The 57,671-nt window shown below is 56.4% G+C and carries 55 protein-coding genes and 1 pseudogene (2 of these 56 only partly in view); 3 read left to right on the top strand and 53 right to left on the bottom strand.

Annotation, left to right across the window (positions count from 1 at the left end):
• The 44 genes from BCS37_RS04270 to BCS37_RS04055 all read right to left on the bottom strand — a co-directional run.
• Positions 1-119, bottom strand: partial view of a Fur family transcriptional regulator gene (locus BCS37_RS04270; RefSeq protein WP_083205767.1) — the beginning only. The gene continues 364 nt to the left of window position 1, outside the view; 119 of the gene's 483 nt are visible here — the first part of the coding sequence; it begins with the start codon at positions 117-119; its stop codon lies beyond the left edge, outside the window.
• Between the two features lie 143 nt (positions 120-262).
• The gene (gene pepD, locus BCS37_RS04265; RefSeq protein ID WP_069180312.1) at positions 263-1,717 is read right to left on the bottom strand and encodes a beta-Ala-His dipeptidase; all 1,455 of its coding nucleotides are present in this window, start codon (positions 1,715-1,717) and stop codon (positions 263-265) included.
• Between the two features lie 101 nt (positions 1,718-1,818).
• Positions 1,819-2,289 carry an FMN-binding protein gene (locus tag BCS37_RS04260; protein ID WP_069180311.1) on the bottom strand — a complete coding sequence of 157 codons (471 nt, stop codon included), beginning with the start codon at positions 2,287-2,289 and terminating at the stop codon, positions 1,819-1,821.
• A 2-nt stretch (positions 2,290-2,291) separates the two neighbouring features.
• A complete protein-coding gene (locus tag BCS37_RS04255; RefSeq protein ID WP_006307177.1) occupies positions 2,292-2,951 on the bottom strand; it encodes an ABC transporter ATP-binding protein in 660 nt (219 codons plus the stop codon).
• A gap of 13 nt (positions 2,952-2,964) precedes the next feature.
• Positions 2,965-4,098, bottom strand: a complete 1,134-nt coding sequence (locus BCS37_RS04250; RefSeq protein ID WP_069180310.1) for an ABC transporter permease — start codon at positions 4,096-4,098, stop codon at positions 2,965-2,967.
• Between the two features lie 3 nt (positions 4,099-4,101).
• Complete coding sequence (locus tag BCS37_RS04245) at positions 4,102-5,385, bottom strand: ABC transporter permease (protein ID WP_069180309.1); 1,284 nt, start codon at positions 5,383-5,385, stop codon at positions 4,102-4,104.
• 21 nt (positions 5,386-5,406) lie between these two features.
• Entirely contained in the window at positions 5,407-6,672 is a 1,266-nt protein-coding gene (locus BCS37_RS04240) for a DUF2318 domain-containing protein (RefSeq protein WP_069180308.1), read from the bottom strand.
• Positions 6,673-6,793: 121 nt separating this feature from the next.
• Positions 6,794-7,363: an iron transporter gene (locus tag BCS37_RS04235; protein ID WP_069180307.1), complete on the bottom strand. Its 570-nt coding sequence runs from the start codon at positions 7,361-7,363 to the stop codon at positions 6,794-6,796.
• A gap of 53 nt (positions 7,364-7,416) precedes the next feature.
• A complete protein-coding gene (locus BCS37_RS04230; RefSeq protein ID WP_069180306.1) occupies positions 7,417-8,613 on the bottom strand; it encodes an FTR1 family iron permease in 1,197 nt (398 codons plus the stop codon).
• 40 nt (positions 8,614-8,653) lie between these two features.
• Positions 8,654-9,298 carry an energy transducer TonB gene (locus BCS37_RS04225; protein WP_069180305.1) on the bottom strand — a complete coding sequence of 215 codons (645 nt, stop codon included), beginning with the start codon at positions 9,296-9,298 and terminating at the stop codon, positions 8,654-8,656.
• The gene (locus BCS37_RS04220; protein ID WP_037347065.1) at positions 9,299-9,709 is read right to left on the bottom strand and encodes an ExbD/TolR family protein; all 411 of its coding nucleotides are present in this window, start codon (positions 9,707-9,709) and stop codon (positions 9,299-9,301) included. It lies immediately after the preceding gene.
• Positions 9,699-10,286, bottom strand: coding sequence for a MotA/TolQ/ExbB proton channel family protein (locus BCS37_RS04215; RefSeq protein ID WP_009656213.1), 588 nt, complete (start codon positions 10,284-10,286; stop codon positions 9,699-9,701). Before BCS37_RS04215 ends, BCS37_RS04220 begins: the two co-directional genes overlap by 11 nt.
• Before the next feature lie 208 nt (positions 10,287-10,494).
• Positions 10,495-11,691, bottom strand: a complete 1,197-nt coding sequence (locus tag BCS37_RS04210; RefSeq protein ID WP_069180304.1) for a pyridoxal phosphate-dependent aminotransferase — start codon at positions 11,689-11,691, stop codon at positions 10,495-10,497.
• A gap of 74 nt (positions 11,692-11,765) precedes the next feature.
• On the bottom strand, positions 11,766-13,154 hold the full coding sequence (locus tag BCS37_RS04205; protein ID WP_069180303.1) for an aminopeptidase: 1,389 nt from the start codon (positions 13,152-13,154) through the stop codon (positions 11,766-11,768).
• A gap of 12 nt (positions 13,155-13,166) precedes the next feature.
• Entirely contained in the window at positions 13,167-14,129 is a 963-nt protein-coding gene (gene dusB, locus BCS37_RS04200) for a tRNA dihydrouridine synthase DusB (protein WP_173862609.1), read from the bottom strand.
• Between the two features lie 17 nt (positions 14,130-14,146).
• Positions 14,147-14,914, bottom strand: coding sequence for a type III pantothenate kinase (locus BCS37_RS04195; RefSeq protein ID WP_069180302.1), 768 nt, complete (start codon positions 14,912-14,914; stop codon positions 14,147-14,149).
• Positions 14,915-14,954: 40 nt separating this feature from the next.
• Complete coding sequence (locus BCS37_RS04190; protein ID WP_069180301.1) at positions 14,955-15,935, bottom strand: biotin--[acetyl-CoA-carboxylase] ligase; 981 nt, start codon at positions 15,933-15,935, stop codon at positions 14,955-14,957.
• Between the two features lie 97 nt (positions 15,936-16,032).
• Positions 16,033-17,394, bottom strand: a complete 1,362-nt coding sequence (locus BCS37_RS04185; protein ID WP_069180300.1) for a bifunctional glycosyltransferase/class I SAM-dependent methyltransferase — start codon at positions 17,392-17,394, stop codon at positions 16,033-16,035.
• Positions 17,395-17,452: 58 nt separating this feature from the next.
• Complete coding sequence (rfbF, locus tag BCS37_RS04180; protein ID WP_069180299.1) at positions 17,453-18,238, bottom strand: glucose-1-phosphate cytidylyltransferase; 786 nt, start codon at positions 18,236-18,238, stop codon at positions 17,453-17,455.
• Between the two features lie 98 nt (positions 18,239-18,336).
• Entirely contained in the window at positions 18,337-20,328 is a 1,992-nt protein-coding gene (gene ftsH / locus BCS37_RS04175; RefSeq protein WP_069180298.1) for an ATP-dependent zinc metalloprotease FtsH, read from the bottom strand.
• Positions 20,329-20,345: 17 nt separating this feature from the next.
• Complete coding sequence (gene hpt / locus BCS37_RS04170; RefSeq protein ID WP_069180297.1) at positions 20,346-20,891, bottom strand: hypoxanthine phosphoribosyltransferase; 546 nt, start codon at positions 20,889-20,891, stop codon at positions 20,346-20,348.
• Entirely contained in the window at positions 20,888-22,336 is a 1,449-nt protein-coding gene (gene tilS / locus BCS37_RS04165; RefSeq protein WP_069180296.1) for a tRNA lysidine(34) synthetase TilS, read from the bottom strand. The genes hpt and tilS overlap by 4 nt, the downstream gene beginning before the upstream one ends.
• 53 nt (positions 22,337-22,389) lie before the next feature.
• Positions 22,390-22,836, bottom strand: a complete 447-nt coding sequence (locus BCS37_RS04160) for a S1 domain-containing RNA-binding protein (protein ID WP_069180295.1) — start codon at positions 22,834-22,836, stop codon at positions 22,390-22,392.
• Between the two features lie 99 nt (positions 22,837-22,935).
• Complete coding sequence (locus BCS37_RS04155) at positions 22,936-23,235, bottom strand: FtsB family cell division protein (protein ID WP_069180294.1); 300 nt, start codon at positions 23,233-23,235, stop codon at positions 22,936-22,938.
• Positions 23,213-24,370 (bottom strand): MGDG synthase family glycosyltransferase, encoded by a 1,158-nt coding sequence (locus BCS37_RS04150; RefSeq protein ID WP_069180293.1) that lies wholly within the window; start codon positions 24,368-24,370, stop codon positions 23,213-23,215. Before BCS37_RS04150 ends, BCS37_RS04155 begins: the two co-directional genes overlap by 23 nt.
• A 68-nt stretch (positions 24,371-24,438) precedes the next feature.
• Positions 24,439-25,215 carry an SDR family NAD(P)-dependent oxidoreductase gene (locus tag BCS37_RS04145; protein ID WP_069180292.1) on the bottom strand — a complete coding sequence of 259 codons (777 nt, stop codon included), beginning with the start codon at positions 25,213-25,215 and terminating at the stop codon, positions 24,439-24,441.
• Positions 25,216-25,278: 63 nt separating this feature from the next.
• A complete protein-coding gene (locus BCS37_RS04140) occupies positions 25,279-25,551 on the bottom strand; it encodes an HU family DNA-binding protein (RefSeq protein WP_069180291.1) in 273 nt (90 codons plus the stop codon).
• 145 nt (positions 25,552-25,696) lie between these two features.
• Positions 25,697-26,392, bottom strand: a complete 696-nt coding sequence (locus tag BCS37_RS04135) for an SAM-dependent methyltransferase (RefSeq protein WP_069180290.1) — start codon at positions 26,390-26,392, stop codon at positions 25,697-25,699.
• A 4-nt stretch (positions 26,393-26,396) separates the two neighbouring features.
• A complete protein-coding gene (mfd, locus tag BCS37_RS04130; RefSeq protein WP_069180289.1) occupies positions 26,397-29,681 on the bottom strand; it encodes a transcription-repair coupling factor in 3,285 nt (1,094 codons plus the stop codon).
• Positions 29,678-31,288, bottom strand: a complete 1,611-nt coding sequence (locus tag BCS37_RS04125; RefSeq protein WP_069180288.1) for a CTP synthase — start codon at positions 31,286-31,288, stop codon at positions 29,678-29,680. Before BCS37_RS04125 ends, mfd begins: the two co-directional genes overlap by 4 nt.
• A 23-nt stretch (positions 31,289-31,311) precedes the next feature.
• Positions 31,312-31,641, bottom strand: a complete 330-nt coding sequence (rpoE, locus tag BCS37_RS04120; RefSeq protein WP_069180287.1) for a DNA-directed RNA polymerase subunit delta — start codon at positions 31,639-31,641, stop codon at positions 31,312-31,314.
• A gap of 25 nt (positions 31,642-31,666) precedes the next feature.
• Positions 31,667-33,325: an arginine--tRNA ligase gene (gene argS / locus BCS37_RS04115; RefSeq protein ID WP_069180286.1), complete on the bottom strand. Its 1,659-nt coding sequence runs from the start codon at positions 33,323-33,325 to the stop codon at positions 31,667-31,669.
• Between the two features lie 16 nt (positions 33,326-33,341).
• Positions 33,342-33,773, bottom strand: a complete 432-nt coding sequence (locus BCS37_RS04110; RefSeq protein ID WP_069180285.1) for a DUF1934 domain-containing protein — start codon at positions 33,771-33,773, stop codon at positions 33,342-33,344.
• A gap of 36 nt (positions 33,774-33,809) precedes the next feature.
• A complete protein-coding gene (locus BCS37_RS04105; protein WP_069180284.1) occupies positions 33,810-34,274 on the bottom strand; it encodes a chemotaxis protein CheX in 465 nt (154 codons plus the stop codon).
• A gap of 3 nt (positions 34,275-34,277) precedes the next feature.
• Positions 34,278-35,141 carry a response regulator gene (locus tag BCS37_RS04100; RefSeq protein WP_069180283.1) on the bottom strand — a complete coding sequence of 288 codons (864 nt, stop codon included), beginning with the start codon at positions 35,139-35,141 and terminating at the stop codon, positions 34,278-34,280.
• 66 nt (positions 35,142-35,207) lie between these two features.
• Positions 35,208-35,573, bottom strand: coding sequence for a VOC family protein (locus BCS37_RS04095; protein WP_069180282.1), 366 nt, complete (start codon positions 35,571-35,573; stop codon positions 35,208-35,210).
• 68 nt (positions 35,574-35,641) lie between these two features.
• Complete coding sequence (gene putP, locus BCS37_RS04090) at positions 35,642-37,114, bottom strand: sodium/proline symporter PutP (RefSeq protein WP_069180281.1); 1,473 nt, start codon at positions 37,112-37,114, stop codon at positions 35,642-35,644.
• 149 nt (positions 37,115-37,263) lie between these two features.
• A complete protein-coding gene (locus BCS37_RS04085) occupies positions 37,264-37,425 on the bottom strand; it encodes a rubredoxin (RefSeq protein WP_069180280.1) in 162 nt (53 codons plus the stop codon).
• Positions 37,426-37,573: 148 nt separating this feature from the next.
• Positions 37,574-38,341, bottom strand: coding sequence for a response regulator transcription factor (locus tag BCS37_RS04080; protein WP_069180279.1), 768 nt, complete (start codon positions 38,339-38,341; stop codon positions 37,574-37,576).
• Complete coding sequence (locus BCS37_RS04075; protein ID WP_069180278.1) at positions 38,334-40,016, bottom strand: sensor histidine kinase; 1,683 nt, start codon at positions 40,014-40,016, stop codon at positions 38,334-38,336. The genes BCS37_RS04080 and BCS37_RS04075 overlap by 8 nt, the downstream gene beginning before the upstream one ends.
• Before the next feature lie 431 nt (positions 40,017-40,447).
• On the bottom strand, positions 40,448-42,277 hold the full coding sequence (uvrC, locus tag BCS37_RS04070; RefSeq protein WP_069180277.1) for an excinuclease ABC subunit UvrC: 1,830 nt from the start codon (positions 42,275-42,277) through the stop codon (positions 40,448-40,450).
• A 3-nt stretch (positions 42,278-42,280) separates the two neighbouring features.
• A complete protein-coding gene (locus BCS37_RS04065) occupies positions 42,281-43,948 on the bottom strand; it encodes a 2-isopropylmalate synthase (protein ID WP_069180276.1) in 1,668 nt (555 codons plus the stop codon).
• A 114-nt stretch (positions 43,949-44,062) separates the two neighbouring features.
• Positions 44,063-44,989 (bottom strand): DUF2156 domain-containing protein, encoded by a 927-nt coding sequence (locus tag BCS37_RS04060; protein ID WP_069180275.1) that lies wholly within the window; start codon positions 44,987-44,989, stop codon positions 44,063-44,065.
• Between the two features lie 84 nt (positions 44,990-45,073).
• Complete coding sequence (locus BCS37_RS04055) at positions 45,074-46,039, bottom strand: type I phosphomannose isomerase catalytic subunit (RefSeq protein ID WP_069180274.1); 966 nt, start codon at positions 46,037-46,039, stop codon at positions 45,074-45,076.
• 184 nt (positions 46,040-46,223) lie between these two features.
• On the opposite strand from BCS37_RS04055, the gene uraA reads away from it, so the two are divergent.
• Positions 46,224-47,483: a uracil permease gene (gene uraA, locus BCS37_RS04050; RefSeq protein WP_069180273.1), complete on the top strand. Its 1,260-nt coding sequence runs from the start codon at positions 46,224-46,226 to the stop codon at positions 47,481-47,483.
• The gene (locus BCS37_RS04045) at positions 47,480-48,346 is read left to right on the top strand and encodes an RluA family pseudouridine synthase (RefSeq protein ID WP_069180272.1); all 867 of its coding nucleotides are present in this window, start codon (positions 47,480-47,482) and stop codon (positions 48,344-48,346) included. The genes uraA and BCS37_RS04045 overlap by 4 nt, the downstream gene beginning before the upstream one ends.
• Before the next feature lie 64 nt (positions 48,347-48,410).
• On the opposite strand, the gene BCS37_RS04040 is transcribed toward BCS37_RS04045, so the two are convergent.
• The 4 genes and pseudogenes from BCS37_RS04040 to BCS37_RS04025 form a co-directional block, all read right to left on the bottom strand.
• On the bottom strand, positions 48,411-49,184 hold the full coding sequence (locus BCS37_RS04040) for a basic amino acid ABC transporter substrate-binding protein (RefSeq protein WP_069180271.1): 774 nt from the start codon (positions 49,182-49,184) through the stop codon (positions 48,411-48,413).
• Between the two features lie 96 nt (positions 49,185-49,280).
• The gene (locus BCS37_RS04035; protein WP_069180270.1) at positions 49,281-49,577 is read right to left on the bottom strand and encodes a zinc-ribbon domain containing protein; all 297 of its coding nucleotides are present in this window, start codon (positions 49,575-49,577) and stop codon (positions 49,281-49,283) included.
• 221 nt (positions 49,578-49,798) lie between these two features.
• Positions 49,799-50,506, bottom strand: a complete 708-nt coding sequence (locus BCS37_RS04030; RefSeq protein ID WP_069180269.1) for a response regulator transcription factor — start codon at positions 50,504-50,506, stop codon at positions 49,799-49,801.
• Positions 50,503-51,994: pseudogene (locus BCS37_RS04025) on the bottom strand (sensor histidine kinase). Before BCS37_RS04025 ends, BCS37_RS04030 begins: the two are co-directional and overlap by 4 nt.
• 190 nt (positions 51,995-52,184) lie before the next feature.
• Between BCS37_RS04025 and BCS37_RS04020 the strand changes: the two are divergent.
• Positions 52,185-52,727, top strand: a complete 543-nt coding sequence (locus BCS37_RS04020) for a PepSY domain-containing protein (RefSeq protein WP_069180268.1) — start codon at positions 52,185-52,187, stop codon at positions 52,725-52,727.
• A 137-nt stretch (positions 52,728-52,864) separates the two neighbouring features.
• Here BCS37_RS04020 and BCS37_RS04015 read toward each other — a convergent pair whose 3' ends face one another.
• The 5 genes from BCS37_RS04015 to BCS37_RS03995 form a co-directional block, all read right to left on the bottom strand.
• Entirely contained in the window at positions 52,865-53,791 is a 927-nt protein-coding gene (locus BCS37_RS04015) for a DUF1848 domain-containing protein (protein WP_069180267.1), read from the bottom strand.
• Positions 53,792-53,944: 153 nt separating this feature from the next.
• On the bottom strand, positions 53,945-55,231 hold the full coding sequence (locus tag BCS37_RS04010; protein WP_069180266.1) for an ArsB/NhaD family transporter: 1,287 nt from the start codon (positions 55,229-55,231) through the stop codon (positions 53,945-53,947).
• A gap of 33 nt (positions 55,232-55,264) precedes the next feature.
• Positions 55,265-55,561, bottom strand: coding sequence for a hypothetical protein (locus BCS37_RS04005; protein ID WP_069180265.1), 297 nt, complete (start codon positions 55,559-55,561; stop codon positions 55,265-55,267).
• 56 nt (positions 55,562-55,617) lie between these two features.
• Positions 55,618-57,288: a glutamine--tRNA ligase/YqeY domain fusion protein gene (locus tag BCS37_RS04000; RefSeq protein WP_069180264.1), complete on the bottom strand. Its 1,671-nt coding sequence runs from the start codon at positions 57,286-57,288 to the stop codon at positions 55,618-55,620.
• Between the two features lie 30 nt (positions 57,289-57,318).
• Positions 57,319-57,671, bottom strand: the end of a protein-coding gene (locus BCS37_RS03995; RefSeq protein WP_069180263.1) for an HD domain-containing protein. 436 nt of this gene lie beyond the right edge of the window; 353 of the gene's 789 nt are visible here — the last part of the coding sequence; the start codon falls outside the window, past its right edge; it ends in the stop codon at positions 57,319-57,321.

Below are 57,671 nucleotides of genomic sequence, written 5' to 3'. Positions count from 1 at the left end.
AGATGCTCGCTCGGATGATCGAGGATCACCTGCAGCACGATCTGGCGCTGCGGCGTCATCTTGCGCTGCGTTGCCTGCAGGCGTTTTTTCAGGTCCTCCATCGTATAGGTCTCTGCCATACTATTTCCCTCCATGTGCGTTAGTTATATGCTAACTCTCCAATATATAATCACAATCAATGAGAATAGTATAGCACACATGACAAGTTTTTTCTATAGAGAAGAAAAACTAATTGAGAATATCCATGTTGGAATCGTGCAGATTACGCTTTCTCCTGTGCAATGCGGCGCAGCGTCTCCATCATCAGCTTCGCCTCCGGAACAATCGTCGTGACATCGACACGCTCGTCAGGTGTATGGATCCCCGTTGTCGTCACGCCGATCGACACCATGTCGAGCGACGGATTTTTCGACGCGTGCCAGCTTGTCTCAAGTCCCGCATGAATGCTCTCGACCGTCATCTGTGCGCCGCCGTTCTGCACGGCATAGACCTCACCCATAATCTGCGCGAGTCTGCTCTCTTCGCGCTCGCGCCATGCGGGCGATTGTGCCCCCACGTTGAGGATGAAGTTCGTCCGCGCCGCCATCGTCCGCACCATCATGATGATTTCATCCAGACGCTCATTCACAGAGGAGCGCGGGAAATACTGGACGTGTACCTCATGTTCATCCATGCCGAGAACGCCGAGGTTCGCCGAAGTCTCCACCTTGTCCGCATGGAGATGCGACATATCATGCACGCCCGTACGCAGAAGCGTGAGAAGATCAATGAGGTCACGTTTTTCCGCTTCGTCGATCACACGCCCTGCATTCTCCACGGTTGCAAACGCAAACTTCATTGCAGGATCTGCCGTTCCGTAAAGCGCGTGAAAACGCTTTTCTTCCGCCACGAGTACGTCCACAATTTCGCGCTCACCGAGCCCGGAGCGAATGATCGCCTCCGCCGTCGGCGGAATCGCGTTGCGTGCCGTGCCGCCCATGAACGTGACAATCTCGATTTTTCCGCGCTCTTCGAGCGCCTGCAGTGCAAGTGCAAGCGCACGGATCGCGTTGCCGCGCCCGTCACCAATGCGCTCACCCGAGTGCCCACCAAGGAGACCTTCGACCGCGATGCGGTAGGCGGGCAGCTCCGACTCTCTGCGCGACAGTGAACGTGAGAAGTTGAGATTGACGCTGCCCGCACTGCCGACGGTCATGATATGATAGTCCTCGGAATCACAGTTGATGAGGAATCGTGCGTTCGCCAGATGTGCGGCATCCAGACGGCGTGCGCCGGACATCCCCTGCTCCTCGTCGACCGTGATGATCGCGCGCAGCGATCCGTGTTCCTCCGTATACTGCATCGCGGTCAAAATTTCCGCAACACCGATGCCGTCGTCACCGCCGAGACTCGTGCCGTTCGCGGTCAGTGCTTCCTCTGTCCGAATCATTTTGATTGGATCTTTGACTGGATCGTAGATTACGCCCGGCTTCGCAACACAGACCATGTCCATGTGTCCCTGCAGGATCGTACGCGGTGCAGCCTCGCAGCCCTTCGTCGCGGGGAGTTCCGCGATGATGTTCAGCGCCTCGTCCTGCGTCACCGTACAGCCGATCTCCTCGAACCGTTTCTTCAGATAGTCGCTGACGGCTTTCTCATGCCCCGAAGGACGCGGAATGTGCGTCAGTGCCTCAAATTCTGAAATGACCGTCTCCAATAATTTTGCATCGTCTATCATATGATTTCCTCCTAACTGCAACTATGTTTCCTATTGTACCACAGACAAAAAGAAGCCGCCATACATGATGTATGACAGCTTCTTCTTTGGCTTTGTATTCTTTACTTCTTCGCCGCTTCGACTGCCTTTGCGACAGCCTCGTTAAACTGGTCGTAGCTGACGGTTGCGCCCGCGATGGCGTCGACCTTCGCGAGATCCTTCTTGCTCTCCAGTTGGCTTGCATACGAGCCGATTGCCTTATAGGCGTTCTGCGCCTTCTTGCGGACCCCCTCGGGCTTGTCTGCGCCGTAATTCTCGTCCTTTACCTTGCCGTCCTTGTCAAAGCCCGTATGAACGACCTTCGTGATCGCACCGTTTTCAATTGTAAGCTCGACGTGCGAATGCCCAAGCTGTGCATGCTCGGAGCTGTCCGCCGCATATGTGCCGTCCTTCGCACCCGTCAGGTCGACGGACACCGCCTCTGCAGCGGGCTTCGCATCACTTTTTGGTGCGTCCTTTTTCTCATCGCCGCAGCCTGTGATCATCCCCCCAATCGAAAGAAGTACAACAAGTCCCAATGCCATTTTCTTCATCGTCACGCCGTCCTTTCACGCATATGACCATGTTCGATGATAACGCAGCGCTGCGCCTCCTCGCCGACCTCGGCAGAGTGCGTAACGGTGAGGATCGTGTGCCCCTCATCGTGCAGCTCATGGAAGATCTTCATGACGAGTTTTTGGTTCTGCTCGTCGAGGTTGCCCGTCGGCTCGTCCGCAAGGATGAGGACAGGGTAGTTGATGAGGGCACGCGCGATGCAGACACGCTGCTGTTCACCGCCCGAGAGCTGGCTCGGCAGATGGCTCGCACGGTCGGCAAGTCCGACGCGCTCGAGTGCCGCCATCGCCTCGTCACGGTCAGGCATGCTGTGGTAGTACTGCGCGACCATGATATTCTCGACCGCCGTCAGATACGGGATCATGTGGAACTGCTGAAAGACGATGCCGATCTTGTCGCGGCGATAGCGCGTCAGCTCCTCGGGTGTCGCGTCCGTCAGCACCTCACCGTCGAGGATGACCTCACCGCTCGTTGCACTGTCCATACAGCCGATGATGTTCATGAGCGTCGACTTGCCCGAGCCGGAGGGGCCCATGACCGCAAGCCATTCGCCTTTTTCAACCTTCAGATTGACATCGTCCAGAGCGAGCACCTTTTCATTGTACGCCTTGGAAACGTGCCGCAGTTCAAGCAAACTCATGCGTTATTCCTCCTCATTCGCCGCGCAGGATAATCGCGGGATCTACATTCGTCGCAATGCGCACGGGCAGGAGTGATGCAAGCCCCGTGACAAAGATGGACATGACAAGCGCGACGACGACAATGGTCGCCGAGAACTCGATGCCGCGCCCGAATACGTTGACGCTGACACTCTGGGCAAAGAGATAGCCAAAGCCCGAGCCGAGCACGCCGCCGAGAAAGCCGAGGAGACACCCTTCTCCGAAAAACTCCGCAACAATGTGGCGGTTATCCGCACCGAGTGCCTTCTTCAGACCGATCTCGCGGCGACGCTCCGTCACAATCGCCATCATCGTGGTCGAGACACAGATCAGCGTCAAGACAAGGACAACAACGGTGACAATGAGCACGAGTGCCTGCAGTTTCCCGAGCACCGTGCCCTCTGACTGGGCAATCTGCTTGACGAGCTGGGGCTGAACGCCAGGTACATCTGTGCGAATTTTCTCCTCTGCGCGCGTCAACTCATCCTGCCCCGCGACAACGGAGACCTGCGCGAGACTCAGCTCGCCGGGACGTTCCTTCATGCTCTGCATATCTGGCAGGGAGACAAAGACAAAGTTCTCCTCGTTACCGCCCGTGCGAACAATGCCGGACACGCGGTAATCACTCACAATCGTTCCCTCGCCGCCCGAAACGGTAATCGTATCACCGGGATTCACACGCAGCTTTGCCGCAAACTCCGCACCGAGCAGGATCTCCTTCTCCCCTGCTGTCGGCCAATCGCCGCGAATCTGCCAATACGGGCTGACCTCCTGCAGGACTGTAAAATCCGTCCCCCCCGCCATCACCGTCTGATGGTTGATGAGAAGCGTATCGTAAAGGAACGGTGTAATGCCGATGATCTCATAGCCCGAGAGGGACTTGCGCACAGCGGCAATCGAGCTTTCCTGCATTGTGCCCGTATCCGTACCCGGCAGAATGAGGAGGTTCGCACCGTAGGCGCGGAACGCACGCCCCATCTGTTCGGGGACTTCCTTGTAAACCGTGATCATGCCCGATATGATCGTCGCCCCGATGGCTACGGCGAGCAGGGCGATTGCCATGCGTGCGCGCCGACGCAGCAGGGAATTGGCGACCATGATAAAGAACATTTTATATCGATTCATCATTCATCACCTGCCATAGAGAACCTCTGCCGGCTGCAGCGACAGAAGCATACGAATCGCGGGCACACTCCCGATAATGAGCACGAGCGACATGAGTACGGCAATAATCGGAATGACGTACGGATTGACCGCAATGCCCGAGCCAAAAACGTTCTCGCCGATGAGCTGGGCAAAGCCAAGCCCAACAACATAGCCGAGGATGCCGCCCATAATCCCCGCGATAAAGATCTCCGCGAGTACGGAGAGCACGACCGCGAGATTCGTCGCACCGAGAGCCTTGAGAAGTCCGAGCTCACGGCTGCGCTCCATGATGTTCGCGCTGATGAGGTTGCTGACACCGAGGCTCGATGAGAGCAACGAGAGCACCGTGATGAGAAGCATGAGAAGCTGTGTCTTGTCGAGGATCTTCCCCTCGGACTCTGCGATCTGGCGCACGGGATGCGCCGCCGCATTCTGCATGACCTCCTCGATCTGATAGGCGATCGATCCGACATATGAGGTACAGTACCAGATGTCATACTCTGCCTGTGAGAGCGACTTCGGATTCTCTGCCGCCTTGCGTGCAAGATCATTCTCCGGTGTCGTCATCGCACTGACCTCGACCTGATCGATCTTCCCCGCAGCGTTTGCAAGATTCTGCGCAAGAGCAAGTGAGCCGACGATCTGATTCTCCTCATCGCCGCCGCCCGAAAGGATGCCGGTGACCGTCAGCGTGTCATCCGAACCGTCCGGCTTCTTGTACGAGAGTGTACTGCCCGCCGACACGCCGAGCTTCTGTGCAAGCTTCGTACCCACGAGCACCTGATTCGTCTGCGCATCGTCCGCCCAGTCACCGTCGACGTGCCACCACGACTTCATGAACTTCACGCCCGTGGTGTAGACCTCATCCGTCGGCAGCGTGAGCGTGTGCTCAAACCATGTGCCGAAGAACGGAACCGTCTCGCCGTCCGCGAGCGTGATGTTCGTCGTCAATGACGGTGAGAACGCAACGATATTGTTCGTCCAGAAAATCGTCTTGATATTGCCGAGATCCGATTCTTCGAGGTATTCACGATGTGTACTCTTCGTGGTTTCCACGCCGTAGAGATCCTTGAGCACCATCGAGTTGCGCGGTGTTACCGTGATGTTCGCACCGAATGCCTTCAGCTCCTGATTGACCTTCTCGCCAATGTCGAACATGACATTCAGCATGGCAGTCGCGAGCGAAACGCCAAGGGCGACCGTCAGTGCGATGAGGATGAACCTCCCGCGCTGACGGATGAGCGCCCCTTTTACCATTTGCCAAAACATGGCTTTCCTCCTCTCATGCCGTCACCGGAAGTGAATGCGTGCCGCTTCAAGCGTATCCCCTGCGATCTGCACCGCACCGTTTGCCACACGGTACTCCACGGGGATCGGGTTGCAGCCGCCGGGAAGGCCGATCGTCGCCTTGTTCATGACGACATCGCAGAGGCGGCAGACGATCTGTCCGTCGCGCTCGAGGTACCCCGTCGGTCCGCAGATCTCACACGCATCAAGACCCACACCGAACGCAGAGCCGCCCTTCTGTACGATGATGACACGCACCTCCGTCCCATCTGAGGCACGGAAGGCATAACGGTGGAGATGGCCGTCCGAAACCTCCTCGAGCGGAATCTGCACAAGACCGTCCTCCGCCTTGACTGCAACGGCAGGGACAAGCTGTTCCTTCTTGTTCGCATACCAACCGCCGACGCTCGATATGAGGATTGTCAGGACGAGCATTGCAAGCAGCCCCGATCCCCAGCGCTTGCGCCGAATCGCACGGGCGAGCAGCTGACGGTACTGCGCTGGATTTGCCCAAGCGGGACGCTCGGGACGCGGCTGCAGAAAGAGCGTGACAGGCACGAGAATCGAAACGAAGTAAATCGCATAGATGATCTTGTTCTGATTGTCGATGAACGATGCCATGAAAGAAATGAGACTTTCTGCACCAAACACCTGCCGCGCCATCATAACCGTCATGACGAATATGACCTGCTGCACGGCAGTCGCCGCCATCTGCACAGTAAAGACGAAAACGAGACGCCCGTGGTTGAGGGCAGCTGCCGCATGATACGCCAGATACCCTGAGAGGAAGCCGAGGAAGATGCCGCCGAAAAAGCCGAGCATCTTCACAAAGAAAATGAGTGTGAAATAATCCCCCATCGCAACCTGAACCGTAGCAACGGGGATCAGCCAAAGCTCCAACCCGTGATAGAGGAAGATGCCAAGCGCAAGAGCCCCTGTTCCGAGGCGGAAGACGCGCTCCTCCTTTGAGGTCCATTCGCGATGCAGGCTGCGCAGGAGGATCGTACAGAGAACGAGCGCGCCCACGAGATCGACACCGATTGCCATGCTCTCGAAAATCTCGCGGTTGACTGCGGACTTTGTGCCGACACGCACGGCAGTCATAAAGAGCGAGAGGAAAAAGCCCCATTTCAAAACGCGCACAAACGTATGGCGAATGCTTTGATTCGGCAGGGGCAGAATGATTGCAAGCAGAATACCGAGCGGCACGGCGAGCTTGATGCTCTCTTCGAGCGCCGGCACCAATTGTTGTAGAAACGCCTGTAACATTGTAATAACCCTTTCCTACTAGAAAAGCCGCCGTCCCCGAAGGACGGCAGCCATTCTAATTCCGGCAGGACATTGTGCGGCACAGGAATCCCACGCCGTCATCGTCCGGGAGTAGCTGAAATTACCACTTACGCGGAACGTAGTTGAACACCCAGCTCATCTTGACCGGCTCGGTCCAGAAATGACCCGGAACGCCCGTCTCCTTATCGGTGTGGAGCATGTAGTTCTGACGTGCGGGGCTGTCGATCGAGAACTCGCAGTCATAGGTGCCTGCGCCAAGCATCTTGACATTCGCGCCGTAGTGCGGACCGTCGTCTGCGCTCATCGGCATGAACACGCCCTCGATGCTCTCGCCCGTCTCACGCTTCGTGAACTTGTAGTGCACCGTCAGATAGGGAATCCACTCGCCGACACCGAAGCCGCACTCGTTGCCCTCGGTCGCATGGATATCCGTCTCAATGTGGATATCCGCCTGATCTGCCGGGAGGCTCATGCCGGCGGGCTCCATCGTGACCGGCTGGAAGTACACGAGCGCAACCTTGAAGTGGTTCGTCGTATCCTCAATCTCGTCGCCGATCGGGAACTCCTCGAATGCAGCTTCACTGACGTTCGCATTGATCGCAAACGTAGAGAATGCGACGGCGCCAATGGCAAGCGCCTTCTTGAGCATGCTGAGACTGGATTTCTTCATGGGATAATCCTCCTTACAAAGATGAACACTGCTCCCTCTTGCGAGGAAAAAACTCACGCCTCTGCCGCAGCAGAGCGCTTTCTATATGATACCATCGCGACAGCCGCTGCAATCAGCAAAAGCTGCGGCACAATGGTTTCATAGGTGGGATAAAGCCCGAGCAAGTCGATGCTCGGCACGGGAACCGCCTCGATGACCGAAGTGGAGATCACATCAGCCTCCTGCAGTTCCTTGAGCCCGCCGCCAAGGAACGTGACTGCGAGGATGAACATGAACGCGCTCGTCACCTTGAAGAACGGACCGATCGGGATGCGCAGTGCACCGCGCTGCATGAGGAAGAAAAGCAGAGCAAGTGCCGCACACGCAGCGACAAATCCGCCCCAGATCATATCGACATCGCCGATGGCGTTGTTGAAGAGCGCCTGATAGAAGAGAATGACCTCTGCGCCCTCGCGATAGACGGCGAGAAATACGGCGAAACCGAGCGCACGTGATTTTCCCGTCGAAAGCGTCAGCTTAACCTGCTTGTCAATGTAGGATTTCCACGCCTTTGCGTTGGACTTGCCGCCCATCCATGCGGATGTGCCGAGGAGAACAAGCACAGCGAAGAGTGCTGTACAGCCCTCAATGATCTCACGTCCGGAGCCCGTCGTCGCCGTATTATCAAGAACTTCAACAAAGAGATAAGCCGAGACAAAGCTTGCAATAACGCCCGCAATCGCCCAGTTATAGACCGTGGAGAGTTCCTTCTCATGACCGGCGCGTCCGAGATAGGCAATGATGCCGACGAGCACGAGGATCGCCTCAACGCCCTCACGCAGAAGGATCAGGAACGCCTGCAGGAACATGCCCCAACCGCCCGACTGCACCCCCGCTGTCTCGAGGGTTGTCACTTCCGCCTGAACCATATCAAGAAGTTTTTTTCCCTCGGCTTCTACCTCGGACTGCGGCGCACCTGCGCGGATCGCCTTTTTCAGTGTGTAGAACTGGTACTCCGTGAGATTCGCACTCTTGGAGGAGATCCCGCTGCGTACGGCACTCTCCAGACCATCCTTTTCATAGATGCCATAGTAGATATCATTGACGGCATCCTTTGCCCCCTCCGCATTGCCTGATTGATAGATCGTATAGACATTATTCATCTCAGCGGCAATGTGGTCGTGGATCTGCTGCCACGTCTGCGCCGCATTCGTGGATGCTGCAGGCAGGAGCAGAAAGAGTGCCGTAATAAACATAAAGAGTTTTCTCATGAGATTGCTTATTTCCTCCCCTTCTTCCAGCACATGCACATTATTTAATATTGCGTGCAGGCTTCATGTTGAAATAAACAGGACACTGCATGTCGGATTCCATCGGCTGCCCGTTCATATCCTTCGCAGGCTCGAATTTCCACTGCTTCTCGACAATGCGTCGTGCCATCCGATCATAGAGCGCATTTCCGGAGGAGACCTGGATGCGGGTGCTGATGACCTTGCCGTCCGTACCGATGCGTGCCGAGACGGCAATGCGTCCTTTGAACTGAATGACACCATAGGGCGGCTGCTCCGCATGCAGAATCTTGCCAGGCATGCCGATCTGCTTCCCCTCGCCGGATCGAAGAACCTTAGGCTCCTCCTTTTCCGGCGTTTCCTCGACTTCCTTCATAATCTCGGTGATGGCTTCCTCCGGGACCTCCGCCTCGACCACGGCCGGTTCTTCTTCGACCTGCTCGGGTTCAGGCGGGGGCGGAGGGGGCGGAGGAGGCTGCTCCGCCTGCTCCTCCTCGGGAGGTCCTGGATCATCCGCGAGTTCGACCCACTCCATCGGCTCCTCCTGCGGAGGTGCTTCAAGTGCTTTGAAGACGTGCGGAATGAGAATCGTCAGAAAGAGCCACGCAATGATGTGAAAGAAGAACGCGAGGACAAAGGCGAGACGCCAATGTGTCTGATACTGCACTCAGACCCCTCCCGTCTCCGTCGCGATGGACACATGGCGCGTCCCCGCTTCCTTGAGCGCATCAAAGACGGTGACGACGAACTGGTAGTCCGCCTTGCGGTCGCCGCGTACGACAAAGACCGTATCGGGATCATCTTCGAGCTGCGTCTTGACCCGCGCCGTAAGTTCCCGTGTCGGCTCCTCATCGCGGTCAAAGAGAACCTTGCCGTCCTCCGTCACCGTAATGGATACGATGTGCGGACGCGTGTCCTGCTGTGCACTCGCCGCTTGTGGGAGACTGACCTGCACTGTGCTCGCATTCACCATATACATCGTACTGAGCATGAAGAAAACGAGCAGAAAGAGCATAATGTCGATCATCGGGATAATCATGACGAGCGGCTCACGCACATCATGAAAATTACGACGCATGAGAATGCCCTCCATCATTCGCGGCGAACCCCGCGAGCAGGGTATTCATCGTCTTTTCGAGCAGTGTCAGCATCATGTCCATGCGCTGTGCGAAGTAGGTGTGCACAACAAGTGCAAAGATCGCGACAAGAAGTCCCGTCGCCGTTGCAATCAGTGCCTCTCCGATGCCGCCCGTAATCGCCATCGGCTGCCCTGCCTGCAGGTTGAACACGCTGAAGGACTGGATCATACCCGAGATTGTACCCAAGAGACCGAGCAGCGGTGCAAGCGTGACAATCGTTGAAAGATAGTTGAGACGTGCACGCAGAAGCATTGCCGCCTCACCGTAGACCGCCTCAAGCGTCATGGGAACATCCTCCCCTGCCGCACGCGCATCAACCGCACTCTGTATGAGATGGGCAACCATGTTGTCCTTGCCCTTCACAGCGGGTGCGACCTCATCCAGCTTCTTCTTCCGAAGCGCGGCGGCAACATCCGCTTCAAGCGCACGTGCCCCCTGCGATGCACGACGATAGAGCAAAAAACGGTCGATAGCAATCGCTGCCACCGTGAGCGAGCACAGGAGCAGCAGGTACATTACCGGTCCGCCTTTTTCAAAGAGTTCAGCACTGGTCAAAAAGAACACCTTCCTTGTCAAACGTATGAAAACGCGCGTAATTCCCGATAGACTCGTGGCATATCATTCGATAATGATAACCCTTGCGAAGTGTAAATCGATATTAAGTATAGCTCTGAGGAGAGTGATTGTCAATACACCTTTTTAATGAAGCCATCATTAACGAACTTCATTCATGTATTTCTTTGTAAGTTTTTCTCAACTCTTGAAAGTGCGGCAGTGCACGCTCAATCATCTCCGTACGCACGCAGTACGCCGCACGGAAATACCCTGGACAGCCGAAGTCCGCGCCCGGTACAAGCAGCAGATCGAACTCACGTGCGCGTGCACAGAACGCCGCATCGTCCTCTTCAAGTGCCTTTGGAAAGAGATAGAACGCCCCCTGCGGACGCATACATTCAAACCCAGCTGCCGTCAGCCCTTCGTAGAGCAGCTTTGCATTATGTGCGTATGTACTCAGATCAGCAGCCTTTCCCGCACAGCGTGCAATGACAAGCTGCCAGAGTGAGGGCGCGTTGACATGTGTAAGGACACGCGCTGCACCTGCCATTGCACCGTAGACGCGTGAAAAATCCGCAGCGGTATCCGGGACGACGATATAGCCGATGCGCTCGCCCGGCAGAGAAAAGGACTTGCTGTAGGAGTAGCAGACAATCGTGTTGTCATAGTAGAGAGGAATGCACGGAACGGTCAGACCATCGTAGACAATCTCACGATAGGGCTCGTCCGCAATGATAAAAATCGGGTGTCCATACGTCTGCTCCTTTGCACGCAGGAGTTCCGCAAGCCGCCGAATGGTCTCCTCGCTGTAAACTGCACCGCTCGGATTGTTCGGCGAATTTATGATAACGGCTTTCGTGTGCGGCGTGATTGCCGTCTCAAGTGCGGCAAAGTCAATCTGAAAATCGTCCGTCTTTGCGGGCACGATGACAAGCCGCCCTCCACACGCCTCGACAAAGACACGATACTCGGGGAAGAACGGCGCAATCGTGACAAATTCATCTCCCGTTTCCGTCAATGCCTTGAATGCGATTGTCACGGATGCCGCCGCCCCCGCCGTAAGAAAAAGATTTTTCCCTGTGACTTCCAAACCAAATCTTTTTTTGATGTCGGCGGCAAGGATCTCACGCACCTGCGGTTTTCCGGGCGCAATCGTATAGCCGTGTACCTCCGTCGGGTCACTGTGTGTCAGGATGTCCACTGCCGCTTCCTGAATGAATGTCGGCGCAGACACGTTCGGATTCCCGAGGCTGAAGTCAAAGACATTCTCCGCGCCGACCTCCGCCGCACGCTTCTGCCCGTATTCAAAGATCGTGCGAATCGTGGATTTCTTCGTGCCGAGTGCGTACATCTGCTCTGAGACCATAGAATGCTCCTTTCCAAATAAAGCCTCCCCCGTTGCTGCGGGGGAGGAGAACCGCGTAAGCGGTGATGGGGCACTTATGCGTTCCGCAGGAACACGTCGTAGCCCTTCTTCATTTCGTAGATATCAACCTTGCTCGTGACCTCCCACGGCGCGTGCATACTCATGACAGCGACACCGTTGTCGATCACATCCATACCGTAGCGCGCCATTATGTAGGCAATCGTACCGCCGCCGCCGAGGTCGACGCGCCCGAGCTCTGCGAGCTGATAGCTGACGCCATTTTCGTCCATCATGCGGCGCAGCTCGCCGAGGTACTCCGCGCTCGCGTCACTCGAGCCGGACTTGCCGCGTGCACCCGTGAACTTGTTGAACACCATGCCGCGCCCGAGGTAGGCAACATTTTTTTTCTCGAACGCGTCCGCATAGAGCCCGTCGTAAGCGCTCGACACATCCGAGGAGAGCATCTTCGAGTGTGCAAGCGTGCGGCGCAGTGCGATCTCCGTATACTGCCCGCAGGCGGAGAGGACCTCGGCGACCATATTTTCAAAGAAGCGCGACTGCATCCCCGTTGCACCGACGCTGCCGATTTCCTCCTTGTCCACGAGCAGACAGCACGCCGTACGCTTTGGTACAACCGTCTCAAGCATGGAGCAGAGTGCGGTATAGGAGCAGACGCGGTCATCCTGCCCGTAGCCAAGCACCATGCTGCGGTCAAAGCCAAGCTCCCGCGCACGCCCCGCCGGAACGAGCGTCAACTCCGCCGAGTTGAAGTCCTCCTCGGCGATGTCATAGTGCTCCTTGAGGAGTGCGAGAATCCCGTCCTTGACGGATTCCTTGTCGTCTTTTTTGAGTGCATAGCCGCCGATGAGCACGTCCAGCTTCTCGCCCTCGATGACCTTTGATGCCTTTTTCTCAAGTTGCTCCTGCGAGAGATGCACGAGGAGATCGGTCACGCAGAACACGGGATCGTCCGCCTTCTCGCCGAGCGCAATCTCCACCACAGTGCCGTCCTTCTTGGCCACAACGCCGTGCAGTGCAAGTGGAATCGTCACCCACTGGTACTTCTTGATGCCGCCGTAGTAGTGCGTATCAAAATACGCCAGCCCATTATCCTCATACAGAGGGTTCTGCTTCACATCAAGACGGCAGGTATCGATGTGCGCACCGAGAATGTTCATGCCGCACTCCATAGGCTCCGTCCCGATATGAAAGAGCACAATTGCCTTCTTCATATTGACGGCGTAGACTTTGTCCCCCGCTGCGAGCTTCTCCCCCCGTGCGATGATATCTGCAAGATCACGGTAGCCCGCCGACTGCGCCAGACGTACCGCCTCCGTTACGCTCTCGCGCTCCGTCTTGCAGTCCGAGAGAAAATCAATGTAGCCGCGTGCGAGCTCGTTTACCGCCGCACGCTCCTTCTCTGTGTACTTCGACCAGACCGATGTCTTCTTATCATCACTCATGATGGTTCCTTTCTATATCTCCCACGCTTCGCGCAGAATGTTTACAAATTCATCCTTTGATGCCGCACGGTTGAATCGCTCGCGCAGCTCTGCGCTGCCCGCAAGACCACGCGTGTACCATGCTGCGTGTTTTCGCATCTCGCGGATGCCTACATATTCCCCTTTGTATCCAACGAGCAGATCGAGGTGCCGCAGGATCACCCGGGCGCGCTCTATGAGTGTCGGCGGGGACAGCTCCTCCCCCGTATGCAGCCAGTGAATGAGCTGCGGGAAGATCCACGGATTCCCCTGCGCCCCGCGGCCGATCATCACCGCATCTGCGCCCGTAATGTCGAGCGCACGCGCGAGATCAGAGGGCCGACGAATATCCCCGCTCACGATCACGGGAATATTCACAGCCCGTTTGACTTCTGCAATCGCCGCATAGTCCGCATTTCCGCTGTAGAACTGCTCGCGCGTGCGTCCATGTACAGCGACCGCATCCACGCCGACTGCCTCCGCCATCCGCGCAAGCTCCACGGCATTGCGCGAGGAATCGTCCCAACCAAGCCGCATCTTCACTGTAAACGGCAGCTTCGTCGCGCGGCGAATTGCTGTTAATATCTCCTCCGCTTTTTTCGGATCACGCATAAGTGCCGAGCCTTCGCCGTTCTTCACGACCTTCGGTGCAGGACATCCCATGTTGAAGTCCAGAATGTCTGCCGTGCCGATCTCCTCGACGTAGGCGGCGGCTTCCGCCGCCATCGCCGCCGACTTCGCAAAGATCTGCATCGCAATCGGACGCTCACCCTCCTCCGTGCGGAGCATCCTCATTGTGTGTTCGTTGCGGTAGTGGATGCCCTGACTGCTCACCATCTCCGCAAACGCAAGCGGGCAGCCCATATCGTGCGCGATGATGCGGTACGCCGTGTCTGTCACCCCCGCCATCGGCGCAAGAAAGACAGGATTATCGAAGGTAAACGTTCCAAGCTTCATCGGCTTTATCATCGAGTTCACGGCTGATTTCGCTCGTAGAGAACGCGCAGCCCCGTAAGCGTCAGGAAGTGATCGACCTTGTCGATCGTCTGCGACTCCTTTGCCACCATACGGGCAAAGCCGCCCGTCGCGACAACTTTCATCTCCATCGCAAGCTCCGCCTTGATGCGGCGCACGATCTCGTCAATCTGCCCGACGTAACCGTAGATAATGCCCGCCTGCATGCCCTGAATCGTGCTGCGGCATACCACTGTCTTCGGCGGCACGAGTTCGATGCGCGGCAGCTGCGCCGCACGCTGAAAGAGCGCCTCTGCACTTGAGCCAAGCCCCGGCGCGATGACGCCGCCGAGGAAGTCCCCGTTCTCCGCCACGATGTCGAACGTCGTCGCCGTCCCGATGTCGATGACAATGAGCGGCCCGCCGAATTGCTCGTGTGCGCCGATGACATTTACAATGCGGTCAGCACCGATGGCGCGCGGATTTTCGTAGTTCAGACGTATACCAGTTCGTATGCCTGGCCCAACGATCAGCGGGCGGATGCGGAAGTAGCGCTCGCACATCTTTCGCAGGGGAACGACAAGCGGCGGTACAACCGAGGAGATAATGATTGCCTTGATATCGGACATCTCAATGCCTTGATAACGAAACAATTCATTGAACAGAATACCGTATTCGTCGCCCGTCTTCTGCCGATCCGTCGAGATGCGCCAGTGCCGCAGGAGTTTTTTTCCCTCGTATGCGCCCATGACGATGTTGCTGTTGCCAATGTCCAGTACTAGCAGCAAGTTCTTTCCTCCGTACTATCTTATACGGTCTATGACAGACCTATGAAACACATTTCTTGGGTCGAATCGAGACATCCCCCGCCAATACACGCCGCCGCCCCTGAGCTGTGTCAATGAGCAGTGCTCCCTCTGCATCGATATCCGCCGCAACTCCTTCGAACTCCTCGCCCGCGGGTGCAATCACACGTACCGTCTGTCCGAGCGTCACCGCGTATTCTCTCCACGCCGCAAGTACAGGTGCAAAGCCCTCGGACTGCACATCTGCATAAAGCTCATCAAGTGCACGCAGGAGTTCCTGCAAAAATACCACGCGCGGCAGCGGCTCGCCCTTCATCTGCATCAGTGAGGTCGCGATTGTTCTCAATTCCTCTGGAAAATCTTCGGGTGCAATGTTCACGTTGATGCCGACACCGATCACGACATAGTTCACGCGATCCATCTCCGCGCTCATCTCCGTGAGGATGCCGACCAACTTGCGGCCGTCGTGCATGATGTCGTTCGGCCACTTGATCGCCGCGCGCAGTCCGAATCGCTCCATTGCACGTGCGACCGCGACCGCTGCCATCAGCGTACACTTCGGAGCGTCCTGCGGCAGGAATGTCGGACGCAGCAGGATGCTTGCCCAGATCCCCTTGCCCGGCGGCGAGAAAAACGCACGCTCCATGCGCCCACGCCCCGTCCCCTGACTGTCAGCGACCACCACTGTCCCGTCCTCCGCCCCCGCACGTGCGAGATCCTTGAGCACAAGATTCGTCGAGTCCACTGCATCATAGCAAATAATCTTTTGCCCGATGAGCCGTGTATCAAGATTACGTCTGATCTCTGTCTCGATCAGACGGTCCGGTGCGGAGCGCAGCACATAGCCGCTGCGCGGTGCACTTGAGATATCATAGCCCGCATTGCGGAGCGCAGCAATCTTTTTCCACACTGCTGCACGCGTCACACCGAGCCGCTCCGCCATCTTTTCGCCCGAGATATAGCCGCCCGCCGCCCGCAGGAGCTCCAACACATCGCTGCTCATCGTATCACTCCAAACAAAAAAGCCGTTATCCGCCCCATTATAGCGCAGATAACGGCTTCCTGCCACAAAAATATCGAAAAATATGAATACGGCTCTTCTACGTGCGCTTCGCCCGTACAAACCATTGATAGGCATCCAGATCCTCAGCGGCTACATTGATTGTTTTGAGTAAAAGAAGCTCGCTTCGGAGATTCTGCAGGTTTTCCGGAATATCAAGTATGTTTAATCGGAGTTCATCAATCACTAAACCTGCATCTTTAAAGAGTTTAACAATCTCATATTTCGTAAAGAACCGAAAGTGTGTACGGTCAAGCAATCCCATATCCTGATATGTCCACAAGCCATTGAGTGTATTGTAAAGATTACTGATATGCGCCACGTTTGGAATGCTCGCGATAATCGCCCCACCCGGAATGAGAAGCTCCCGCATATTCTGAACTGCAGCCCACGGATCCAAGAGATGCTCGATCACATCTCCCATGATAATGTAGTCAAATCGCTCTGGAATATCCGTGAGTTCAAGCTTTTCCACGTTCATAGAGAGGATCTTGGCAAATGGTGCTGCGATCGCCGCCGCACGCTCATTCAGCTCTACCCCATAAAGTTTTGCTGTGGGGTTCTGCATTCCGATCTCCCGCAGAGTTGCTCCACAGGCACAGCCGATCTCAAGAATACGCAGTCCCTCCTGTGACAGATCCATCAGCGGGAAAAGATCCGAACGTATCCCAAAAGAATAGTTGAGCGAAAGCCCCCACTTATTGTGAAAAAGTGTGCGTTCCCTCTCGCATATACGCTCATATTCCTCAGCATCCTGAAGACCATCATTGTGGTGAATATATACATTCGGAAGTGATGCAATACCATAGCCTGCTCTCGTCATGCGCAGAGTGTAGTCATATGCTGCAAGTGCCGGAACAGAATATGTTTCATCCAAAAATCCGGCAGCATCAAGAACATCACGGCGTACCATAAGGGCAATCATCTCTGCGACAAGTTCCGGATGAGGACCGCCGCCTTCTGTCCGAATCTCTTCTGCCACCGCCACATACGAGTCCCAACTTTGATAGGGAGTATCCGGCAACAGCTGCGCCCGTTTATACACGGATGGTGCGACTGCGCACACGGCCCCCAATGCAGCATCACCGATCAGAGCATCCAGCATATCCTCTGCCGTATGCGGCGCAAGCAGGACATCCGCATGGAGAAAGAGCAACACCTCTCCCACAGAGGCTCGAATTCCCATATTCACCGCATGGGAAAAGCCACGGTGCTCCTCACAGTGGATCACACGGACATCATCCCCTGCAACAGGCGCCGTGACACGTTCATCCGCCAATGATCCGTCATCGACAATGACCACCTCATACGGCAGCCGAACAGTCTTGCGTATCGTCAAAAGGCATTGGTTGACTTGTACATTCATATTGTATACGGGGATGATTATACTCAGCTTTGCCATAGTTTCTTCACCTTTCCACAAATAGCATCAATGAGATTTCAAATCATCCCCTTGACGACTACCATAACTTCCACGGAGCATCACCGCTCTCCCATAGAGTCTCCAACTTCCCCTTATCACGCTGTGTATCCATGCACTGCCAGAACCCCGCATGCTTATACGCATGAAGCCCGCCGTTCTTCGCAATCGTCTCAAGCGGCTCCGTCTCAAAAATGCATCGCTCCTCATCCTGGAGATAGTCAAAGACCGCCGGCTCGACTACCATAAAGCCGCCATTGATCCAGCCGCCATCCTCCTTTGCCTTTTCAACAAAACGACTGATCTCATTAGTCGAGGATTCGATATCCAAAACGCCGAATCTGCCCCCCGGCTGAATCGCCGTCATCGTTACGAGTGCACGATCCTGCTTCGCATTATGTGTTCGGACAAGTGCATGCAAGTCAATATCACTCACCCCATCACCATAAGTCAGCATAAAGGTCTCGTCACCCACATACTTTTGAATGCGTTTAATACGGCATCCCGTCTGCGCATTGAGCCCCGTATCCACAAGCGTCACCTTCCACGGCTCCGATACATTGTTATGCACCGTCATGCTGTTTCCCTGCGTGAAATCGAAGGTAACATCTGAGGTGTGCAGATAGTAGTCGGCGAAATACTCCTTGATCATATAGCCCTTGTAGCCGAGACAGATAATGAATTCATGAAATCCATAATGCGAATAGATCTTCATGATATGCCAGAGAATCGGTTTTCCTCCAATTTCAATCATAGGCTTAGGTCGAAGCGCAGATTCCTCACTAATACGCGTACCAAGTCCACCTGCAAGAATAACAATCTTCATACCATTCCCTCCATATATTCATTATCGTAAAAATCTCATCTTCTCTAAAGAAAAGGCACTGCTGCACCTCGTTCATGCAGCAGTGCCTTGACTGCTTTTTATTTATTCCACTGAGTCAGATTAAATTTCGGCTCCGTTGTCGGAACGGGCGCGGGGCGTTCCTCTGCGGCACGCTCCGCCTCCTCGCTCGTCTGCGTGGAGTCGTCAATCACAACATCGACGGGAATCGGTAGCGGTTTCCCCGTTTCGTCCACATTGTCATCTTTATCCTTGTCGCTGATTGTACCCTTTTTCATCAGTTCCTCGAGTTCAGCCGCGTTCAGCGTCTCACGCTCAAGCAGTGCGTTCGCGATGAGATCGAGCTTGTCGCGATTTTCGGTGATGATAACACGACATGCCTCGTACGCCTCCTCGATGTAGCGGCGCACCTCACGGTCGATCTCGCCCGCGACCTCCTCGGAGTAGTTGCGGTCGCGGTTGAAGTCACGCCCGAGGAATACCTGATGGTTCTCCTCGCCGTAGGCAACAGGACCGATCGTCTCGCTCATGCCGTACTGCATAATCATGCTGCGAATGATCTGCGTCGCCTTCTGTATATCGCTCGAAGCGCCCGTGCTGATCTCACCAAGCACGACCTCCTCCGCAACGCGTCCGCCAAGTGCGACCTTAATGCGGTCAAAGAGTTCCGAGCGCGTACGGTAGGAGCGATCCTCCTTCGGCAGGGAGAGCATATAGCCGCCCGCACGCCCGCGCGGAATAATCGTAACCTTGTGCACGGGATCCGCGTGCTCGAGCAGCATCCCAACGAGTGTATGTCCACCCTCGTGGTATGCCGTGAGACGCTTCTCCTCGTCCGTCATGACGTGGGATTTGCGCTCAGGTCCCGCAAGCACGCGCTCGATCGCCTCCTCCATCTCCGCCATGTAGATCTTCTTCTTGTTTCGGCGCGCAGCAAGGAGAGCCGCCTCGTTGACGAGGTTGCTGAGATCGGCACCCGTAAATCCAGGAGTACGGCGCGCAAGCACATCGAGATTGGCATCGTCTGCGATGGGCTTGCCCTTCGTATGCACTTTGAGGATTGCCTCACGGCCGCGCACGTCCGGCTTGTCCACGACGATCTGACGATCGAAGCGACCGGGGCGCAGGAGTGCGGGATCGAGAACATCGGGGCGGTTGGTCGCCGCGATGATGATGATGCCCTCGTTCGAGGCGAAACCGTCCATCTCAACGAGCAGCTGATTGAGTGTCTGTTCGCGCTCGTCGTGCCCGCCGCCGAGCCCTGCCCCGCGCTGACGGCCAACCGCGTCGATCTCATCGATGAACACAATACATGGTGCGGACTTCTTCGCCTGTTCGAAGAGGTCACGTACACGCGAAGCACCGACACCGACGAACATCTCGACGAAGTCGGAACCACTGATAGTAAAGAACTGGACACCCGCCTCACCAGCAACCGCCTTTGCAAGGAGGGTCTTACCCGTACCCGGAGGACCGAAGAGCAGCACACCCTTCGGGATGCGTGCACCGAGTTCGTTGAATTTATCCGGGGTCTTTAAGAATTCAACGACCTCCTCAAGCTCCTGCTTCGCCTCATCCGCACCCGCGACATCGGCAAACGTCACCTTCTTCTTATCGCTGACCATCAGGCGCACGCGTGACTTGCCGAAGTTCATCATGCGGCCGCCGCCCATCTGGGACTGCTGCATGATGAAGAACCAAAAGCCGATGAGAATCGCAATGGGAATGAGCGAGGTGAGCATCGTCTGCCACCACGGCGGCTCGGGCGGATTCTCGGCCGAGATCGTGATCCCCTTGTCTGCGAGCCGTTTGTAGAGGTCGTGATCACTGTTCGGCGCATCGGGCGCAATCGTCGTGAACTCCGTCCCATCTGTGAGTGTGCCGCGAATATTGTTTTGGACAATGACGACCTTATCCACTTCGCCCGCCGTCACCTTCGCGTTGAAGTCGCTGTAGCCAAGCGCCGTTGCCTGCGGTGCCTGATGATTGCCCGACATATAGTCGGCAACCGTCCACACGACAAAGAACATCAGCGCATAAAAAGCAAGATTTCTAAGGATTGATTGATTCAAGTCCTACCTCCTCCGCATCATTCGTAAACGGAACGCTTCAGCACCCCAATGTAGGGGAGGTTCCGGTATTTCTCCGCATAGTCCAGACCGTAGCCCACGAGGAATTCATCCGGTACCTCATGCCCGAGGTAGTCGATCTCCACGGGTGCCACGCGTCGCGAGGGCTTTGACAGCAGCGCACAGATCTTGATGCTCTTGGGGTGACGCCCCTGCAGCATCTGCTTGAGGTAGTGCATCGTCGTACCTGAGTCAATGATATCCTCGATGATGATCACGTGCTTATTCTCGATCGAGAAATCGAGATCTTTCAGAATCTTTACCTGCCCGCTTGAGACAGTTGCCTCGCCATAGCTGGAAACAATCATAAAGTCAAAGGCAACGGGATGGTCGATGGCGCGCACGAGGTCGGTGAAGAATACGGCTGCACCCTTCAGTATCCCGACACAGTAGACGGTCTCCGACGCGTCCTGATAATCACGTGCAATCTCCGCACCGAGTTCCTGCACACGCGCGCGAATCTCATCTGCTGAAAAGGAAATGCGCTCAATATCATCGCTCATCATCTGGCTATCGTCTCCTTCACAAATGCAATGCTCAAAATATCGCTGCTGGACGCGGTGACCGGTGCACGCACACTGCGTCGGCCACCGACCATCCAGAAAATCTCATGTGTCCCCGCAGCCGCAACAAGAGGGATGTTATCCCTATCTTCACGCGGAATTTTATCGTCAATGAAAACATCCTTGATTTTCCTGCGCCCAATGGGCAGCTGTATATAGTCTCCGGCGCGCCGCGTCCGAAGGACAAGCGGCGGCATCTGAGCGAGGTCGGCATAGACCGCCTCCCGACGTTCCATCCTGCGCAAATCATCCGCTGTCATATGCGTCAGACACCTGACATGAAACGTCATGCCCTGAAAATTTATTATAACATATTCGTCGCCTAAGGGAAGCAAAATTTCACTTTTTTCCGCAGAGCGCTGTGCCATAGGCGTGCATACAAGTGCAAGGACACCATAACGAGCAGCGGCATGCCACCCGCCCGGCATCTCAGTACGTGCTGTCCCCTTTGCGGTAATGAGTGCACGCAGACGCTCTTCGTGAAGATAGGAAAAATCCTGTGCCATCCCCGTCTCCCGTGTCCAGAAGAGGCGCAGCACGCGCCGCTGCATTGCGGGGTGAAGATCACGCAGCACGGCAAGGGCGAGTCCTTCGGGACATACGGCGCGTACATATGCGTCCTCAGCAAGCTTCGCGAGGTATGCGTCCTCCTCAGCAGCAAGTGTACTGAGCCGCGTCAGTGCCTCTCGCACCGCCGGATTGTAGTCGTGTGCGAGTGCGGGCAGCAGTGCGCGGCGCACGCGGTTACGCCGCGCATCCATCGCGTCGTTTGTCGCATCATGCCGCGGAGACAGCCCCCGCTCTGCAGCATACTCCTCAATCTGCATCCGTTTGACAGAAAGCAGAGGGCGCAGGTGCAGCCCGTCCCACACACGCATCGCCGCAAGCCCCGCAGGTCCAGTTCCGCGCAGGATGCGCAGGAGGACGGTCTCGGCGAGATCGTCCGCATGATGTGCGAGGACAATCGCGTCACCGCCGCGCTCCGCGCGCACACGGTGCAGGAAGTCATAGCGGCAGATGCGCGCCGCCGCCTCGATGGAAAGCCTATGCTTGCGCGCATAAACTGGCACATCCCCCGCCGCGCACACGCACGAAATCGCGCGTGCAGCACAGAACTCCTCTACAAAGTGTGCATCTGCAATCGAATCTGCCCCACGAATCCCGTGTTCGTAGTGAGCGCAGACGAGCTCCGCTCCGCCCGCCGCCCGCAGACGTTCCAATACGTCCAGCAGCGCGAGTGAATCCGTACCGCCCGAACAGGCGACGATGAGCGTACACGCGGGGCTGAAAAAGCTCTGCGCGCGCAGAACTCGTTCCACATGTTTCTGCAAAATCTGCTCCTGATACAAAAAAAGCACTCCGCATGGAGTGCCCTTCGTTATCCTCATTTGGACAGGCGCACGGTGCGTCCCATCACTTCGACATCAGCACTTCCCTGTGATCAGCCACGGCGCGATCCGCGTCCGCCCCGCTTCGAGTCCGTCTTGCGGCGCAGATCCGTCAGCCGTTCATCGCTGTCCTTCAGGAAACGCGACAACTTATCCTCAAAAGAAGGCGAGCCCATCTGCCTCGTGGCGGCAGTGCGGCGCATATCACGCGGGGGACGCGACGGGCGTGCGGGAGCCGCAGTCGGCTGTGCGGGCGCTTCGGGCTTGTCCTGAAGCGCCTTGATGGAAAGCCCGATCTTTCCGCGGTCATCCACGGTAAGCACCTTGACCTTGACCGAATCCCGCTCTCTGAGAAAATCATGCACATCATTCACATAGACATCAGCAACCTCTGAGATATGGATAAGACCGGTCTTTCCCTCGGGGAGCTCGACAAAGGCGCCAAAATTAGTAATGCCCGTTACGACGCCCTCTACTACACTGCCAACTTCGATGGCCAATACAACTCTTCCCTTCAACTACAAACCGCCGGGGTCGCCCCCACTCTTCATTTTACCCGCTCATTATACAGGGCAACGATATCCTATGTCAAGAAATTCTCAGTTCCCGTTTGCACGCTTTCCGGGCGCATACGGAAGCTCCCCTTCTCCCGTCATGCCAAGCTCCTCGCGTGCAAGTTTCTCGATGTACGCCAGTTCCCCCAAACGTGCCTTCTCTGCACGCAGGCGGTCATTTTCCGCCTGTGCCGCCGTAAGCCGCTCCGTTGCGAGCATCTGGTCCTCGTGCACATGGGAGAGATACAGCCCCTGCGATACAATCATCGAGCCAAAATAGCCCAGTATGAGCAGCACCGTAATGACGAACCAACGCGGCCGTCTAGACGTCTTTTTTCGCGCCATACGCAGCCCCTCTCCTCCTTGTCAGGCTCTCCATGAGTATCTCCGCCACGCGCTGTGCTGCATCCTCACATGCACAGTCACGCGCCGCTCTGCGCATCTCCGGAATCCGATGCGCCAAAATCTCCTCCACCGCAGGAGCCATGCGCTCCCCCGAATGCAGCCACACAGCCGCCCCACACCGCGTCGCATAGATGGCGTTCTCTGTCTCAGGCCCTGGGATTGGATCGTGCAGCAGGAGCGGCAAACCTGCCGCAAACGCCTCGCTGATCGTCAGTCCCCCCGGCTTCGTAATGAGGAGATCCGCCGCCCGCATGAGCGCAGGAATCTGGTCTGTATAGGAAAAGACGCGGATGTCATGACGTGAGGTACGTGCAAGTGCACTCGCATGTGCCTCAAGGGCGGCATTGTGCCCCGCCGCGACGAGGATGGCAAGCCGCTGCTCCACCGTCTCAAGTGCTGCGAGCGTCCGATCCATTCCTCCAAGTCCAAGCCCACCGCCCATAAGGAGCAGCGTCGGAAGATCGCCCTGCAGACCAACCGTCTCCTGTGCCGCCTGCCTCTCCATCAGTTGCGATGTTCGCGTGATCGGAATACCCGTTGCATACACAGCACAGGGATCAAAGCCGCGTGCAGCCATTGCCGTCGCCATCGCATCCGTTGCGACGAAGTACAGATCCACGCCGCGTACCAACCAGATTGCGTGCAGTGCATAGTCCGTCAGGAGTGCTGCAAGAGCAAAAGAACCACCGTGACGTCCACGCCAAAGTGCCGCCGCCCCCTCCGGAAACGGATGGGTTGCCACGACGAGATCCGGCTTATACGCCTGTATCATGCGCCCCACAGTGCGCATCATCACCTGCGCAAATGCGCCGCGCACAATACCGCCGCTCGCATTCTTCCCCGCAATGCGAAAGAACACATCGTAGAGATCGGGTACAAAGCGCAGCATCGTCAGATAGATGCGCTTCATCAGGTAGTGAATCATGGAGACTTCACGCGCCATAAAGTCGACCACATCCACCTGCACATCTTCCGCCTGTGGGTGCGCCGCAAGCGCTGCACGGATCGCCTCTGCCGCACGCGTGTGCCCGGACCCGATGGATGCCGTCAAGATGAGAATACGGGCACGCTCCATGCGCCACCTCCTCGTACAATCAGTGCTATTGTATCATAATTTTCTGCGCGAAACAAAATTTTTTTACACTACGCTGTCAGCCCGCCGTCTACCGTGTAGATACTCCCCGTCACCCACGCAGCCGCAGGTGACGCAAGAAATGCGATCACGGCGGCGGCTTCCTCGGGCGTTCCAATGCGTCCCAGAGGATAGTGGGCAGCCATCTCCCGCAGCTGTTCCGTGCGAGGCAAATACGGCGAAAACTGCTGCTCCGTCAGCGGTGTCAGGACATCGGCAGGTGCAACGGCATTCACACGTACATGGTCATGTGCCAGTTCGAGCGCAAGGGAACGCGTAAAGGCAATGACCGCCCCCTTGGTCGCCGCATACGCCGCACAGAAATAGTTGCCGTGCAGCCCTGCATCCGATGCAACGTTCACAATGGTGCCGCGCGCAGCGCGCAGCGGCGGCAGTGCCGCCTGGGTCAGACGGAATGTGCCCTTGATGTTCGTCGCGATGAGTTCGTCGAGGGTCTCCTCTGTGAGATCGTCCAGCGCGCCCTCTGCATAGATGCCGGCAGAGTTGACAAGAACATCTACCCCGCCAAATGCACGTACAGCTTCCTCCACGGCGTGTGCGCAGTCCGCTGCCACACACACATCACCCGCAATAAAACGTGCCCGCTCCCCTGCCGCAAGTGCCGCAAGTGCACCGTGCCCGCGCTGCTCATCGCGCCCCATGAGCACAACACACGCGCCGCACGCGAGAAAGATCTCTGCCGCCGCTGCACCGATCCCAGAGGTTCCGCCCGAGATCAGAATACTTTTCCCAACAAAGGCATCGACAGCGAAAATCGACTTTTCCATATCCATCCCACCAACAGACGAAAAAACCGGACTCCCCGTAGGAAGCCCGGTCGTGGCACAAAATCAGTTCACAGAGTCCTTCAGAGCCTTGCCAGCCTTGAACACAGGCGTCTTGGAAGCCGGAATATCGATCTCCTTGCCTGTCTGCGGATTGCGCCCCTTGCGCGCCTTACGCCCCTTCACCTCGAAGGTACCGAAGCCGATCAGCTGAATTCTGTCACCCTCGGAAAGAGCGTTCTTGATCGACTCAAAAACGGCATTGACTGCCTTTTCCGCGTCCTTCTTCGTGAGACTTGCCTGCTCTGCTACGTTTGCGACCAATTCCTGCTTGTTCAAAGTAGCATCCTCCTTTAGATATGATCCATTTTCTTAGCGACCACAGGGGGTCGCACTGTCATGAGAGAATTTAACAGAATTACCTAGAAAAATCAAGGGGGAAATTCAAAAAAAAAGCATTTTTTTCCAAAAAACACAGGTTTTTTTATCCATTTTCCCAAAAAAGCGAGGTATACGGAATGAAAATTGTAGTCAAATGATCAATATCTTCCTGCCAATCGAGCTCAAAGAGAGGAATCCGCCGCACGCGTTGGTCGGGCAGCGCCAGATGATGCAAGTAGATAACTTCCTGCGTATCCGGAAAATGCTCCATCAGGATGATTTTCAAATCGGATGCGAGTTCACGCGAATAGAGCTGCGTGATGATGAGATCCTGGGCCGGCGGTGAGGCAACCGCGTCCTCATCCATCGCATTCACGATCGACAGCCCGTTCACAGGATCGAGACTGAGTGCCGCAAAGAGCGGCTCCAAAAAGCTCATTCCGGGCAGGATCTCGAGCGAGCCTCCCTCCTCCATCGCCCGCTCACGCAGCAGCTGCACCGTGCGTTCCGCGACGAAGGGGCTGCCTGGGACAAGATAGAGCACATCCATCTCAGAGGCGCGTGCCAACAGGTCATCTGCAATGTGCTCATAGAGCTCGTCAAAGTCCTCGGCATTCTCGTAAAAAGCATCGTAGGTCTCATACGAAATTCCTGCCGCGTCCAGTGCCTCCACTGTCGGATGAATACGTGTACGCAGCAGGATGTGCTGCGACGCCTCAATACGCCCCCATGTCTCGCGCGTGATCAGCCCTGCATCCCCGGGACCGAGTCCCCCCACAGTCAGTTTATAATCTGCCATTCTTTCACTCCCCACTTGCCATCCGCACAATTTCCAGTACTGTATCCAATATCTCCCTGCTCTCCTTCGGCTGAAGGCGGATGCGATAACCGTCACCCTCGGGCAGCGATCCAATGCGCCTCCCAAAGCCACGATCAAGGCGCATGAGTGCCGGAAACGACAGCTTCTCACCCTCAGGCAGTGCAAGATCCAGTACGTCTCCCTTTGCCGTGATGCTGCGCGCGCCGAACCTGCGCGCATAGTTCTTGATCCGCGCGATGTCGAGCAGCGCGAGTACAGGTGCTGTCGGCTCGCCAAAGCGGTCAATCAGCTCATCGAGCAGCGCATCCAGATCCTCATTTGTACGCACAGCGGCAATCTTCTGATAGATCTCGATCTTGTGCATGGCATCATCAATATACCCGCCGTCGAGATATGCCTCTACGGGCAGGTCGATCACCGTCTCCACGGGCGGCGGCGCAGGTGCCTCGCCCTTTTTGCGTGCCACGGCTTCTTCCAGCAGTTTGACGTACATCTCAAAGCCGACACCCGCAATATGTCCATGCTGCTGCGCACCGAGGAGGCTCCCTGCCCCACGGATCTCGAGATCACGCATGGCAATCTTAAAGCCTGAACCGAGCTGCGCGAACTCCTTCATCGCCTGGAGACGCTTTTCTGCTGTCTCGCTGAGCACCTTGTCGCGCCGATAGGTGAAGTAGGCAAACGCCATCTTCGCCGAGCGGCCGACACGTCCACGCATCTGATACAGCTGCGAGAGACCGAAGCGGTCAGCATCGTAGATGATGATCGTGTTCGCATTGGCAACGTCAATGCCATTTTCGATGATGCTGGTCGCGAGCAGGATGTCATAATGCCCCTCATAGAAGTCCATCATGACCTGCTCAAGGATATCCTCGTTCATCTGCCCATGTGCCGAGGCAATACGTGCCTCCGGCACCAGCCGCAGCAAGTGTTCACGCATGCGGTCGATGCTCTCCACACGATTGTAGATAAAGTAGACCTGTCCCCCGCGCGCCAGTTCACGCTCGATCGCACCGCGGATCGTCGCATCGCTGCTCTCCACAACATAGGACTGTACAGGCAGGCGGTCGGCAGGCGGTGTCTCAATGATGCTCATGTCACGCGCCCCCGCAAGCGACATATGCAGCGTGCGCGGAATCGGTGTCGCTGAGAGGGTCAGCACATCAACCCCCGACGCGAATTCCTTGATCCTCTCCTTCTGCGTAACCCCAAACCGCTGTTCCTCGTCCACAATCAGGAGTCCGAGGTTCTGAAAGCGCACGCGCCTCCGGTTGAGGATCGCATGTGTCCCGATGAGGATGTCCACGCGTCCGCGTACCACATCGCGCAGCGTCGCCGCCTGCTCGCGCAGCGAGCGGAAGCGGCAGACCACGTCCACCTTCGGCGCAAACTCTGCAAATCGTGCGGCAAAGGTCTGGTAATGCTGCTGCGCAAGCACCGTTGTCGGCACAAGCACAGCTACTTGAAAGCCATCCATTGCCGCTTTGAATGCCGCGCGCACGGCGATCTCCGTCTTGCCGAAGCCGACATCGCCGCAGAGCAGACGGTCCATGGGCTTGTCACTCTCCATGTCGCGTTTGATCTCCGTGACGGCACGCAGCTGATCTGCCGTCTCCTCATACGGAAACGCCTCCTCAAACTCCCGCTGCATCGCATCGTCGGGCGTGAAGGCATGTCCGTGTGCAAGCTGTCGCTGTGCATAGATCTCGAGCAGATGATCGGCGATATCCTCCACGGATTTCTGCGCCTTCGCGCGCGCACGTGCCCAATCCGCCGTCCCCATGCGGTGCAGGCGCGGCGCAGCCCCCTCCGAGCCAATGTACTTTTGCAGTAGGCCGACCTGATCCGTCGGTACGAACAGCTTGTCGTCTCCGCCGTATTGGATGCGCAGATAGTCGCGGTGAATGCCCGCGACCTCGAGCGTCTCCACGCCGAGATATTTCCCGATGCCGTGCGAGACATGCACGACATAGTCACCGGGGGCAATCTCGCGAAAGTGCCGTATGCGTTCACCTGCCGACGCCGTGCGCCGCAGTTTCACCTTATGCCGCCCAAAGATGTCCTGCTCTGTGAGCACGGCAATGTGCGCCGCACTCAGTTCGAAGCCCGCACGCAGAGCCCCCGATGCAACCGCAACGGCTTCCCTGTGCTCCTCACCCTCCCTGCGCAGGAGAACGGCGGGTATCTTCCACCCCGTCAGCATATCGCGCACGGCATTCGCCCGCTCTACACCGCCCGCGAGGATGAGCACCTGAACCCCATCCGCAAGATAGCGGCGCAGCTCGCTCTCAAGCAGTGCAAACTGCCGCTGGAACGCTGTCATAGGCACCATCTGAAAGCTGATGAGCGCTGCAGGCGTACATGCGGGGACGGTTCGGCTCATCAGCGAGGCAAAGATTTCATGCCCTGCTGCTCCTGCGGCAACCAACTCCTCCCATGAGAACAGACGCGCTGCGCGCACCTCATCCTCCTGCTCCGCATCCGCAAGTGCCGCGATGAGACGCAGCGGCTCGTCGAAGATGGTCACGCCCTCGCCGCTGAGATACGTCAAAAAGCACGCCTCCCCCTCATCATCCGCTGCACGCAGCGGCATGACGGAAGCCGTGCTGATATTCTTGATGGAACGTTTCGTCAGAGGATCGTACTCACGCATGGAGTCGATCTCCGCGTCGAAGAATTCCACGCGGATCGGTGAGAGCGCATTGATCGGAAAGATGTCGACGATGCCGCCGCGTACACTAAACTGACCGACGTGCTCCACCTCTGCCGCGTGCTCGTAGCCGAGTGTACTCAGCCGTTCGAGCAGGTACTCGCGCGGAAGACTCTCCCCGAGCCGCAGAGAGAGCGCTGCTCGTGAAAACTCTGCCGTACTCAATCCTCTCTGTGCCGCCGCCCCGATGTCCGCGAGCACGATAATCGGTTCGCAGCGCAGCAGTCGTGCGAGGATATTCATGCGCTGTGCTGAGCGTTCCAGCCCCTTCGCCGCACCATGCGCGGCAAAGTCCATGCGGTCCAGTTCCGGCAGCTCATAGACATCCGCCTCCGGCAGCAGTGCCGCCAGATCTTCCTGCCACGCGCGCAACGCCTCGCGCCCACTCGTCACGATGGCGAGCGGACGTGGGTTGGCATCATAGGCGGCAGCAGCAGCGGCGTGCTTCATAGAGCCGGAAAAGCCGTGTGCAAGAATCTGCTGAGGCGCAGCATCGAGCGTTTCTGAGAGCGCACGCACGGAACGATCCGCACGCAGTATGGAAAAGAGCACGTTCATTTGGGAGCCGCAGCGAGCGCTGCACGCACAAATCCCGCGAAGAGGGGATGCGGATGATTGGGCCGCGACTTGAGCTCCGGATGGAACTGCGAGGCGACGAACCACGGGTGCTCCGCGATCTCCACGACCTCCACGAGGCGGTTGTCCGGACTTGTGCCCGCAATCACCAGCCCCTTCTCCTCAAGCTGCGTACGGTAGGCATTGTTGAATTCAAAGCGATGGCGATGACGCTCGCTGATCTCGCCCGCACCGTACTCCTCACGCGAGTGTGAACCGTCCGCGAGAACACAGGGATACGCACCGAGGCGCATCGTACCGCCCTTCTCCTCCACGTCCTGCTGATCCTCCATCAGGGCAATGACAGGATGCGGTGTCTCCGCTGCGAACTCCGTGCTGTGTGCGTTCGTAAGCCCCGCCACATGGCGTGCAAACTCGATGACCGCGCACTGCATGCCGAGACAGAGTCCGAGGAACGGAATCTCGTGCTCGCGCGCATACTCAATCGCGCGGATCTTTCCCTCGACTCCGCGGTCACCGAAGCCGCCGGGCACGAGAATTCCCTTGCAGCCCGCAAAGAGTTCATCGAGATCCGCATTTGGCTCCTCAAGTTCCTCCGCATTGATCCACGCAATCTTCACCTGTGCATCCTGATCAATACCGCCGTGATGAAGCGCCTCCGTCACAGACATATAAGCATCCGGCAGTGCAACGTATTTGCCGACAACGGCAATCTTCACCTTTTTTGCGGGATGGTTGATCTTAAAGACCATCTTCTCCCACGCCTCCATATTGGAGGGATCAAACGTCATCGCCATCTTTTCGAGCACGATGCGGTCGAGCCCCTCCTGCTGCATCATGAGAGGAACTTCGTAGATCGTCGGTGCAGTGCGGTTCTCGATGACAGCATCGGCATCCACATCGCAGAAGAGCGCAATCTTCTCCTTCATCTCGCGCGAAATCGGCTGCTCCGTGCGGCAGACGAGGATATCCGGCTGAATGCCGATGGCGCGCAGCTCCTTGACGCTGTGCTGGGTCGGCTTCGTCTTGAGCTCGCCTGCCGCCCCGATGTAGGGAAGCAGCGTTACATGGATGTAGAGCGCGTCGTTCTTCCCGACCTCCTTCTTGACCTGACGGATTGCCTCGAGGAAGGGCAGACTCTCGATATCGCCGACCGTTCCGCCGATCTCAGTGATGACGACGTCGGCATTGTCTGCCTTTGCCACATCGTAAACTCTCTGCTTGATCTCATTCGTAATATGCGGGATCACCTGCACCGTCGAGCCGAGGTAGTCCCCGTGACGCTCCTTGTTGAGCACGGTGGCGTAGACCTTGCCCGTGGTGATGTTCGAGCGCTTCGTGAGATTGATGTCGATGAAGCGCTCGTAGTGCCCGAGATCAAGATCCGTCTCCGCCCCGTCGTCTGTAACGAACACCTCGCCGTGTTGGTAGGGACTCATCGTACCGGGATCAATGTTGATGTAGGGGTCAAATTTCTGGATGGTGACCTTCAGCCCACGACTTTTGAGCAGTCGACCGAGCGAGGCTGCCGTAATGCCCTTGCCCAACGATGAAACCACGCCGCCCGTGACGAAAATATACTTTGCCATGCCGTTCCTCCGCTCGACCTAGATCAGTTCTGAATGCTCTCGAGTTTCTTCTTGCGTGCCGCTTCCTTCGTGATGGCCGTCTTCGCTGCCGCTCCTGAGGAACGGGACGAGGAGCGCTTGACCTCGGGGGGAACCCACTCCATCAGGCCCCATTTGCTTTCACCCTCATAATGAAAGCGGCTGTCCATATTCATCATCGTATAGATTTCGGAGATCGCCATCGCAAGCGACTGTACAGGTTTGTGTTTGGCCTCGATCACCTCGAGAATGAGATCCTTGTAGTGGATCGGCTCTTTTTTCTGCGTGAGGATGTGATAGGCGACATCCACTTCCGACATATGTTCAAAATCCATAGATACGCTCCTTTCCTGTGAACGATTACATCTTCTCCGGTGCCGTGACGCCGAGCACTCCCAGGCTGTTGCGGATCGCGCGTCCTGTCGCAAGGACAAGGGCAAGACGCGCCGAGGCAAGTGCCGGCTCCTGCCCGACAATGCGGCATTTATTGTAGAACGAATGGAACGCACCTGCCAGCTCATGACTATACCGCGCGATGCGCTGCGGAGCAAAGTCCTCTGCCGCGCGCGCAATCTCCTCGGGATAGGAAGCGATCTTCTTGATGAGTGCAATCTCCGTCTCATCCGTCAGCAGCTCCAGCTCGTTCCCGTCCCTGACAGCAATCCCCGCCTCGTTCGCCTGACGGAAGATGCTCGAAATGCGCGCATGTGCATACTGGATGTAGTAAACGGGATTCTCATTGGACTTCTTGGTCGCAAGATCGAGATCGAAATCAAGCTGGCTGTCGAGTGAGCGCATGAGGAAAAAATACCGCGCCGCGTCGACACCGACCTCCTCCATCAGCTCACGCAGCGTGACCGTCTCGCCCGTGCGCTTGCTCAGCTTCACAACCTGACCGCCCCGATAGAGGCTGACCATCTGCAGCAGGAGTACCGTGAGTTTCTCGGGATCGTGTCCGAGCGCCGCCATCGCTGCCTTGACGCGTGCTACATAGCCGTGGTGGTCTGCGCCCCAGATATTGATGAGCCGTCCGTAGCCGCGCTCATATTTATCCGCGTGGTAGGCAATGTCTGCCGCGAGATAGGTCGGAACACCGTTATCACGGAAAATGACGCGGTCCTTGTCGTCGCCGTAGTCCGTCGAGCGGAGCCAGACCGCCCCCTCCTGCTCGTATGCCTTGCCGCGTTCCAACAAAACATCTACCACACGGCGCACAGCATCCGGATGGAGTGTGCGCTCGCTGTACCAGCGATCGAATGTCACGCCGAAATCCGTCAGATCTTCCTCAAGTGCCGCCAGCTTCTCACGATAGGCGACATCTTGAAAGAGCCGCAGACGTTCCTCCTCGGGCAGGGCAAGATACTTGTCCCCATCGCGGTCAATGATGCGCTGTGCCGTCTCCACGATATCCGCACCGTGGTAGCCGTTCTCCGGGAACTCCACAGGCTTTCCCAGAAGTTCCAGATAGCGCGCATTTACTGACACGGCAAGGAGATTCATCTGGTTGCCCGCGTCGTTGACATAGTACTCGCTGTCCACGGCATAACCCGCCGTACGCAGCAGCTTCACGAGCGCCGACCCAACGGCAGCGCCGCGCCCATGTCCGACGTGCAGCGGTCCCGTCGGATTTGCACTGACGTATTCCACTTGAATGCGGGGGGCTCCATTGGGCGGCAGTGTGCCGAATGTCTCCCCCGCAGCAAGCACAGCGCGCAGTGTATCGGCAAGCACCGTTTTTTTGAGGTAGAGATTGAGGAAGCCGGGTCCCGCGACCTCTGCTCGTTCGAGCCAGTCGCCCGTCAGGTGTTCCTGTATCGCTGCCGCGATCTTCTGCGGCGGCTGACGAAAAACACGTGCCGACTGCATCGCAAAATTGGTCGCAAAATCTCCGAGCTCCTTTTCCGGCGGCTCTTCCAGAAGAATGGAAGGAAGCGCGCCGCCCTCCGGCAGCTGCCCCACAGCTACAGCTGCCTCTACGGCACGTATGAGCGCCTGCTCAATCTGCTGTTTGATATCCAACTTGCTTGACTCTCCTTTACATCGGCTCGATCCGTATTTCCAGTGTGTTGTCACTCTGCCGCACGCCGTCCACATAGAGCGTATAGAAGATGTATGCCTCCTCCCGCCCGTCAGAAAACATACGCATACGCAAACGCCGCGTCAGCGTCTTGATGAGGAACATGCCATATGGTGTGCGGTAATTGCCCGTGCGTTCCTCGCCTGCGGCAAAGTGCTGTGTCCAGCGTACAACACCGCGCCGCTGCAGCATAATGCCGGAGGTGCCGATCCGCAGCACCGTAGGTATGGTCTCACCCTCGATCAGCTCGCCGTCATCATAGCTCACATAGCGACTCTCACCACGCAAAAAACGCCGTCCGGTAACGGACAGCGCAATGCGGCTCTCCTCGCCCGCAGCGTCCACCTGTCTTCCATCGAGGAAGACGTGTACCTGCTCCGCACCCTTCATCGAATACACCCTCCGACAAAAAGTGTTCTGCACAGCCTAGTTCTGATCAACAGCAATCGCGAGATCCACCAGCTGACCGTTCAGATTCATCTCCACGACAAGATACTGCCCGTCGCTGATCTTGACATCGAAATCCTTGCCTACACTTAGTGACGGCGTAGAGATATCTACATCGAGCCCCAACCCCGTGATATTCGTTGCAGTGTGTGCCGTCAGCATATTGCTCAGCTCCGAGATCGCGCTCTGCGCCATCTCGTCAAAGGTTTCGACCGGCATGCCCATCATCATCTGAGAGGCGATGAACTTCGCCGTATCCTCACTCATATTGTAGACGACATTCCCTCGGATCTGCTTCGTAAAGCCGACCAGCATCGATACCCCAAGGCTCTTGACACGATTCGAAGCAGCGTAGAGTTTCGTCCGCGTCGGCTCCGGAAAGCCCAGCATCGGCATTACCGTTGTAAAGGCATCCACAAAAGGATTGATCAGTTTTGCATCCATTGACTACTCTCCCTCTGCAAAGCCCACATTCATTCGCACCATTCCGATTGGCAGCCGCACGCTGATACAGAACGTCGTCATACGGGGGCTGACAATATGCACCTGCGCCCCGTGAATCGTTCCCGGCGGTGTCAGGCGCAGTTCTTTTCCCTCAAGCACATTGTTGATCTTCGAGACAGCACGTCCGGCAAGAATGTTCGCAGCCTCCTCAACGGCATCCACCGCCTCGACGTCGTCGAGCTCTTCCACCGTCGTACGTCCGAGCATGTGCATCGCGAACAGTTTGATCACTGGCTCATCCACGTAGAGGATCGCACGTCCCGTTGTAAAGCCCGTGATGCCGATGATGACCGCAGCACCGCTCACATCGAGTGAGCGCGATTCATACGGCTCAATCGAAACCTCACCCTCCATGCCGAGCAGCCCCGCAAGCCCCTGTTGGAGGCCGCGCCCGAACGGCTTGGCGTAGAGTTCACGAAAGACCGTCTCACGGCTTGCCGCCGCCTCACAAATCAGATGGAGCGTATCCACCAAGTCTAACTTCGCAACCGGTTTTTGCAGGAACGCGCGAATCCCGGCCGCCTTTCCCTGTGTGATGAGGTTCAGATCCTTCATCGCGCTGATCATTAAAATCTTTGCATCCGGATCAGCCTCAAGAATGCGCTTGCTGCACTCCAGACCATTCGTATCCGGCAGATTCATATCCATCGTCACAAGATCCGGGCGCAGCTCTGTGTAGAGCCGCATCGCCTCGACGGCATCCGCCGCCATACCGCAGACTTCGAAATCCGTATCCCGTAAGTTTTCAGCAATCATCACGCGGCTGATCTTTGAATCATCCACGATCAGCACTCGCAGCTTCCCCATACAATGTCACCCTCTTTTACGGATCATTTCATGCATTCCCTATTATACACGAAACGATAGCTTTCGTCACATGTTTTTTGGCAAAACCTCGACCCAGTAGCCATCCGGGTCTTCGACGAAGTAAATCCCCATCTCCGCATTCTCATAGCAGATAATCCCCATCTCTGCATGTTTCGCATGCGCCGCTGCATAGTCATCCGTGTAGAGCGCAAGGTGGAATTCCTTCTCTCCAAGGTTGTACGGCTCCTTACGCTCATGCAGATACGTCAGCTCGAGCTCGAAGTCCGTCGCGCCGTCCCATAGGTAGACGAGCGTGAACCCCTCTGCCTCCATGCGGCGTTTCTCTCGAAAGCCGAACGCCTTCTCATAAAAATCCATACTGCGCGCAAGATCGAGCACGTTGAAATTCACATGCGTAAACGTAAATGCCATCGTATCCTCCTATTTTAAACCACATTGTACCGCAGAAAAACATCCTATGTCGTAACAAGTGCAACAGTCTACTGCCGCCCCACACGATCAAAGAGCTCCATCACCTCAGGCGCCGGCTCTGCGTCCAGCTTGCTCACCCCCCAGATTGCAAAGAGTCCGAGCACAAAGCCGGGCACAATCTCATAGAGCCCAAAAAGCGCCAGCTGCTTCCAGACGAGCACTGTCATACCGCCTGTCACAATCCCCGCAAGCACGCCGCGCTCCGTCGTGCGCCGCCAAAAGAGACACATGAGAAGCGCAGGCCCAAACGCTGCGCCAAACCCCGCCCATGCATATGCCACCATATCGAGGATGAAGTTGTCCGGACTCAGCCCGAGGTAGATCGCCGCCGCTGCAATCACGAGCACCGAGAGGCGGCTCACCCAGACGAGCTCCACCTGCTGTGCATGCGGACGAAAGCTGCGCCGATAGATATCCTGCGCGAATGCCGATGCTGCGACAAGCAGCTGCGCCGATGCTGTGCTCATGATCGCCGCGAGCACAGCAGCAAGGATCAACCCTGCAATGATTGGCGGGAAAAGTTCTCCTGCCATCGCAAGGAACACTGTCTCCGCCGCTGTCCCCTCAAGCGGTGTGCGCAGATAGACCGCGCCGACCATACCGACCAGAATCGCGGCAGAGAGCGAGATCACCACCCACGCCATTGCAATCCGTGTTGCCTGCGGAAGTTCCTCCGCATGACGGATTGCCATAAAGCGCACGAGAATATGCGGCTGACCGAAGTAACCGATACCCCACGCCATCAGCGAAATGAACTCAATCAAGCCGAGCGTCGATCCATCGGACTTCGTCAGCGGCGAGAAAAACGACGCATGCTCTGCGTAGATCAATTCCGCCGTCGCTCCGAAGCCGCCGAGCATAATCGCAGCGCCGACAGGAACGACAAGAATGGCAAAGAACATCATCACGCCCTGGATAAAGTCCGTACGCGACACAGCGAGGAAGCCGCCGACCAGCGTATAGAAAACCACAACGCCTGCGCCCGCGAGCAGCGCCGTCAAATACGGCAGCTGAAAGATTGTCTCGAAGAGACGCCCCGCCGCAACGAAGCCGGACGACGTATAGAGGATGAAGAAGATCAGGATGAAGATCGCCGGAACAACGCGCAGCGCCCCCGACGTGGCAAAAAAACGGTTCTCAAAGAAATCCGGCAGCGTCAGTGAATTGTTTGCCAGTTCCGTATAGATGCGCAGCCGCACTGCAATGAACCGCCAGTTCGCCCATGTCCCGAGGGCAAGCCCAAGCGCGATCCACCCCGCATTGAGCCCTGCCACATACGCAAACCCAGGCAGTCCCATAAGCATCCATCCGGACATATCCGACGCCTCGGCGCTCATCGAGGTCACCCATGCACCAAGCTTTCGATTCCCGAGAAAGTAATCGCTCATATTGCGTGTGCGCCTGTAATAATAGACCCCGATCCCCATCATTACGAGCATATAAACAACGAAAATAATGCTGATTTCAATTTGCTCTGCCAAAGAAAAATCCTCTCGCTACGTAAGGAACTATCAAAACATGCCGTTCATTATACGGGATTTTTCCCCGAAAAGCAAAGTTTTTCAGGGCTCCTTACAAATTGGCATAAAAAAACCCCGCACACGCGGGGTCATATTGGGAAAGATCGTCGTTATTCCTGCTGCTCGAACAGGGACTTGTCCACACCGCAGAGTGGGCAGACAAAATCCTCCGGCAGATCCTCAAACGCCACACCGGGAGCCAGATCGTAATCAGCATCGCCCACAGCCTCATCATAGATCCATCCGCAAACTGTACAAACCCATGTCTTCATGGGAAGCCCTCCTTCATATATACACAGAAATATAATATAACACACAGATGTGATTGGGAAGTATAAGCCGTATTCGAATTACTACCCAATAACAATTATTATATTACAATATTTTTTTGTATTTTTCCAGTACTTTCGTAGAAAATTCTTATAGATTTTTTCTATGTCGGTATTCTGTTGGCTTGACCCCCATATGCTTTTGGAAAATCTTGCTGAAATAGCGCGTATCCTGATAGCCGCAGGCAGCTGCAACCGCATAGATTTTCTCATCCCCCTCGCGCAGCATCTGTCCTGCACGCCGCAGCCGACAGTCCGTCAGATATGCACTGAACGAGGTGCCGCAGCGTGCAAAGAGCTTGTGCAGATAGCTGACGCTGAGTCCGAGCTCATTCGCAACCTCACGCACCGTGATCGGCTCCGCCATATGCTCCTCCATGTGGCGCACGGCGTGCAGAAGATACCCGCGCACCGGCTCTTCCTCCGGCAGATCGAGATGCGTACCGTTGATCTCCGCTCCCTTCGCTGCCTGCAAGTGAAGCCGCCGCTCCATGATGTGCTCCGCCGCAAGCCTCATGGCAGAAGCCAGATCCTCATCGTCGAGCGGCTTCAGTAGGTAAGCGCATACGCCAAGAGAAATCGCCTGCTGTGCATACTCGAACTCACCATAGCCTGACAGGATGATGTACTCCGCCTCGAGTTCCTCGCGCAGACGCGCGATCACCTCGAGCCCCGAGAGTCCCGGCATCTTGATGTCCACAATGAGCACATCGGGGCGGTGCTCGCGTGCGAGGAGAATCCCCTCCATGCCGCTGCCCGCCGCGCCGATCACCTCGGCGCCAAAGTCACTCCACGGCGTCAGCCGCACAATGCCCTGCCGCTGCATAGGTTCGTCGTCTATAATAAGCACCTTAATCATAACGAGGAGCCTCCTCCCAGTGCTTCAGTGTCAGAACTACCTCCGTCCCCTTTCCCTCCGTGCTGTGCAGTGTAATCCCGCAGTCCTCATCCCCATTCAAGACCGCACGCATATGTACATTGTAAAGCCCGAAGTGGTTGTCATCCCGCCGTGCAAGCACCTCCCGCCGGCGCTCCGATGACATCCCCCGTCCGTTGTCCTTCACGCGAAAGACGAGGCGACCGTTCTCCTGCATCCCCGAAACAGCGATCTTCCCGCCGCTCTCTGCCATTTCAATACCATGCTGGATGGCATTCTCAACAAGAGGCTGCAGGATCAGCTTTGGCACGTAGCAGCCATAGACCGCGCAGTCCACACGCACGGTCACCTTCAGCCGCCCCTCGTAGCGCCGCTGTTGAATCCTCAGATACGTACGGAGAAAGCTCAGTTCCTCCGCCACCGTTACATAATCCTTCATGCTCACCGAAACACGCAGCAGTTTACCGAGCTGCACGGCGGTATCCGCCGCCCCCTCGCTGTCACCAAGCTTTGCACTCCACTTGATGAGATTCAGCGTGTTGTAGATAAAATGCGGCCGAATCATCTCCGTCAGGGACTTCACCTGTGCCACACGCAGCGTCCGTTCACGCGCACGGTTCTCTGCAAGGAGCGTTCGTATGTGCTCGATCAGGCTGTTGAATGTGAGCGCCAACTCACCGATCTCGTCGCTGCGCTGTGCATCCACCTTCACGGAGAAATCATCGTGACTGCGCACGCGCCGCATCGCCGTCGTCAGCGTATGCAGCGGACGCCAAAGATGGCGGCTCAATCGAGCGGCAAGGTATGCCGTCACACAAAGTGCGACGGCATCCACCATGAGGACAAGGCGAAAGAGATCGTCCAGAGGGGCAGCATCCAAATGCTGGCGCAGATGAACCGTGAAGCCCGTATCCGGCGAAGAATACGCACAGTCACGAAAGACCGTCTCCGATGCTCCGCCAGCCTTTTCGAGGGAAAGTTCTGCCCCGTCATGATTGAACACATCCATCATCACAGCGCCGCTGCGGTCCGTTAAGATAATCTGCCCCGCGCTGCCGTCCAGCACATCCTGAACAAGCTTCGTGAGAGCTGCGCGCCGCACATTGACCACGGCAAAGCCCAAGAGTTCATCCTCCTGCCGAATCGCATGCGCCATCGAAAAGACAGTATCCCCACGATTCACACCACAGTGCTCTGTCGCAGAGATCACCCAATCCTGCTCTGCTGCAGCGAGATCAAGCAGCCCCATGTGCAGATGTTCCGGCAGACGATCGCCGTACGGCAGATTATCCGCCGCCATGATTTCGCTGCCGTCCGCAGAGAACAGACAGCCTGCCGTATCAGCGGTGCACTCTTCCTGGAATGCTGAGAGGATCCTGTGAATATCTTCCCTATCCGCATGCGTGCCGCGCAGAAAGGCAATGGTCTCGGGGCGTACCAAAAGCGCATCCATTCGATGCTGTTCGTGCACAACAAATCCATCGATTGCGCACGATATTTGCTCTACCGCAGCGCGCCCCTCCCGCACCTGCCTGTTTTTATAGACGCTGTCCGTCGCATAGAGAATCATCGCGGAAGCAAGGAGAAGAGGAAGAAGCCCGCCGAGGAGCAGATAGGTAAGCAAGCGCTTTTGATAACTGATCCGATACCACTTCATGCAAGGCTCAGCCCCCTCTCCTGCCATACGGCAGCACAGTGGACAAACGAGGAAAACAGCAGTCTTCCGTAATGTTCAGACTATAAAGAAAGAATACGGATAAATCTTATTTCTGTCAAGCAAAATTATAAATAAAGTCAAATACAAATTAATACAAAAGGAAAACCGCCACATAGCGTGACGGTCTTGGAAGGGGAAAATATGGGAATGGGGGATGGGGGGAAATGGGGATTTATTTGATAGCCGCCGCGCGCCATTTGCTTAAGAACAGATTCCTAAAGGACACGGTACACTGCGGATCAAACCAAGTGTAACAAATCTCTGCAAGAATGAGATGTCATCAATTTCAAATCTTTTTGATTATTCTACAATAATCAGAACTGCAGAGCAATCATACAGTTCGTCATTTTGGGGGGAGAATCCTCTCTTTTCTATTGTTTCCCACGAAGTTCCCGTTGAGCCTCGAAGAAATGAACGATGGCTTCCGCCGAAGGGCGATTCATTCCGGGGACAGTGGCGAGTTCATCGACCGAAGCCGCCTTAATCTTGTCCAGTGTTCCGAAGTGTGCCCAGAGACTCTGCCGCCTCTTCGGTCCAATACCGACGATGTGGTCGAGCACGGAGACGAGGTTGCGCTTGCCGCGCAGCTTGCGATGAAATGTGATTGCAAAGCGGTGCGCCTCGTCACGGATGCGCTGAATGAGATAGAGGGACGGGCTGCGGCGCGGGAGCTCGACCGGCTCGGAGTTCCCCTCCGTAAACACTAATTCAAACTGCTTGGCAAGCCCGACAACAGGCACCTCCTTATGCCCCGCCTCGATTCGGATAATCTCAAGTGCGGAGGAAAGCTGCCCCTTGCCGCCGTCAATGATGATGAGATCGGGCAGTTCCTCCTTCGGCAGTCCCACATAGCGCCGCGTCGTGACTTCACGCATGGAGAGGAAGTCATCGGGCTTGCCCTCTGCACTCTTGATCTTGAAGCGACGATAGTCCGACTTCTTCGGCATCCCGCCCTCGAACACAACCATCGAGGCAACGGTCTCCTGCCCCTGATTGTGCGAGATGTCGAAACACTCCATACGATACGGCAGCTTCCTAAGGCCGAGATAACGCCCGAGCTCCTCGACCGCGCCAAGCGTCTGCTCATCGGCGAGGCTGCGGCGCGTCTCCTCGTCCGTGAGAAATTTCTCCGCGTTCCCCGTCGCCATCTCGACAATATCGTGCTTTGTGCCGCGCTGCGGCGTAAGTAGGACAACCTTTCCCCCGCCCTTCTTCTCCGCAAGCCAGCGCTCAATAATCTCCTGACCCGCCGCATCAATCGCACACGGGAGCAGAACCTCACGCGGCACAAAGGTTGCCTGGTTGTAGTACTGTTCGAGGAACGCACGCAAAATATCCGCATCACTCTCCTCCTCGCTCCCGCGCAGGAGAAAATGCTCGCGCCCGATCATCTTGCCTCCGCGAATGAAAAAGATCTGCACACAGACCCCCGCCGCCGAGCGTGCCATGCCAATCGCGTCCTGATCGCCTGCTCCCGTAACGATGTTCTGCCGCTCCGCCGCCTTGCGCACCGCCGTGAGCTGATCGCGAAGCCGTGCCGCTGTCTCGAAGTGATAGGCTTCTGCTGCAAGGTTCATGCGATGCTCGAGCTCGCGCTCCACATCGTCCGTCCGTCCCTCCAAAAAGAGCAGAACAGCGCGGATCATCGCACCGTAGTCCTCCGCTGTCACCTTCCCCACGCAGGGTGCAAGGCAGCGCTTGATATGATACTCCAGGCAGGGGCGCTCGGGCATCGTACGGCACGTGCGCATAGGAAAAAGGCGCTTCAGGAGCTTCAAGCTGTCCCGCAGCGCTGTCACATTTGTATAGGGTCCGAAATAGCGCGCACCATCACGCACGACACGCCGCGTGATGAAGACGCGCGGATATTCCTCCTGCACTGTCACCTTGACATAGGGGTAACTCTTGTCGTCCTTCAGGCGGATGTTGTAACGCGGACGATGTTTCTTAATCAGATTCGCTTCGAGTATCAGCGACTCGACTTCGTTTGCCGTCATGATGGTTTCGAAGTCGGCGATGTGCGAAACCATCGCACGCACCTTCGGTGCCTGATTGCGGCTGCTCTGAAAGTACTGTCGGACACGGTTCTTTAGAACGATTGCCTTGCCCACGTAGATGATCTTCCCGCGCGCATCCTTCATGAGGTAGACACCCGGAGACTCCGGCAGCAGTTTCAGTTTTTCGGCGACCGTGTCCGTCACGACTCAGTGTCCTGCCTTCATGCGATTGATCGCACTGAACAGTGCAAGGATGGACGACGTGATGATATCTGTATCCAGTCCCGCGCCCCAGTAGACCTTGCCGTCCTTGCCTGTGATGCTGATGTAGGAGATGGCACGCGAGGTCTGCCCGATTTCAAGCGCATGCTCGCTGTATGTGAGGTTCGTATAGTGCAGGCCAAGATTTTCCTGCATGGCGTTCGAGATCGCGTCCAGACGCCCGTTGCCGCGCGCCCCGTACATATGCTCCTCGCCGTTCACCTTCAGATGAACGTCCCCCATGCGCGTGCCGTCCGGCTGCTTTTTCAGATGGAAATCCGAAAGCTCGAACGGGAAAACGATATTGACGTATGTATCCGTAAAGACCTTGTAAATTTCATCCGGCATAAGCTCCTTGTGCCCGCTGTCGGAGACGGACTTCACGCGATAGCTGAAGTCCTCGCGCATCTTCTTCGGCATGCTGATGCCGTACTGGTGCTCCATGATGTAGCCGACGCCGCCCCTGCCCGACTGGCTGTTGATGCGGATGACATCGCCGTCGTACGTGCGCCCGATATCCTTCGGGTCGATGTAGAGGTATGGCAGTGACCAGTGCTTGGGCTTGTTCTCATCCCAGTGCTTCATGCCCTTGGCGATGGCATCCTGATGGGAGCCGGAGAACGCGGCAAAGACGAGTGCGCCCGAGTACGGCTGGCGCGGGTTGACCTGCATGCGCGTCACCTGCTCATAGACCTCGACGAGGTGCGGGAGATCGGAGAAGTCGAGATTCGGATTGACACCGAGCGCAAACATATTCATTGCGACCGTGATGATATCGACGTTGCCCGTGCGTTCCCCGTTGCCGAAGAGTGTGCCCTCGACACGGTCTGCACCCGCGAGCAGCCCCATCTCCGCATCTGCTACGCCGCAGCCGCGGTCGTTGTGCGGGTGGAGGGAGAGGACGACGCTGTCACGGTATTTCAGCCGCTCGTTGACGTAGGCAATCTGCATCCCGTAGACATGTGACATCGACATTTGAACCGTCGAGGGAAGATTGATGATCGCCTTGCGGTCGGGCGTGGGCTGCCACACATCGAGCACAGCATTGCAGACCTCGAGCGCATACTCCGGCTCCGTGCCCGTGAAGCTTTCGGGCGAGTATTCAAACCGATAGTTCGCGCCCGCCTCCTCCGTCAGCTTCTTGAGAAGCTTTGCGCCGTCTACGGCGATCTGGAGGATCTCCTCCTTTGATCGTGCAAATACCTGCTCGCGCTGTGCTGCAGACGTGGGGTTGTAGACATGCACAATCGCGTTCTTCACGCCGCGCAGCGCATCAAACGTCTTTCGGATGATATGCTCACGTGCCTGCGTCAGTACCTGCACCGTCACATCGTCGGGGATGAGATTGTCCTCGACGAGACGGCGCAGGAACTCGTACTCCGTCTCCGACGCGGCGGGGAAGCCAACCTCGATCTCCTTGAATCCCACACGCACGAGGAGATCAAAGAACGCGAGCTTTTCGTCCAGACTCATTGGAATGATGAGTGCCTGGTTGCCGTCGCGCAGATCGACCGAGCACCAGATCGGCGCCTTGTCGGGCGCATCCTTGCGCAGCCAGTCCAGACGGATCTCGGGCGGCATATAATACCCCTTCGTGTACTTTGTGTGATTCATGATCGTTCCCCCCGCATTGTCAAAATACCCTTATAAAACAAGAACGTCCTTCGCCGCTTATGTTGGGCGAAGGACGAGCCTGCGTTATCCTAGCGTTGTGCTATCTTACCATATTCACGTGCAGTTTGCAAATCCGACCAAGGTCGCATTAAACTTCTCAATCAGCTTCTCGGGCTTGTAGGACTCCTTTGCCTTGCGCAGCCCCTCAATGCCCATATCCTCCTCACGGTTGATGTAGGTCATATCACTCCACGCGTGCTCCACAAACCCCTGATTGATCGCAGGATACGCGCCGCGCAGCTCAGGATCTGCCTTCTCCACGTGAATGACCGCCGTGTCCGTATTCAGCTGCTCGCCGAAGGTAAAAGCGATGACGCGCCCATCGAGGAGGATCGCGCCGCCCTTCAGCCCGAAGTCCTCAAAGTTGTTCAGCACTTCGAGGATCGCCGTGCGCTCGTAACCGATGAACGGATCGACCGTCCCGTCCTCCTGACGGTGCTGCTTGTACCAGCTGTTCAGTTCGAGCTTGCACAGGGTGACGATCTCATCCGTGATCGGCACAAACTCTGCATCGGGATGCTCCTTGCGGAACGCATTCAGATGGTTCTTCTTTGAGTGCAGCTTGCGCCCTGAGAGATTGATGAGTTTTTCCGCGAGATACACATAGTCAAAGTTGTCGCGGTCAGCAACTACCTCGAAGTCGGCGCAGGTACAATCACGCAGGAAATCTGCATACCCCCGCTCCATATCATAGATATGGAAGGGCTGTTCAATCTCCTCGAAGTACGCGAGCAGCTTCTTCGTCGCCGCGGGATAACGTGCAGGATCGCAAAACGGCTGCAGCGCCGAAATGCGTGCCTTCCACTCACTCACCACATAGAGAACATCGTCCTCCTCCGCAATATGAACGTGGAATGGTTCGCGCCACATATAGAGATTCGTAAAGTTAAAATGCGAATTCTCATAGTAATTCGCACAAAAATATTGATCAAGCAGGGGCTTGTCTTCCTTCGTTAAGGCATGAAATTCGATGAGTCTCACCTTCCAATCGGCTTCCCTAATAAAAGTTCTCCTAATGGTCTCATTATAGCAAAGCCGTCAAGCCCTCACCTGTAACATTTCCTATTAAATTTTACTAAGAATCAGCTCCCCTACACCTGTGAGTGAATAGGCCCCCAGTCCTGCCGGCAGGAATATGCTCTCACCCTTCCATGCTTCGATCTCTCCACGTTCCGAACGCAATGTCAGATGGCCGGAGAGTACAGTCAGGCAGTGGAAGGAGTCATCGCCCGCAGCGAGGGTGCATTCCCCCGCAGCGCGGAGATGGTACACCGTAAAGTAATCGCATGCGGCAAGGAGACGAACCCGTGCTCCCAAAAAGATATCGACCACCGTTCCAAACACTGTATATGGTTCGACCGGAGCGAGATGCGTCACCTCGAGCGCCTTTTCGATATGGAGATCGCGCGGTCTGCCGTCTGCGCCAATGCGCCCATAGTCATAGATACGGTAGGTCGTATTCGAATTCTGCTGAATCTCGCAGATAAGAATGCCCTTGCCGATTGCATGCAGTGTGCCAGCAGGAATGAAGAATACATCCCCCTTCTGCACGGGCACACGCTGCACAACATCAAGGAGGGTATTGTCCTCAATCCGCCGCTGAAATTCCTCCCGCGATATCTCCCGTTGGAAGCCATAAAGCAGTTCCGCCCCCGGCGCAGCGTCCACAATGTACCACATCTCGGTCTTTCCGTACTCCCCTTCGACCCGCAGGGCATAATTATCAGAGGGGTGCACCTGCACAGAGAGATTGTCATGTGCGTCAATAAGTTTAATAAGGAGTGGAAAATAGGGAAACTTCGCCGCATTCGTGCCGAGCGCATCCACACCTGCCGCCGCGAGCCAATCTGCGAGGGTCTGCCCTGCCGCTGCGCCGTTTGCGATGACACTTTTGCCGTCCTTATGGCAGGCGAGTTCCCAGCTCTCGGCAACCTGGGTCAGCTGCGTCTCTTTGCCGTATTCATCCCTTAGCCGCGTGCCGCCCCAGAGATAATCCTTCAGCGGTGCAATCAGTTTCATCGGATATTTCATCATTCACTTCCTTATTCACATTCGTAGAACCATCTTACTGAATCCAGTCAAAATCTGCAAGCAAAATATCCACTCATGAAATCATAATTGTTCCCCGCCGCCGTCTATGGTATCATAGGGACGCCTATAGCAGCGCCGCTATATTCATCTGACAGCCCTGACCCATCTGAAACGGAGTGATATCATGTCCCAAAAGACGATTGACACAACGGAGCGTCCGCCGCTCCTGACCACCATCCCGCTGTCCCTGCAGCACCTTTTCGCCATGTTTGGCTCGACCGTACTCGTGCCGATCCTCTTTCACGTCAATCCAGCGACCGTCCTGCTCTTCAACGGCATCGGCACACTGTTCTACCTCATCCTCTGCAAGGGGAAGATTCCCGCGTACCTCGGCTCGAGTTTCGCCTTTCTCTCCCCTGTCTTCCTCGTACTCTCCCAATACAGCTATGAGGCGGCACTCGGCGGCTTCATCGTCGTCGGTATCGTTTTCTGTATCGTCAGCTTCATCGTGCACACGATCGGGACGAGCTGGATCGACGTGATCTTTCCGCCTGCCTCGATGGGTGCGATTGTCGCTGTCATCGGTCTGGAGCTGATGCCAACGGCGGCAAACATGGCGGGGTTGACGGGCGAAAACACGGATGCAACCGCCATCTTCGTCTCGATTGCAACGCTTGCCATCACCATCTTTGCCTCGATGGCATTCCGCGGTTTCCTCTCCATCATCCCGATTCTCATCGGCGTTGTCGCAGGCTATGTCATTGCATTCACCGTCGGCATTGTCGATCTCTCGCACGTTGAGAGTGCGCCATGGTTTGCGATTCCGACCATCTATACGCCGGAGTTCGACCTGCGTGCGATTCTCATCATTCTCCCTGCCTCCATCGTCGTCATCGTGGAGCACATCGGACATCTCATTGTCACAGGCAACATCGTCGGGCGCAACCTCGCTAAGGATCCGGGGCTAGACCGCTCCCTCCTCGGCAACGGCGTTTCGACAATCTTCTCCGGCTTCTTTGGCTCAACGCCGAATACAACCTACGGTGAGAACATCGGCGTGCTGGCCATCACAAAGGTCTACTCCACATGGGTCATCGGCGGTGCCGCCATCTTTGCAATCCTGCTCTCCTGCCTCGGCAAGCTCGCCGCGCTCATCCAAAGTATCCCCGTTCCCGTCATGGGCGGTGTCTCCATGCTGCTCTTCGGCGTGATTGCCGCCTCGGGCATTCGCATCCTCGTCGAGGCAAAGGTGGACTACAACAACCCGATGAACCTCCTCCTCACCTCCATCGTTATGGGGCTCGGTGTATCCACTGCAAGCCTTACGATTGGAACGGTCACGCTGCGCGGCATGGCACTTGCAACCGTAATCGCAGTCATCCTCTCCATCTCCTTCCGCATCATCCTTGCCCTGCGCCGTTCAGAGCAAACGCGAAGCGAATGACGGAGCACATTGTCACGCTTCCGGAGGGGGCAGAATGCCCCGCTAAGGCGTATCTTATGCATACGTGCGGGATTTCCTCAGGGCTGTGGAAGCGCATCAAACACAGCGGCACATTTGCCGTGAACGGCCTCCCTGTAATTGCCGCGCGCACCATGCTGCATACGGGTGACATTGTCTCCTATGAGCTGCCAATTGTCAGCTCCGTCACCCCCGAGCAGCTTCCGCTTGTGATTGTTTACGAGGACGCAGATCTCCTTATCATTGACAAGCCTGCGGGGCAGCTCGTTCATCCGACGACAAGAGAAGCGCACGGAACCGTCGCCAATGCCGTGCGCGGGCTTTACGAGGCACGGGGCATGACGCTCGACTTTCATCCGTGCCACCGCCTCGACCGCAATACGACAGGACTGCTGCTCATCGCAAAGCATCCCGAGGTGCAATATCAAATGGCAAAACAGGATACGCTTACACGCGAATATCTTGCACTGATTGATGGAGCACTTACGCCGCCAATCGGCACGATTGACGCACCGATAGCACGCGCCCTGCCGAGTATCATTCTGCGCCGTGTCGCTCCCGACGGGAAGCCCGCGCGCACACATTATCGGACGGAGTGGACGAATGTACATCATTCCCTTCTGCGTCTGCATCTTGAGACGGGGCGCACGCACCAAATCCGCGTCCACCTCGCCCATCTGGGACATCCCCTGCTTGGAGATGACCTCTACGGCGGCAGGACGGATCTCATCCCACGCCACGCACTCCATTCAGCTCAGCTCACCCTCACGCATCCGCGCACAGGTGAACGGCTCTCCGTGGAGTCCCTGCTGCCAGAAGATATGGCACGCATTCTCTCATTGTAACCATAGAAAAGCCCCACAGACGGATTTTCTCCATCTGCGGGGCTTTTTGTCATTCAGTGATTCCTTACTTGCTCGCTCCGAACCACTTCTGATAGATCTTGTCGTATTCGCCGTTCTCATGCAGCTTCTTGAGGGCCTCGTTGACCTTCTTCTGGAGGTCGGCATTGTCCTTCGCCATCGCAATGCCGTAGTCCTCGGCAGAGAGCTTGTCCTCGAGGGACTTCACACCGACCGCCTGCGTCTGCTTGATGTAATAGTCGTTGACGGGGCGGTCATTGACGACAGCATCCACGCCGCGCGCCTTGAGCTCCATGAAGCAGTCTGCGGGCGTGTTCAGCTCAGTGACCGTAACGCCCTCCATCTCCTTGACCATGTTCGCACTCGTCGTACCGATCTGAACGGCGACCTTATGCCCCTTCAGATCCTTGAACGACTTAATCGCTTCCTCATCGCTGCGGACGATCATCGTAAGACCCGACTGGTAGTACGGATCGGAGAAGTTCACCTTCTGCTTGCGCTCATCATTGATCGTCATGCCGCTGATGATGACATCAATGTTCTTCGCCTGAAGCGCAGGGATCAGACCATCAAAGCCGATGTTCTGGATCTCTGCCTCACTGCCCATCTCCTTGGCAATCGCACGGATGAGATCCATGTCAAAGCCCTGATACTCCTTCTGTCCTTCATCCTGGAACTCGAACGGCGCAAAGTCCACCGCAGCACCCACGCGCAGCACCTTTGCCTCCTGCTTCGCCTGATCACCGCCGCCGCCGCAGCCGACAAGCGCGAGACTCACGAGAGCACCGGTCAGAACAAGTGCCAATTTCTTCAGTTTCATGGGGAAGCCTCCTCAAATGGTATAAAATCAAAGGAGGGATGCCGCAACAGGGCAGCAATCCCTCCATGAAAGGGACTAAGAGTCCCCTAAAAATCCTTAGAAACGTGCTGCGCGCTTCGCATTGAAGCAGTCGCGGCAGTAGACCGGACGATCCGTCTTCGGCTCGAACGGAACTTCCGTATCCTTGCCGCACTCGGCACAGACCACATGGAACATCTGACGCTCGCCGCTGTTCTGCTCGTCACGACCGCGGCGACGCTTGTCGCGGCAGTCACGGCAGCGTGCCGGCTCGTTCTCAAAGCCCTTCTCCGCATAGAACTCCTGCTCACCGGCCGTGAACACGAAGCTGCCGCCGCATTCTTTGCATACGAGTGTCTTGTCTTCAAATGCCATTCTTCCACAATCTCCCTTGAAAAAATATAGTTAGTCTCTCCATTCGCCGAACTGGGAAAGCGTTCACTGAGATCATGGTACGGCAAAGCTTGATTGCATAAACAAGGCTTCACTCGTTCATTGAACGACTATCAGGTCTTGAGGAACGGATTTCAACGCTCTGTATTATACAGATGTTTTTCATAAAGTGCAAGCATTTTTTCGATAACTTCCGCGCACGTTCAAATGTTCCCTGTTGCCTCGCTGTTAAATCGGTAACCCGCGCCCCAGACGGTCTGAAGCCAGCATGGATTCGCAGGATCGGTCTCGATCTTTTCGCGGAGGCGGTTCATATGAACGGACACCGTGGAGGTACTGCCGACGGCATCCAGACTCCAGACGCGGTCATATAGTGTCTCCTTGCTGAATACGATCTGGGGGTGCTGCGCGAGGAAGAGAAGAAGTTCAAACTCGCGTGCAGCAAGACGTACCTCACGCCCCGAGACGAATATGCGATGCGTCTGCGGCTGTATTTCAAGTGCACCGAAGTGCAGGGCGGGAATAGATTCCTGCACATCTCCTTTCAGGCGCTCATAACGCGCGATATGTGCCTTGACACGTGCAACCAGTTCACTCGGGCTGAACGGCTTCACGATGTAGTCATCTGCGCCAAGTCCGAGCGCGCGAATTTTATCCACGTCTTCGAGACGCGCCGAGACCATGAGGATCGGAATGTCGCGTTCCTTACGAACGGCACGGCAAATTGCAAAGCCATCCGCACTGGGCAGCATGACATCCAGCAGAATCAGACAGTAGTCTCCCGTGCGTGCAAGACGCATTCCCTCGTCGCCGTCGGACGAGACATCGACGGCAAAGCCGTCCGCCTCGAGATAGTCGCGCTCGAGTTCTGCAATATCACCATCATCCTCGACAAGCAGCACCTTCTTCATTCCATACCTCCCTCACGCGGAACAATAGGCAGCAAAAGCACGATGCGCAAGCCTCCGTCAGGCGACTCCTCCGCCCGCACGCTTCCTCGAAACACGGTCATGATCTGGCGTACAATCGCCAGCCCCAGCCCGCTGCCGGCCGCAACATTCGTGCGTGCGGCATCCGTACGGTAGAAACTGTCAAAGAGTTTTATCCGCTCCTCCGCACGGACACCGGCGCCGTCATCATCGCATCGGATGGCAAGGAAAGATCCCTCTGCGGCAAGTGACATATGAACTTGCACGCAATCACCGCGTCGGTATTTGCTGCTGTTTTCCCATAGATTTTTGAGTACACGGACAAACTCCTCACGGTCAATGCGAATGGATGCATCTATCTCTGTTTCCTCCATCGCAAGATGCAGCCCCTGTTCCACGAAATCAGGCGTATACGTACGGATGGTCTCCACGAGGAAGTCCCGTGCACAGATTGTTTCCCATGTAAGCGGCATCTGTCCCGATTCCAGACGCAGGAATTCGCGCAGGCGTGCAGTCAGTCTCTCCATCGTTGCTGCCGAACGCTGAATGCGTTCAGCATAGATACGCTGTTTCTCCGCCGTATGTGCTACGCCGTCAAGAAGACCGCTTGCATACCCCTTGATCGCCGTCAGCGGCGTTGCAATGTCGTGAAGAATCCCAATGAAGAGCTCCCTGCGCCGCACTGCCTCCTGCTCCTCACGCATGCGGGCGCGTGCAAGGTCGCTCCGCATAGCGTCAAACGCACGGCAGGTTGCCCCCACCTCATCATTGCCCATCGGCGGCAGGGCATGCTCGAGTTCACCTCGTTGGATCGCTACCGCAGCAGCACGCATTTCTTCGAGAGGTGCGAGTATCTGCTCCGAAAGGAGACGCGCAAGATATCGCCCGAGAAGCAGTATCCCTGCCGAGGCAATAAGAATGAGGAAGATAAATATGGCATTCAGGATTATTTCGCGCATGGACGGCGGAATCAACGGATCTGCACCATCCCCCATCAGAGGAACGATGCCGGTTCCCATAATGACTGTGCCGTTCTTCACGCCTTCGTAACGAAAGAATAGGCCATCCCCGTCCCATACAAGTGCCGCACCATGCATGCCGCATTTACGCTGAACCATGCGGCGAAGCTCATCTTCATCCGCCTCCGCAGTCAAGTACCCCTCATCCCTCTGCATGACGAGAATCTGCACACCCGCCCCCTCGAGGAGATGGATGTCACTCGCCACATGATTCAGTTTGAATTTCTTTTTCTCAGATGCCGCGCGCAGCGAACTCAAAGCAAACTGCACAAAAAGTGCCTTGCCTGTCTCAGGCCATAGGAGCGCAAGTGCCTGCTGCTAATGTACCCGTATGACGGAGTCCGCCAAAGAGCGCCGCACCAACGGCAACGAGCACACAGATTGGTATGACAACCATCAGAGCGTTTGTCACCAACAATTTGGTTCTGAGCGACAGATCACGCAGATGCATGGCAAAAACTCACTTTCATTTCCGGAATACATATGCCATTATAACGGATACACGGCGAAAAATCTGCGTAGAAGGAAAATTTTCAAAAAAAATTATTTTTGTGTTTACACTTTGTTTAAAATTATTCCGTATGATTTACCCAGCAGCAGAAATACACACAATATGCCGCAAGGCAGAGAAGGAAATCATCATGGAAGTGCAGAATCTCAAAGATCAGGTCAAGCAGGCATTCACCCCGGCACGTCTGAAAAAGGCGGCTGTGCTCGCCGGCGTTGTCACAACAGGCGGAGCATACTGGAATCATCAGCAGGTGGAGGCACGTTCCCTCATGGAGAAGCAGGCCCGCACAGAGATGATTGCTGCACAGGCAGCGCAGCGGAACATCATCTTGCTGGACGAGGACAGCGTTCGAACGATTGCAGCAGAAGCAATTGGAAAGCCGCTGTCAGAACTGAATTTCCGTCCGATCTATCTTGACGTACGGGATCACGATGACCACCATTGGGAAGATCACGGAACACGTTTGAACCATGAACCGACGGCATTGCCGCAACAGACACCAGCATCTCCGACAGGGTACACAGCTGCCTCCGAGGCACCGATACAGCCCGATTCTCGCCCCTTCTACAAGGTGAAATGCTACGCAGGCAACATGGAGTACAAGCTTCGGATCGACGCTGTAACAGGCACTGTTCTGTCAAGCAAAGCGGAAGTGGATGACGATATTTTTTAATATAAGGCGTCACTGATAAATTCAGCCGTGCCATCTTAACACATCTCATATGCTTGCGCTTTGGCGAAAAATCTACGTCAATCGGACGGACTTCATTTTGTCAGCGATGCCCTCATAGAACAAAAGCAGCGTTCCGTTCAGAACAGTCTCTCCTGCATGTTCAGCCAGCTCTCCTGCACGGCGTTATGCACACGGTCACCGGGCTCCGCGTGTCCGATGAGGAAGGACGAAGCAGGATCGTGCCGGCATCTGTTCTTTGCGACACGTGTAAAATGCGTATTTGCGTAGCAGTAGCGGCAGAGATGCGGGCAGCTGTCGTACGCGCCGATGTCCGCCCCGAGATAACAGTCGCATTCCTTGCGCTGTCGCTGATATTTTGGGAACCGTATCTGCCTCCCGAGAGCACGTTCGTAGATGCGCGGCGTCATGCAGCCGCCCGTATCCGCACCGAATGCGGCGAGTTCATCCCCGCCGCCGCACGGATAGACAGTCATGCCATGCGTTCTCGCTGTCTCTACAATACACGCGCCAAGTTCCAGACGCTCCGAACGCGTGACATCACGCGATGTGGGAAAGTTGCGCCGCGTCTTGGCGTAGCGCATGAGGAAGCTGATGACAACCATCTGCGTCGCCCCCGCAAGCATCTCCGCCATCTGAGCGAATTGCTGCCGATGCCAGTCAATCGTATGTCGTTCGTCGATGATGATGGGATCGTAACGCCAACCAATGCGGTGTATACCGACGATTGCAGACAGCTGCCGAAAGGAGCGGGCAACCTCCTGCCACGGCAACACATGCGGTTCAATGTCCCTTCCGTAGGGCGTAATGGTAACGTACCAGAACTGCCCGAACGGTGCGAGAAGATCTATATGGGGGAGCATGGGCGCAGGATTCTTCGTGCAGAATGCAATGAGATCGACGACGCGCGGGTCGAGGAGATAGCGCGTGACCTGCTGACTGTCGTAGGGATTGCGTACACAGACCTCGCCTGCACACAAACGGTTCACGAACCACGGCGCATAGAACGCAGGGATATCCGTACGCATTCCCGTATGCAGAATCATCGCCATCCCCCCTTTTCTCTTAAAGAAGCACTAATACATTCAGCACCGTCATCTTGACGGATTTCATTTTATCAGCGATTCCTTAGAACAGCACATACGACCGCAATAAATCCCCGACCGCCAAAGCAGTCGGGGATTCCGATATCATACCGCTCAGAGATAGCGAATGTAGATATAGATGTTCGAGATAATGATGGTAAACGTCATGATCGGGAGCGCGATCTTCATGAAGCCGATGAAGGAGATCGGACGTCCGCGCTGCGCCGACATGGATGCAACGACAACGTTCGCGCTCGCGCCGATAAGTGTACCATTGCCGCCAAGACACGCGCCGAGGGCAAGCGACCACCACATCGGATCGAGGTTCGTGAGCCCCATCTGTCCCATGTCCTGAATAAGCGGGATCAGAGTTGCCACAAACGGAATGTTATCAATAAATGCCGATGCGAATGCGCTCATCCAGAGGATGAGGATCGCCGTCGCTTCAACATCGCCGCCCGTCGCCTTGATTGCCTCGGCGGCGAGCATGCGAATCACTCCCGTCTCTACGAGTGCACCGACGAGGATGAAGAGGCCGCCGAAGAAGAAAATCGCCGGCCACTCGATCTTGGAGAGCACCTTGACGATTGTCTCCTCATCACGCGTCGCCGTCAGGAGGAGCAGAAGGCCCGCACCCGAGAGCGCAACAGTCGCAGATTCGAGTCCGAGACTGCCGTGCAGAACAAAGAGTGTGATGGTGAGGAAGATAACCGCAAGGCATTTCTTCAGAAGGCTGTGATCCGTGATCTGCGCCCCTGCAGGCAGACGCATAATCTTGTCCTGGAGCTCCGGCTGGGTATGCAGCCCCTTGTGGTAGAGAGCGATAAGAATGAATTGTACCAAGATAAAGATAATTATTGAGATGATCGTCAGATTTTCCACAAATGCCATGAAGTCAAGTCCGACCGCACTGCCGATCATGATGTTCGGCGGATCACCGATGAGGGTTGCCGTGCCGCCGATGTTCGAGGCGAGAATCTGTGAGATGAGATAGGGCATGACATCGACCTTGAGCTGCGAGGTAATGCTGAAGGTAATGGGCACGGTCAGCAGAACCGTTGTGACGTTGTCGAGGAGGGCCGAGCAGACCATCGTGATGGTCGAGAGCACGACGAGGAGCGCGATCGGCTGCGCCTTTACCTTCTGTGCTGCCCAAATAGCGAGAAAGTTGAAAAGTCCCGTTTCGCTCGTAATATTCACAATGATCATCATACCCATGAGGAGCCCCAACGTATTGAAGTCAATATGGTGGACTGCAGTCTCCTGTTCAATGATGCCGCAGAGTATCATGAGCATTGCGCCGAACAGTCCGACGATGGTGCGGTGCACCTTTTCGGAGATGATGAGCGCGTACGCAATAACGAAGATGACGATTGCCACTATCGTTGCATTTTCCATCATTTCACATCCTTCTTCTCATCTGTGAGAAATCCATCACGTCGCCGTGATAATTACCTGACGATCCTTGCGCTGAATCTTGAGCCGATACTGTTGAACACCATCCTGTGCCAGCGCCAGCTTCAGCTCCAAGAGCGCCCGACCGAGTTCTTCTGCCTGTGCGGAGGAGAGCCCCGCGCGGACAAGATCGGCGGGAGGTTCCTGCGCCGCCTGCTGACGTGCGCGTTCCTCAGCCTGCCGTTCCTTCCGCAGCAGGATTTCTGAGAGTGTTTCCTCCTCCTCGACCCCCTGCATCATATCGCTGTCCGATCGGTTCTTCGGTATCTTTGCCACAGCAAACCTCCTTATACCGTCTTTATAGAGCGGCACACAGCATGAACGGGAAAGGACTATTTCATCTTGCTCCATGAGTCCTTCAGCCCGACAATGCGGTTGAACACTATATGATCCGGTGTGGTATCCGGGTCAACAACAAAGTAACCGACGCGCAGGAATTGGTAGTGCGCTCCTGCTGCCGTGAGGCGGACGCTCGGCTCAATCTTGGCATCTGTCAAAATTTCGAGCGAGTGTGGATTCAGTGCGTCAATGAAATGCTCCGGCTCCTCCTCACCTTCGGGGATGTCGCGAAGCAGACTCTCATAGAGCCGTACCTCCGCCGTGAGTGCGTATTCTGCCGCAACCCACTGGATCGTGCCCTTGACCTTGCGGCCTGCCGCAGTACCGCCGCTCCGCGTCTCGGGATCGTAGGTACAGCGCAGCTCCATGATCTCCCCCGCATCATCCTTTACAACTTCTTCACACTTGATGATGTAAGCGTGTTTGAGGCGCACCTCACCGCCCGGTTTGAGACGGAAGAACTTCTTCGGCGCATCCTCCATAAAGTCCTCACGGTCGATGTAGAGCTCACGGGCAAACGGCACATAACGCTGTCCGCCGTGGGTCGGGCTGTTTTCGGCGAGCAAGTACTCCGTCCCGCCCTCGGCGGGATAGTTGGTGATGACCAGCTTCAGCGGGCGCAGCACCGCCATGACGCGCGGCGCATTGCAGTTCAGCTCGTCGCGGACGCTGTGCTCCAGCATAGCGTTATCGACCGTGCTGTTGCTCTTTGCGACGCCGATCTCCTCACAAAACGCGCGTACGGCCGCAGGCGGATAGCCGCGGCGGCGCATGCCCGAGATGGTCGGCATACGCGGATCGTCCCAGCCGCGCACATGGCCCTCCTCGACAAGCTGGCGCAGCTTGCGCTTGCTCGTGATCGCCCCCGAGAGGTTGAGCCGTGCAAACTCAATCTGACGCGGACGCTCGCCCGCAGGAAAGCCAAGTGCCTCGAGCAGCCAGTCATAGAACGGACGGTGCTCCTCGAACTCAAGCGTGCAGAGCGAGTGCGTGATGCCCTCGATCGCATCCGAAATCGGATGTGCGAAGTCATACATCGGGTAGATGCACCACGCATCCCCCGTCCGATGATGCGGCACATGGGCAATGCGATAGATTACCGTGTCGCGCATCACAAGATTCGGCGATGCCATGTCGATCTTCGCGCGCAGGACGCGCGCACCGTCGGGGAACTCCCCCGCACGCATACGCGTGAAGAGATCGAGATTTTCCTCCACAGAGCGATTGCGGTACGGACTCTCCACACCTGCCTCGGTCAGTGTTCCGCGATAAGCGCGGATCTCATCCGCCGAGAGGTCGTCCACATAGGCGAGCCCCTTTTTTATCAATGTGACTGCATATTCATACATCTGCTCAAAGTAGTCGGACGCGTAGAAGCGACGATCCCCCCACGAGAAGCCGAGCCAGCGAATATCCTCCTGAATGGAGTCCACATACTCGACATCCTCCTTCGTCGGGTTCGTGTCGTCAAAGCGCAGATTGCAGAGACCATTGTAGTCCTCGGCAACGCCGAAGTTGAGACAGATGGACTTTGCGTGCCCGACGTGCAGGTAGCCGTTCGGCTCGGGCGGGAAGCGCGTGTGGATGCCCGCCGCGTGCCGTCCTGCACGCAGATCCTCGTCGATGATATTTCGGATAAAATTCGATGTCTTTACGTCCGCCATGTCCCTACTCCTCGATCCGTATACGTTCAATCAATCGTTCTGTGCGCAGAGCCGTTCGATATAGGCGCGCAGACGTGCGACACCCTCGGCAATCCCCTCCTGCGCCGGAAGGCTCTCAATAAAGGCGTCCACATAGCCGCGTTCCACAATGCGCCGCAGCGTCCACATGAAGTTGATGTCATAGATCCACATGAGCCGCACAATCTTGCGGTCGCCGTGCGTGCGCAGACGATAGTAGTCCGCCTGCCGTCCCGCCGCGAAGTCCGCCACGAAGTCGGGGCTGACCTCCTGCGCCGCATCCGACGGTACAAAGTTCGGTGCTTTCTCCGCCCCATCGTGTGCGAGGAACGGCAGCAGCACGCGGTAAATGTCGAGCTTGTCCG

This window comes from Selenomonas sp. oral taxon 920, from assembly GCF_001717585.1.
Classification (GTDB): Bacteria; Bacillota; Negativicutes; order Selenomonadales; family Selenomonadaceae; genus Centipeda.
The sequence above is the reverse complement of the archived record's forward strand: the minus strand, read 5'-3'. Positions and strand labels throughout refer to the sequence as shown.

Coding starts and splice junctions, on each gene's coding strand:
- pepD (WP_069180312.1), bottom strand. CDS start 1,717: ATGATAGACGATGCAAAATTATTGGAGACGGTCATTTCAGAATTTGAG.
- BCS37_RS04260 (WP_069180311.1), bottom strand. CDS start 2,289: ATGAAGAAAATGGCATTGGGACTTGTTGTACTTCTTTCGATTGGGGGG.
- BCS37_RS04255 (WP_006307177.1), bottom strand. CDS start 2,951: ATGAGTTTGCTTGAACTGCGGCACGTTTCCAAGGCGTACAATGAAAAG.
- BCS37_RS04250 (WP_069180310.1), bottom strand. CDS start 4,098: ATGATGAATCGATATAAAATGTTCTTTATCATGGTCGCCAATTCCCTG.
- BCS37_RS04245 (WP_069180309.1), bottom strand. CDS start 5,385: ATGTTTTGGCAAATGGTAAAAGGGGCGCTCATCCGTCAGCGCGGGAGG.
- BCS37_RS04240 (WP_069180308.1), bottom strand. CDS start 6,672: ATGTTACAGGCGTTTCTACAACAATTGGTGCCGGCGCTCGAAGAGAGC.
- BCS37_RS04235 (WP_069180307.1), bottom strand. CDS start 7,363: ATGAAGAAATCCAGTCTCAGCATGCTCAAGAAGGCGCTTGCCATTGGC.
- BCS37_RS04230 (WP_069180306.1), bottom strand. CDS start 8,613: ATGAGAAAACTCTTTATGTTTATTACGGCACTCTTTCTGCTCCTGCCT.
- BCS37_RS04220 (WP_037347065.1), bottom strand. CDS start 9,709: ATGCGTCGTAATTTTCATGATGTGCGTGAGCCGCTCGTCATGATTATC.
- BCS37_RS04215 (WP_009656213.1), bottom strand. CDS start 10,286: ATGTACCTGCTGCTCCTGTGCTCGCTCACGGTGGCAGCGATTGCTATC.
- BCS37_RS04210 (WP_069180304.1), bottom strand. CDS start 11,691: ATGGTCTCAGAGCAGATGTACGCACTCGGCACGAAGAAATCCACGATT.
- BCS37_RS04205 (WP_069180303.1), bottom strand. CDS start 13,154: ATGAGTGATGATAAGAAGACATCGGTCTGGTCGAAGTACACAGAGAAG.
- dusB (WP_173862609.1), bottom strand. CDS start 14,129: ATGAAGCTTGGAACGTTTACCTTCGATAATCCTGTCTTTCTTGCGCCG.
- BCS37_RS04190 (WP_069180301.1), bottom strand. CDS start 15,935: ATGAGCAGCGATGTGTTGGAGCTCCTGCGGGCGGCGGGCGGCTATATC.
- BCS37_RS04185 (WP_069180300.1), bottom strand. CDS start 17,394: ATGGCAAAGCTGAGTATAATCATCCCCGTATACAATATGAATGTACAA.
- rfbF (WP_069180299.1), bottom strand. CDS start 18,238: ATGAAGATTGTTATTCTTGCAGGTGGACTTGGTACGCGTATTAGTGAG.
- hpt (WP_069180297.1), bottom strand. CDS start 20,891: ATGATGAGCGATGATATTGAGCGCATTTCCTTTTCAGCAGATGAGATT.
- tilS (WP_069180296.1), bottom strand. CDS start 22,336: ATGAGGATAACGAAGGGCACTCCATGCGGAGTGCTTTTTTTGTATCAG.
- BCS37_RS04155 (WP_069180294.1), bottom strand. CDS start 23,235: ATGGCGCGAAAAAAGACGTCTAGACGGCCGCGTTGGTTCGTCATTACG.
- BCS37_RS04150 (WP_069180293.1), bottom strand. CDS start 24,370: ATGGAGCGTGCCCGTATTCTCATCTTGACGGCATCCATCGGGTCCGGG.
- BCS37_RS04145 (WP_069180292.1), bottom strand. CDS start 25,215: ATGGAAAAGTCGATTTTCGCTGTCGATGCCTTTGTTGGGAAAAGTATT.
- BCS37_RS04135 (WP_069180290.1), bottom strand. CDS start 26,392: ATGGCAGATTATAAACTGACTGTGGGGGGACTCGGTCCCGGGGATGCA.
- mfd (WP_069180289.1), bottom strand. CDS start 29,681: ATGAACGTGCTCTTTTCCATACTGCGTGCGGATCGTTCCGTGCGTGCG.
- BCS37_RS04125 (WP_069180288.1), bottom strand. CDS start 31,288: ATGGCAAAGTATATTTTCGTCACGGGCGGCGTGGTTTCATCGTTGGGC.
- rpoE (WP_069180287.1), bottom strand. CDS start 31,641: ATGGATTTTGAACATATGTCGGAAGTGGATGTCGCCTATCACATCCTC.
- BCS37_RS04110 (WP_069180285.1), bottom strand. CDS start 33,773: ATGAAGGGTGCGGAGCAGGTACACGTCTTCCTCGATGGAAGACAGGTG.
- BCS37_RS04105 (WP_069180284.1), bottom strand. CDS start 34,274: ATGGATGCAAAACTGATCAATCCTTTTGTGGATGCCTTTACAACGGTA.
- BCS37_RS04100 (WP_069180283.1), bottom strand. CDS start 35,141: ATGGGGAAGCTGCGAGTGCTGATCGTGGATGATTCAAAGATCAGCCGC.
- BCS37_RS04095 (WP_069180282.1), bottom strand. CDS start 35,573: ATGGCATTTACGTTTACGCATGTGAATTTCAACGTGCTCGATCTTGCG.
- BCS37_RS04085 (WP_069180280.1), bottom strand. CDS start 37,425: ATGAAGACATGGGTTTGTACAGTTTGCGGATGGATCTATGATGAGGCT.
- BCS37_RS04080 (WP_069180279.1), bottom strand. CDS start 38,341: ATGATTAAGGTGCTTATTATAGACGACGAACCTATGCAGCGGCAGGGC.
- BCS37_RS04075 (WP_069180278.1), bottom strand. CDS start 40,016: ATGAAGTGGTATCGGATCAGTTATCAAAAGCGCTTGCTTACCTATCTG.
- BCS37_RS04065 (WP_069180276.1), bottom strand. CDS start 43,948: ATGAATCACACAAAGTACACGAAGGGGTATTATATGCCGCCCGAGATC.
- BCS37_RS04055 (WP_069180274.1), bottom strand. CDS start 46,039: ATGAAATATCCGATGAAACTGATTGCACCGCTGAAGGATTATCTCTGG.
- uraA (WP_069180273.1), top strand. CDS start 46,224: ATGTCCCAAAAGACGATTGACACAACGGAGCGTCCGCCGCTCCTGACC.
- BCS37_RS04045 (WP_069180272.1), top strand. CDS start 47,480: ATGACGGAGCACATTGTCACGCTTCCGGAGGGGGCAGAATGCCCCGCT.
- BCS37_RS04040 (WP_069180271.1), bottom strand. CDS start 49,184: ATGAAACTGAAGAAATTGGCACTTGTTCTGACCGGTGCTCTCGTGAGT.
- BCS37_RS04035 (WP_069180270.1), bottom strand. CDS start 49,577: ATGGCATTTGAAGACAAGACACTCGTATGCAAAGAATGCGGCGGCAGC.
- BCS37_RS04030 (WP_069180269.1), bottom strand. CDS start 50,506: ATGAAGAAGGTGCTGCTTGTCGAGGATGATGGTGATATTGCAGAACTC.
- BCS37_RS04020 (WP_069180268.1), top strand. CDS start 52,185: ATGGAAGTGCAGAATCTCAAAGATCAGGTCAAGCAGGCATTCACCCCG.
- BCS37_RS04015 (WP_069180267.1), bottom strand. CDS start 53,791: ATGATTCTGCATACGGGAATGCGTACGGATATCCCTGCGTTCTATGCG.
- BCS37_RS04010 (WP_069180266.1), bottom strand. CDS start 55,231: ATGATGGAAAATGCAACGATAGTGGCAATCGTCATCTTCGTTATTGCG.
- BCS37_RS04000 (WP_069180264.1), bottom strand. CDS start 57,288: ATGGCGGACGTAAAGACATCGAATTTTATCCGAAATATCATCGACGAG.